The organism is Nocardioides sediminis, assembly GCF_003047295.1.
Taxonomy (GTDB): Bacteria; Actinomycetota; Actinomycetes; order Propionibacteriales; family Nocardioidaceae; genus Nocardioides; species Nocardioides sediminis.
The window spans coordinates 111,358-168,162 of record NZ_PZYZ01000008.1 but is presented as its reverse complement, the minus strand read 5'-3'; the positions used below and the strand labels follow the sequence as shown (position 1 = coordinate 168,162).

Here is a 56,805-nt window from a genome sequence, read left to right as displayed (position 1 = left end):
GGTCGGCGAGGACGGAGCCGAGTCCCGAGTCGAAGGGATCGACGTAGGCGTGGACCTCGTCGAACAACCCCACGACGGTGTCGAACCCGTCGACGTCGGAGCGGTCCTCGACCTCGATGTAGTCGGGCAGCTCAGCCAGCACGGGTTCGACGTCCTCGTACCGACGGTGCAGGCGCACGCCTGCGAGGTCGCGCACGGCGTCGGCGACGGGATCGGGCGAGGACGGCGGACGGCGCGCCGTGCGAGGCGGTCTGCGGAACAGTCCCATGGCGGGACCGTAGGTGCTCGGCGGCGGCGCTGTCCTCGGATCAGTCGGCCCGGCGGTGCTTGCACTCACCCCCACGCGAGTCCAGAGTGAGGGAGACCCAACACGACTCCGAGGGGAACGTGGCCATGAGCAGCCGCACCGCCGAGCCCGACGTCAACGGACCACAGCCCGAGCTCAAGCGGGTGATGGGCCCGAAGCTGCTGCTGCTGTTCATCATCGGTGACATCCTCGGCGCGGGCGTCTACGCCGTGACCGGCCAGATGGCCGGCATCGTCGGCGGTGTCGTCTGGCTGCCGTTCCTCGTGGCCTTCATCGTGGCGACGCTGACCGCGCTGTCCTACCTCGAGCTGGTCACCAAGTACCCCCAGGCCGCCGGGGCTGCGCTCTACACGCACAAGGCGTTCGGCATCCACTTCGTGACGTTCCTGGTGGCGTTCGCGGTGATCTGCTCGGGCATCACGAGCGCGTCCACGTCTGCCAACGTGCTGGCCCAGAACCTCACCGGCGGCTTCGTCGCCAACGGCTGGATGGACGAGCTGCCCAGCACGGGCGTGGTCACGGCGATCGCCATGGCCTTCATGGTGCTCCTCGCCCTGATCAACCTGCGCGGCGTGGGCGAGTCGGTGAAGTTCAACGTGGTCCTCACCCTGGTCGAGATGACCGCGCTGTCGATCGTCATCCTGATCGGCTTCTACGCGATGGCCCAGGGCGAGGGCGACATCAGCCAGGTCACGACCTTCGAGGGCGCCGACGACAAGGGCCTGTTCCTGGCGGTCACGGCCGCCACGTCGGTCGCGTTCTTCGCCATGGTCGGGTTCGAGGACTCGGTCAACATGGTCGAGGAGGTGCAGGAGCCGCAGCGGATCTTCCCACGCACCATGCTCACCGGCCTCGGCGTCGCGGTCATCATCTACATGCTCGTCGCCGTGGCCGTGGTCACCGTCCTGACGCCGGACGAGCTCGCCGAGATCAACGAGGCCGAGGGCCGCGCGCTCCTGGAGGTCGTGGCCAAGGGCGCGCCCGACCTGCCGATGGACAAGATCTTCCCGTTCCTGGCGGTCTTCGCGGTCGCCAACACCGCCCTGATCAACATGCTGATGGCGAGCCGCCTGCTCTACGGCCTGGCCCGCCAGGACGTCCTCCCGCGGTCGCTGGGCAAGGTGTCACCCAACAGCCGCGCGCCGTACGTCGGGATCATGTTCTCCACGCTGCTGGCCCTGGGCCTCATCTGGTACGTCGCCACGCAGTCGGACTCCTCGATCGTCGGGTCCCTCTCCGGGACGACGTCGCTGCTGCTGCTCGCCGTCTTCGCGGTGGTCAACGTCGCCTGCCTGCTGCTGCGTCGGGACACCACCACGGAGGGCTTCTTCCGCTCGCCCGGCATCACGCCGGCGGTGGCGGGGGCACTGTGCATCTTCCTGATCGTCCCGCAGATCTCCGACCGCGACATCCTCGAGTACCAGATCGCCCTCGCCCTCATCGGGATCGGCGTCGTGCTGTGGGCGATCACCTGGATGACCAACCGGGGTGTCCGCGCGAAGCGGACCGGCTTCCGCGACATCGAGCACATGGAGGAGTAGGTCCGCTGACGCTCCGGCCTTTCGTGGCCGGCGGCCCGCCCACCGGTCACGAGTCGGTCGACGGCACCCTGCCGCCGTACCCTTGACGGGTGAGCACCATCCCCACCCTCGAGCAGCTCCACGCCCTCGGCGCTGCCCAGCAGCCCACCTACCCCGACCACGCGGCCGTCGACAAGGCCGTCGAGCGCCTGCGGACCGCTCCGCCGCTCGTCTTTGCGGGGGAGTGCGACGAGCTCAAGGACAAGATCGCCGCCGTCAGCCGCGGCGAGGCGTTCCTGCTCGCGGGCGGTGACTGCGCCGAGACCTTCGACGGCGTCACCGCCGACAACGTCCGCAACAAGCTGCGGGTGCTGCTGCAGATGGCCGTCGTGCTGACCTACGCCGCGTCGGTCCCGGTCGTGAAGCTCGGTCGGCTGGCGGGTCAGTACGCCAAGCCCCGCTCGAGCGACATGGAGACGCGGGACGGGATCACCCTCCCGGCCTACCGCGGCGACGCCGTCAACGGCTTCGAGTTCACGCCCGAGTCGCGCATCCCCGACCCGCAGCGGCTCGTCGAGGTCTACAACGCCTCGGCGGCCACGCTCAACCTCGTCCGCGCCTTCGTCACCGGCGGCTACGCCGACCTGCGCCAGGTGCACACCTGGAACAACGACTTCGTCCGCGAGTCGCCCTACGCCCAGCGCTACGAGGTGATGGCGAGCGAGATCGAGCGGGCGCTGACCTTCATGAAGGCGATCGGCGCCGACCCCGACGAGTTCCACCGCGTCGACTTCCACTCCAGCCACGAGGCGCTGCTGCTGGAGTACGAGCACGCGATGACCCGCATCGACTCGCGCACCGAGAAGCCCTACAACGTGTCGGGCCACATGGTCTGGATCGGCGAGCGCACCCGCCAGCTCGACGGCGCCCACGTGGAGTACTTCCGCCACATCCGCAATCCCATCGGCGTCAAGCTCGGCCCGACCGCGACCGCCGACGAGGCGCTCGCGCTGGCCGCCCGCCTCAACCCGCAGAACGAGCCCGGCCGGCTCACCTTCATCACCCGGTTCGGCGCGGGCCGGATCCGCGACGGCCTGCCGCCGCTGGTGGAGAAGGTCACCGCCGAGGGCGTCCAGGTCGCCTGGGTGAGCGACCCGATGCACGGCAACACCTTCGAGGCGTCGACCGGCTACAAGACCCGTCGCTTCGACGACGTGCTCGACGAGATCCAGGGCTTCTTCGACGTCCACCGGGCGCTGGGCACCGTGCCCGGCGGCATGATGGTGGAGATGACCGGCGACGACGTCACCGAGATCGTCGGCGGGGGCGAGGAGATCGACGAGCACGGGCTCGCGCACCGCTACGAGTCGGTCGTCGACCCGCGCCTCAACCGGGTCCAGTCCCTCGAGCTGGCGTTCCTCGTCGCCGAGATGCTGCGGGCCCGCACGGCCTGAGCGCCTCGTCGTACACCGCTCGCCGCCGCGGCACAGCGGGTCGTGATGGGATGAGCGCGTGATCGACCTGCGCTCCGACACCCTGACCCGGCCGACCGAGGCGATGCGCGCCGCGATGGCGAGCGCCGAGGTGGGTGACGACGTCTACGCCGAGGACCCGACGGTCAACGCGCTCGAGGACCGGGTCGCGGAGCTCTTCGGCCACGAGGCGGCGCTGTTCACCCCGACCGGGTCACTGGCCAACGTGCTCGCGGTGCGCAGCCTGGTCGGCGCCGGGCAGGAGGTGCTGTGCGAGTCCAGCGCTCACATCGCCCGCGCCGAGCTCGGCGCGCACGGTGCGATCACCGGCCTGACGATGCGCACCTGGACCCACCCGCGAGGCCAGGTCGACCTCGCCGCGATCGAGCACCTCTTCGCTCCCGACATGGGTCCGTTCTTCGTCGCCACCGCGGCCGTCTCGGTCGAGTGCACCCACAACTTCGCCGGCGGAGCCGTGCTGCCGATCGATGACCTGACGAGCCTCCGCGCGTGGGCGGACGGGGTCGGCACCCGCCTCCACATGGACGGCGCCCGCATCTGGAACGCCCACGTCGCCACCGGCACGCCGCTGACGGAGTACGGCGCGATCGCCGACGTGATGGCCGTCTGCCTGTCCAAGGGGCTCGGCGCTCCCGTCGGCTCGCTCATGATCGGCGGCCGCGACGCGATCGCCGAGGCCCGCGTGTGGCGCAAGCGCCTCGGGGGCGGGATGCGGCAGGTCGGCATCCTGGCGGCGGCCGGGCTGCACGCCCTCGACCACCACGTCGAGCGGCTGGCCGAGGACCACGAGCACGCCCGGCTGCTCGCCGAGGCCTGCGGGGTGGATCCCGACACCGTCGACACCAACATCGTCGTCGTCGAGCGCGACGACGCCGGGCGCTTCGTCGCCGCGGCCGCCGAGGAGGGCGTGCGGGTCGCCCCGGTCGGGCCCCGCGCCGTACGCCTCGTCACCCACCTCGACGTCAGCGCCGAGGACGCGCGCCGGGCGGCGGCGGTGCTCCGCCGGGTCGCCGCCACTCCAGCCGGGTGATCTCCTCGCCCTCGTGCAGGGTCGACCGGTCGCCGGTGTCGAGGAACCCGCTCGAGTCGTAGAGCCGCAGCGCCCGGCGGTTGGTGGTGCGCGTCCACACGCTCAGCCGCGTCCACGCCGTGCCGGCGGGCGGTGACTGCAGGGCGCGCAGCAGCCGGCCGCCGATGCCGCTGCCCCAGTAGCCCGGCGAGACGAACACCATCGCCACGTGCCCGCAGGCGGGATCGACGACCCCGCCCTCGGCGTACGGCTCCGCGAGGGCCATCCCGGCCGGCTTCTCGCCGTACGTCGCCAGCAGGGCCACGTCGCCGTCGCGGACCCTGGCCTCGATGCTCGCCTCGACCCGCGCGCGACGTCCGGGTGTCGGGGGCCGGCCGCCGGCGGCACGCGCCGCCGCCCACACGTCGACCGCTGCCGCGAGCTGGCCGGGCTCGGTGATGGCGGTGATCACGGTGCGGGGCACGCTGCCAGCGTAGGAGCCGCATCCTCGGGGGCGACCCCGAGGAGCCCTCAGGGTGGGGCCGTGGTCGTTCCCAGCGTTGTCCCCGATGTGCGGGGCCCGCCCGCCGGGAGAGCGTGGGGCCCATGATCACAGTCGAGTCACTCACCCGGAAGTACGGCGGCTTCACGGCCGTCGACGACGTCACCTTCACCGCCCGGCCCGGCCGGGTCACCGGCTTCCTCGGCCCCAACGGCGCCGGCAAGTCCACCACGATGCGGATCATGGTCGGCCTCACCCCGGCCACGTCCGGCACCGCCCTCATCGACGGCGCCCGCTTCGTCGACCTGACCAACCCCGGCCACGAGGTCGGCGTGCTCCTCGACGCCTCGGCGCAGCACGCCGGCCGCACCGGTCGCGAGATCCTCACCATCGCCCAGCGGACCATGGGCCTGCCCAAGGGCCGGGTCGAGGAGATGCTGGACCTGGTCAGCCTCACGCCGCAGGAGGCGGGCCGCCGGGTCCGCAACTACTCCCTGGGCATGCGGCAGCGCCTCGGCATCGCGGCCGCCCTCATCGGCGACCCGCGGGTCCTCATCCTCGACGAGCCCGCCAACGGGCTCGACCCCGCCGGGATCCGCTGGATGCGTGACCTGCTGCGCGACTTCGCCCGCCGCGGCGGCACGGTGCTGCTCTCCTCGCACCTGTTGCACGAGATCGAGGTGATCGCCGACGACATCGTGGTCATCGGCCAGGGGCGGATCGTCGCGCAGGGCACCAAGGCCGAGCTGCTCGCCGGAGCGGGCACGCTCGTCCGCACCCCCGACGCGGAGGTGCTCGGCCGGGCGCTGGCCGCGCAGGGCGTCTCGTGCAGCGCCGTCGACGGCGGCCTGCGCACCGACGCCACCCCCGACCTGGTCGGCCGCGTCGCCCTCGGCGCGGGCGTCCCCCTCACCGAGCTGAGGTCCGGCGACGGCGCCGGCCTGGAGGACATGTTCCTCGAGCTCACCGCCGACACCCAGCGAGAAGGAGCAGCGGCATGACCGCCACCACCGTCCAGCCCCGCACGACCAGCACCCCCACCACGGCCGTGCCGCGCGAGCGCCGGTCCGTCCCCCCGATCGGGCTGGGCCGGGTCGTGTCGGTCGAGCTGCGCAAGATGTTCGACACCCGGGCGGGGTTCTGGATGCTGATGAGCATCGCGATCCTGTCCGTCCTCGCGACCGGGGCGGCCATCTTGTGGGCTCCCGACGCCGACATCGACTTCGAGCTCTTCGCCAGCGCGATCGGGGTGCCGATGTCGGTGGTCCTGCCGATGATCGCGATCCTCTCGGTCACCGGTGAGTACTCGCAGCGCACCGGCCTCACGACGTACACGATGGTGCCGCGTCGCGGTCGCACCATCGCGGCCAAGGCCATCGCCGCGGTCCTGGTCGGCGTGGCCTCGATGTTCGTGGCCCTCGGCATCGGCGCCCTGGGCAACCTGCTCGGCTCGAGCATCGTGGGCGTGCCCACCGACTGGAACATCTCGGTCACCGAGTTCTCCCAGATCGTGCTGGCGCAGGTGCTCGGCATGACGATCGGCTTCATGCTGGGCGTGCTGCTGCGCAGCTCGGCGGCGGCGATCGTGGCCTACTTCGTCTACTCGCTGGTCCTGCCCGGCCTGCTGATGCTGCTCGCCGGCGTCCAGTCGTGGTTCGCCGACCTCCAGCCGTGGGTGGACTTCAACCTGGCCTCCTCGCGGCTCTACGACCAGACGATGACGGGGGAGTACTGGGCACAGCTCGGCACCAGCGGCCTCGTGTGGCTGGTCGCGCCGCTCGCCGTGGGCCTCGCCCTGGTGATGCGGTCCGAGGTCAAGTGAGGCGAGCCGCGGATTGATCCAGGCGTACGCCGCGACGGCCGGGCCCCACGGGGCCCGGCCGTTGGCGTGCTCAGGCCCGGGTGCCGGTGAGCAGGACCTCGCTGATCGCCGTGTAGTCGCGGCCCAGGGGGCCCGTGCCCGGGGCGGTGACGCCGAGGATCCGCAGCTGCACGGTCCGGGTCGTGACCGGGTCCACCCGGAGGACCTGCATGCGACGCACCTCCCGCAGGTCCTGGGCGACGGTGGTGCCGTCGTCGAAGACCCACTCGACGGACGTGACCCGTCGGTTGAGGGGGTACCAGTCGACGAGCGTGGTCCCATTGGGGACGCGCTTGGCGTAGCCGTTGACCAGCCCGACGCGGGACAGCGTGGTGGGCCGTCGCAGGGCGAAGGTGATGGTGCTGCCGGAGCCGTCCCCGCCGACCCGCCAGCAGGTCTCGGGCGTCCCGTCGACCAGCTGCGAGGCGGCGTAGCCGACGAGGGTGCCGTCGAGGTCGGTGGTCGCCTCGGCGGCCGCGGGAGCCTCGACCCGCGCGGTGGGCGCGACGTTGACCGGCCTGCGCTCCTGGGCGCGCTCGGGAGCCGAGGAGGCGCGGCCCGTGGCCCGGCCCCCGGTGGTGCCGGGGTCGTCGTCGCGGCCCAGCCAGGCCAGCAGCGCGGCCACCAGGAGCAGGGCCAGGGTGGCACCGACCACCGGCAGCAGCCACGTCGGCCGGTCGTCGGCCTGCGTGGGCAGGGGCGCGTCGTCGAGGCGGGGCAGCACCTCGGACTCGGGGACGGGCTCGCCGATCGGGTGCCCGCAGTTGGTGCAGAAGCGGCCCACTCCGAGCTCGTGACCGCACCGTGCACAGGTGCTCATGGGCGAGATGGTAGGCCACCTCGGCGAGCGTCACACGGCGATGTGGGAGACCTCGGCCTCGACCTTGCGGCGCGGGACCAGCTCGACGACGAGCATGGCGGTGAGCACCATCAGCCCGCCCACGAGCAGCCGGACGGTGACGCCCTCGCCCCCGAGCCACACGGCGAAGGACGCGGCGAAGACCGGCTCCATGCTCATGATGATCGCCGTCCGGGTGGGCGGGAGGTGCGCCTGCGCCCAGGTCTGGCCGAGCATCGCGAGCGCCCCGGCGACGAGCGCCATGTAGACGATCGAGAGCCAGTCGCGGCCGGTCGAGGGGAGCACGATCCCGTCGGGGACGGTCGCCACGAAGCACACGACGGTGATGACGATGATCTGGAGGATCGACATGCCCACGGCGTCCCGCGGGGTCGACCACGCGCCCAGCCCGACGATGTGCAGGGCGTAGAGCACCGCGGAGACGAGCGTGATCGCCTCGCCGTACCCGAGGCTGAACCCGCTCAGCGTCAGCACGCCCAGCCCGACGGTCGCCAGCGCCACGGCCGCCCACGTGACGGCGGTGATGCGTGTGCGCAGGATCAGCGCGGCGAGCACCGGCGTGAGGACGACGTACATCCCGGTGATGAAGCCGCTCACGCTCGCCGGGGTGTGCGCGAGCCCGGCCGTCTGGAGGATCTGCGCGACGCCGTACAGCAGGCCGAGGACGATCGCGTGGCGTCGGACCGCCGGCGAGAGGCGGGCGACCGCCCGCGGCGCGACCAGCAGCATCGCGGCGCTGGCGATCGCGAACCGGACCGCCAGGAAGTCCAGGGTCGGCACCCGGTCGAGCAGGTCCTTGATGAGGAAGAACGTCGACCCCCACGCCGCCGTCATCGCGAGCAGCGCCAAGGTCGCGAGCAGTGACGTACGCCGCTCGGTCACGCCGCCGCCTCCGCCCGCAGCCGCCGCAGGATCTCGCGGTCCGGGTTGCCGACGTCGCGCGAGCCCGGGGTCTCCAGGATGAACGGCACGCCCTCGGTGGCCGGGTGGGCGAACAGCTCGCGGAACGCGTCGACGCCGATGTGGCCCTCGCCGATCCGCTCGTGGCGGTCCTTGAAGGCCCCGCGCACGTCCATCGAGTCGTTGGCGTGGACGAGCCGCAGCCGGCCCGGCCCGCCGATCTCCACGACCCGGTCGACCGTCGCGGTCGCGCCGCCGGGCTCGTCGAGCGGGGCCCCGGCGGCGAACACGTGGCATGTGTCGAGGCAGATGCCCGCCCGCGGGTGCAGGTCCAGGGCCGCGAGGTAGGGCTCGAGGTCGTCCACGCCGGCGCACAGCGACTGGCCCTGTCCGGCGGTCGGCTCCAGGAGCAGCCACGGGGCGGCGTCGTCCCCGAGGGCCTCCAGCACCGGCAGCAGCCCCTCGCGGACCCGGCGCAGCGCGGCCTCGCGCTGGTCGTGCGAGCCGGTCGGGTCGACGTACGAGCCGGTGTGCACGACGACCCCCTCGGCACCGATCTCGGCGGCGCGGCGCAGGTTGTGGGCGACGGTCGCCACCGAGCGGTCCCAGGTCAGCGGGGTGGGGGAGCCGGGGTTGACGAGGTACGGCGCGTGAATGAACGCGCGCAGGCCGCGGCGGGCGCACTCCTCCCGGAAGCGCTCGTCCTCGGCCGGCTTCCCCGGGGTCAGCGCCCACCCGCGCGGGTTGCCGGTGAAGACCTGGAGGGCCTCGTAGCCCACCTCGGCGACGCTCGCCAGCGCGCCCGCGACCAGCCCCTTGCCGACGGTGACGTGCGTGCCGATCGGGTTGCGGAGCTCGGGTGTCACCCGAGGAGGGTAGGGGGTCAGACCAGGTAGAGCGTGATCGTCGAACCCTTGGGCGCCATCGACCCGGCGGAGGGGTCGGAGCTGGCGACGAAGCCGAGACCGAGGTAGAGGTCGGCCCGCTCCTCGACGACCTCGAAGCCGAGTGCCTCCAGCTGCTCGGTGGCGGCCTCGACCCCCATGCTCTTGACCTCGGGCACCTCGACCAGCTCGGGTCCCTTCGAGACGACGAGCTGCACGGTGTCGCCCTTGTAGAGCGGACCGGCGGTGGGGTCCTGCGAGATCACGTCGCCCTCGGCGACGGTGTCGCTGTGCTCCTCGCCGGTCACCTCGACGACCAGCTCGCGCCTCTCCAGCGCGGTCGTCGCCTCACCGGCGTCCTCGCCGGTCCAGTCGCGGATCTCGATGGGGCGGCGCCCCTTGCTGAGCACCAGGTCGACCGGTGCGTCGGGCTTGAGCACCTCGCCGGGCTTCGGGACGGTCCTCATGACCTGGCCGGCCGGCACCTTCTCGGAGAACTTCTCGACGCTCTCGCCGAACGCCAGGTTGCCCTGCTCGAGGGCGTCCTGGGCCTGGTCCTCGGTCATGCCCTTGAGGGCCGGCACCTCGTAGCGCTCGGGGCCCAGCGACATGATCAGGGTGACGGTCCCACCGTCGAGGACGCGGTCACCCGGCTCGGGCTCGGTGCCCAGCACCAGGCCGGCCGCGACGGTCTCGGAGAAGCGCGGGTCGCCCTCCTCCGCGTCCAGCCCGGCCTCGCCGAGCTGGGCCGCGGCAGTCGCCTGGTCGACCCCGAGGACGCCGGGCGTGACCGTCCAGCGCTCCCAGCCGAACCACCAGGCGCCTCCGCCCAGCCCGGCCACGAGCAGCACGGCGAGCACGAGTGCGAGGGGACCGCGGACCGAGCGCCGGCGCGGCGTGGTGACCACCGGGGCCGGGGTCGAGGGCCGGCGGACCGCGGGTGGACCGGCGGGGGGCTCCGTCCGTACGGCGGTGCGGTCGAAGGCGGTGGTGTGGTGGGCGGCGTCCACGATCCCCGCCCGCGGGTCGCCCGGCGGGGGCTGCAGGCGCGCGCTCAGGGTGGCCATCTCGACGGCGTCGAAGGGCTCGGGGGTGGTGTCCTCGGACTCCTCCTCGTCGGGGACGTGCGGATCCACCAGGGCCACGGGCAGCAGGTCGGCGGCGAGCTCGGGGTCGTCGGCCACGCCCTCGCGCAGCGCCTGGGTGACCCGGTGGACCTGGTGCAGCAGCACCCCCGCGTCGGCGGGGCGCTGGGTCCGGTCGCGGCTGGTGGCGCGCGCGACCAGGGCGTCGACGTACGCCGGGAGGCCGGGCTGGAGCGCGGAGGGTGCGGGCACGTCCTCGTGGACGTGGCGGTAGGCGACCTGGATGGGGCTCTCGCCCTCGTGCGGCTTGCGCCCGGTGAGCAGCTCGTAGAGGACGACGCCGGCGGCGTAGACGTCGGCGCGGGCGTCGGCCCGGCCGTCCACGACCAGCTCGGGGGCCAGGTAGGACACCGTGCCGATGAGGACGCCGCCGGTGGCGGTGTGCTGGGTGTCGGCGCTGACCGCCTTGGCCAGCCCGAAGTCGGCGACCTTGATGGCGCCGCCGTGCGCCTCGTCGCCGATCAGGACGTTCTCCGGCTTGACGTCGCGGTGGATCAGCCCGGCGCGGTGCGCGGCGGCCAGGGCCGAGACGACCGGCTCGAGGAGGTCCAGCGCGCGCAGCGGCGACATCGGCGACTCCTTGCGGATCACGTCGCGCAGCGTGTGCCCGGGGACGTACTCCATCGCCAGGAACACGGTGCCGTCGTCGTCGCCCTGGTCGTAGACGGCCACCACGTGGGGGTGGTTGAGCCGCGCCGCGGCCCGGGCCTCGCGCACGAAGCGCTGGGCGAAGTCGTCATCGTCCCCCAGACCGGGGTGCATCACCTTGACCGCGACGGTGCGGTCGAGCCGGATGTCGGTGGCCTCGTGGACGCTGGCCATCCCCCCGCGGGCGATGCGCCCGCCGACGCGGTAGCGGCCGTCGAGCAGGCGTCCGACCAGTGCGTCGGCAGCGCTCGGCCTCTCGGGTGGCACCACAGCTCGACCTCCATCGCCGGACGGGGAAGGATCCGGTGGCCCCCATCGTACGAATCGTCCGGGCGTGCCGCGGTCCCGCGGCCCGCCCCGGCGTGGCGTCCTGCCGCGCCCGTACGCCCCTCAGGCCGGCGGGCGCCCGTCCTCGAGGCGCTCCTTGATGGCCAGCACGTTCGCCACGTAGGCCTTGGTCTCCCCGTAGAGCCCGTGCTCCTGCAGCGCGCCGAGGCCCTGGTAGTAGGCCCCCACCTGGTGCCGCCGCTTGCGGGTGTTGTCGTCCAGCACGCCGAGCAGCAGGACCCCGGCAGTGGCGTTGTCCTTGAGGTTCCTCAGCCGCAGGTCCCGGCCGGCGTAGTGCTCCATCCAGCGGCCGGTGCCGGGGAGCACCTGCATCGCCCCGATGGCGCCGGCGCTGGAGACGTGGTGCATCTGCCAGCCCGACTCCTGCCAGGCGATGGCCAGCGCGAGCTGCGGGTCCACGTCGCGGTGGTTGGCCGCGCGGGTGATCGTGCGTCGTACGCGGTCGCGGGAGGGCGTGCCGGGGGAGGGGGACGTGGAGGCGCCCCCCTTGTCCTTGTCCCCGTCCTTGTCCCGGTCCTCGTCCCGCGCCTTGGTGACGACCGGGATCTCGATCCGGTCTCCGACCCTCAGACCGCCGTCGGCGCCGAGGTGGTTGTGGGAGACGATCTCGGCCGTCCAGGCGTGGAAGCGCACGGCGAGGCCGGTGACGGTGTCGCCGGACCGGACGGTGTAGTCCTTGAGGTGCCGGCCCTGGGGGAGGCGCTCGTGGTCGGCGGCCGCGGGGCTCGTCGGGGCGAGGGCGAGGCCCACCGCGAGGGCGGTCAGGGCCACGGTGGTGCCGGTCAGGGGTCGTCGCACTCGGGTCTCCTGCTCCTCGTCGCGGCGCCCGGACTCACGGGGAGGCCGAGGGGAAGGCGTCGCGGCGAGCGATCGACGGTACGCACCACGGACCGGTCCAGACCAGTCGGGCGGTTCCCCGGCGTGTCGCCGCGGGGGGAGCGAGTCGGCTCGCGGAAGCCGCGCGTGGAAAACTGCGTCCCATGAGCGACGTACCCCTGTCCGAGGTCGACCTCGACGCCCTCGTCCCCGCCTGGCTGGACTGGGACGAGACCGCCGAGGCCCTCGGCGTCACACCGGCCAAGGTGCGCACGATGATCAAGGACCACGAGCTGGCTGCGGCGGTCCCGCGACCCGGGGGCGGCCCGAAGGTGCCGGCGGACTTCATCCAGGACGGGCTCGTGGTCAAGGGCCTCCCCGGCCTGCTGACCGTGCTGCACGACAACGAGTTCACCGACCGCGAGTGCATCGCCTGGATCTTCACCGACGACAACCTCCCCGGCCGTCCGATCGACGCGCTCCGCGAGAACCGCGGGTCCGAGGTCAAGCGTCGGGCGCAGGTCCTGGGGTTCTGACTCGGCTAGCCTGACCGGCCATGGGGACGCGGCAGCGCAGCATCGTCGGTCTGGTGGTGGCTCTGGTGACCGCCGCGCTCGTGTGGTGGACCCAGGGCGACGGCAGCACGCCCGCCCCCGCCCCCTCGGCCCAGGACTCCCCGACGGCGTCGCCGAGCGCCCGGCCCAGCGCCTCCCCGACGCACGACTACACCCAGACCAACACCCCGACCACGGAGCCGAGCCAGCAGCCGACGGGCACCGACCCGGGCAGCGGACTGCCCCTCGTCGCGCTGGCGCAGCTGCCGCCCGAGGCTGCCGACACGGTGGACCTGATCGACGCCGACGGCCCGTTCCCCGAGGACGAGGACGGGGGCACGTTCGAGAACCGCGAAGAGCTGCTCCCCGACGAGCCGCGCGGCTACTACGCTGAGTACACCGTCCCCACGCCCGGGTCCGACGACCGCGGTGCACGGCGCATCGTGGCCGGCGACGAGGGCGAGCTCTACTGGACCGGGGACCACTTACCGGTCCTTCGAGAGGATCATCCGATGAGCGGACTCGCGGCACTGCTGGCCGGCCGGGTCGAGCCCGGCACCTACCTGTGGCACGGCGCGTTCGACGTCGAGGACGTGCGGCACGCCGTCGAGCACGCCGGCTGGGGCTTCGGCCACGTCGACGGCTGGGTCGAGGGGGGCAAGGCCGACTTCCTCGCCGCGGTGGGGGAGGCGCTGGGCTTCCCCGACTGGTACGGCCAGAACTTCGACGCCCTCGCCGACTGCCTGCACGACATCGGCTCCGGCGTCGACGGCGTGGTGCTCCTCTGGGACGGTTGGGCGACGCTCGCCCGCGCCGACGAGAAGTCGTTCAGCATCGCCCTCAGCGTCTTCGGGTCGCGCGTCGCGGCCGACAAGGGCGTGCCGTTCGCCGTGCTGCTGCGCGGCGAGGGTCCCGAGGTGCCCGGCCTGCCCAGCCTGGACTGACCCCGGGTCAGACGGTGCGCTGGGTGGCGGCCGCGGCCAGCTCGCGGAGCACGCCGCGGGCGGCGTCGTCCACCGTCGGGGTCTCCAGCGCGGCCACCGCGCGCTCGGCCAGCGCCTCGATGACCTCCTCGACCTGCGCGTGCGCCCCGGACCGGTCGATGATGTCGCGGAGCGCCCCGACCTCGGCCTCGTCGAGCGGACTGCCGAGCGCGTCGTCGAGCCGCCGCGCCGCCTCCCGGTCGGTGCCGTCCAGGGCCAGGGCCACGAGCACCGTCCGCTTGCCCTCGACCAGGTCGTCGCCGGCCGGCTTCCCGGTCGTCGCCGGGTCGCCGTACACCCCGAGCAGGTCGTCGCGCAGCTGGAACGCCTCGCCCAGCGGCAGGCCGAAGCGCGTCAGCTCGGCGAGCTGCTCGGGCGTCGCGCCGGCCAGGGCGGCCCCGACGTGCAGCGGCCGCTCGATCGAGTACTTGGCCGACTTGTAGCGCAGCACGGTCATCGCGGTGTCGACGTCCGCGTGGCCGCGCGCCTGCACCGACACGTCGAGGAACTGCCCGGCGATCACCTCCGTGCGGCACAGGTCGAAGACCTCCAGGGCCGGTACGACGGAGGCGACCGGCAGTCCGCACCGGCGCAGCAGCTCCTCGGACCAGCTCAGCAGGAGGTCACCCAGCAGGATGGCCGCCGAGGCGCCGTACTGGTCGGGACGCCCGCGCCAGCCGGCGGCCGCGTGCTCGTCCCCGAAGGCCCGGTGCGTGGCGGGACGGCCGCGCCGGGTGTCGGAGGCGTCCATGTAGTCGTCGTGCACCAGGGCGCTGGCGTGCAGCAGCTCGAGGGCGGCGCAGGCGCGGTGCAGGGCCTCCTCGTCGGGCACGTCGGGCCGGATCGCGCGGTAGCCCCAGTAGCAGAAGGCGGCCCGGAAGCGCTTGCCGCCGGCGACGCTGGTGCGTGCCTCCGCGACCAGACGGGCGGCGTCGGGACCGAGTGGAGCGAGGCGAGCGGCCTGCTCGTCCAGGAAGGAGTCGAGCACCGTCTGGATCCGCTGTCGGAAGTCGGCAGGGTCCCACTGCATGCTCTCCGGGCTGGTCACTCCGGGAGCCTAACCAGTGGCCGGGCGCGGTCCGGAACCCGCTGTCTACCCAGCCTTGGGGGCAGATCGGTGGACAGGTGCGGTGGTCGGTGTGCTCCGTCCCTAGGGTTGACCCCATGATCCAGGGACGTGGACGCAGCATGCGCGAACGCATCGAGGGCGGCGAGCGATCGTTCTCCTTCGAGTTCTTCCCGCCCAAGGACGCCGAGGGCGAGGAGCAGCTCTGGCGGGCCATCACCGAGCTCGAGCCCTACCGGCCGACCTTCGTCTCGGTGACCTACGGCGCGGGCGGCAGCTCGCGCGACACGACGGTCCGCATCACCGGGCGCATCGCCCGCGAGACCTCGCTCGTGCCGGTCGGCCACCTGACCTGCGTGGGTCACACGCGCGCCGAGCTCGAATCGATCCTCGACAGCTATGCCGAGGCCGGCGTCGGCCACGTGCTGGCGCTGCGGGGTGACCCGGAGGACGGGCCGCGGGCCGACTGGGTGCCGACCGAGGGCGGCCTGACCTACGCCAGCGAGCTCGTCGAGCTGGCCAGCCGCCGGGGCGACTTCTCGGTCGCGGTGGCCGCCTTCTCCCTGGGCCATCCGTCCGCGGAGTCGCTGGAGCACGACGCCCGGGTGCTGCTGGCCAAGCAGCGGGCCGGCGCCGAGTTCGCCATCACCGACATGGTGTTCTCGCCGGACGACTACGCGGGGCTGCTCGAGCGCTCGAGCGCGGTCGGCGTCGACATCCCGCTGCTGCCGGGCATCATGCCGATCCTCAACCTCCGACAGGTCTCCCGCATGGCCGAGCTGTCGGGACACCCGGTGCCCGACGCCGTGCGCGCGCGGCTCGCGCCCTACGAGCACGACCCGGCCGCGCTCCGTGCCGAGGGCATCGCGATGGCCGCGGAGCTCTGCGAGGCGCTGCTCGACGAAGGCGCCCCGGGCCTGCACTTCTACACCCTCAACCGGTCGCGGGCGACGCGCGAGATCTTCTCCGCGCTGCGCATCACGGTCTGAGGGCGCCCGTCGCTATCTTTCCTCCCATGAGCGACCCCCGCACGGTCACCGTCACCGGCCACGGCACCGGCACCGTCGTCCCCGACTCCGCGGCGGTCCGGGTGGCCGTCGTGCACCGTGCCGGGGGCGTGGCCGATGCGCTCGCGGGCGTCTCGGCCGCCGCGGAGCAGGTGGTCGGGATCGCCCGCGACTGCGACCTGGTGGCCGGGTCGACCGGCATCAACGTGTGGCCCTGGCACGACCACCAGGGCAAGGCCAGCGGCTTCGAGGCCCGGCACTCGCTGGCCGTCCGATGCGACAGCGTCGAGGAGGCCGGGTCGCTGCTGTCCGCGTTGGCCGAGGGGGTGGGGGACGCCCTCGTCCTGGAGGGCGTGTCCCTCGACGTGCGCGACCCGTCGGACGCCCGGACCGCGGCGACCGAGGCGGCGTACGACGACGCCCGGGCGCACGCGGCCCACCTCGCCGCACTGGCCGGCGCGACCCTGGGCGAGGTGCTGGCCCTGGCGGACACGGCCACCGCGGGGGGACCCGCGCCGGTCGCACTCGCCGCGTCCGGGCGCGGCGCCGCGCTGGAGCCGGGGGAGACGGTGGTGCACTCCTCGGTGACGGTCACCTGGACCCTGGCCTGACCTCCCGCCACGCGTCCCGGAGGGTCAGGCTCGCGCCCGTGTGGAGGATGGCTCGGGTGTAGATGCGTCCGCCGAGCACGACGAGGCCTGCGATCGAGGCGAGGGTGAGGACGACGGCGATCGCCAGGTCCCACCAGGTCGCCGCGCCCATCGCCACCCGGAACGGCATGGCCAGGGGCGCGGTGACCGGGATCCACGACACCAGCCGCGCCCACGTCGTGTCGATGCTGCCGAAGGTGGCGAAGGCGGCCATGAAGCCCAGCACCAGGACGATGGTCACCGGACCGGCGACGCTCGATGCGTCCTCGGTCCGGGTCGCGAGGGCGCCGAGGGCGCCGTAGACGGTGGCATACAGGGCGTAGCCGAGCACGAACCACACGACGGCCCAGGCGACCACGGCAGGGCGGACGGCGGGGATGTCCACGGAGTCGACCAGCGCGCCGGCGGCGAGCGCGACGAGCCCGAGGGCGACGACCTGCGCGAGCCCGAGCAGCCCGATTCCCACGATCTTGCCGGCCAGGAGACTGCGAGCGGGCATCCGCGCCAGGAGCACCTCGACCGTGCGGCTGGACTTCTCCTCGACCACGCCGCTCAGGACCATCGCCCCGAACGTGCTGATCGCCCCGAAGAGCACCAGGGTCATGACGAAGGCGGCGTTCTCGTCGCCGGGACTGCGTCCGGCCGCCTGGCCGAGCTCCACGTTGCTGACGGGCGGCGGCGCCAGCACCGTCAGGATCCGGTCGGGATCGATGCCGGCCTCGGCGGCCCGCTCGCGGACGGTGACGAGCTGTATCGCCCCGGTGACCAGCGCCTGGAGCTGCTCGTCGGCGCGCTTGGGCCACTCCAGCTCTCGCGCATCGACGACCAGGACGTCGGCGTCGCCGTCACGGACCGCGGCCTCGCCGTCGGCCGGCGTGTCGTAGCGGTGGACCCTGATCGTGGTGCCGACGGCCTCCCCCTGAGCGCGGAGCGCAGGGACCAGCCCGGCCGGCGCCGCACCGGTCAGGCCGACGTCCCTGGGCGCCGGGCCGGTGTCGAGCAGGGCGGGCAGGACGATGGCGCCCGCCGTCCCGACGAGCATCAGCAGGACCGAGAACAGGAAGACGCGCGAGCGACCGCGCTCCCGCAGCTCGCGGACGGCGACCAGCCAGGCCTGGCCCGGGCCGGTCACGCCGCGACCGCCGATCGGAACAGCTCGGACAGCGTGGGCGGTTGGTAGACGAACGAGACCAGGTCGGCGCGGCGCCGTACCGCGTCGATCAGCGCGCCGAGGTCGACATCCTGGTCGACGCGCAGCAGGGCCTCGCCGTCGGTCTCCTCGGTGACCTCCACCGAGCGCAGGCCGGACCAGTCCGGCGCGGCGCCCAGGTAGCGGACGCGGACGAACCGCTGCGTCGCCCGGGCGCGCAGGTCGGCGAGGTCGCCGGCACGGACCACCCGTCCGGCGTGGATGATGACGACGTCCTCGCAGATGTCCTCCACCAGGTCGAGCTGGTGGCTGGAGAACAGCACCGTGGCACCCCCGGCGGCCAGCTCCTCGAGCAGGTCGGACATGGCGGCGATGGCCAGCGGGTCCAGCCCGGCGAGCGGCTCGTCGAGCACCAGCAGGTCGGGGGCGTCGACCAGCGCAGCGATCAGCTGCACGCGCTGCTGGTTGCCGTGCGAGAGCGTGTCCAGCCGGTCCTGGGCCCGGTCTGCCAGGCCGAGCCGGTCCAGCCAGCCGTCGACGCTGCGCACGACCGTCGCGGTCGTCCCGCCGCAGAGTCGACCCAGGTGGACGAGCTGGTCCCGGACCCGCATCCTCGGATAGAGCCCGCGCTCCTCGGGCATGTAGCCGAACCGGGCGCGGACCTCCGGTCCGATCGGCGCTCCCTTCCACAGCACCGACCCGCTGTCGAGCTCGACGAGACCGAACACCGCGCGCATCGCGGTGGTCTTGCCGGCACCGTTCGGCCCGACGAAGCCGGTGAGCCGCCCCGGGCGGGCGGTGAAGGTGCAGGCGTCGAGGGCGGTCAGCGGTCCGAACCGCTTCGTCGCGCTGTCGAACTCGAGCATCTGCGCTCTCCCAGCCTCACCAGGACTGCCGTCCCAGCCCACCTTGGCGGGCGCGGGCCAGGGGCTCCAGAGCCGAACGACACGCAGCCGCCGGCCGACGGGCCCCGCCCACGGTCAGCCGGGACCGATCGCCTGGGCGACCAACGCGGCCGAGAGCCCCACGAACGGGAGCCCGGCACCGGGCGTCGCGTGCGCCCCGGCGGCGTACACCCCCGGGACGGGCGTCGCCGGCCCCAGCCGCCGGCGCACCGTGGCGCGGCCCTGCCACAGCACGCCGAGGGGCGAGCCGCCCCACTCCTCGACGAGGTCCCGCGGTGACCGGTCGACGCGTACGACGACCCGGTCGCGGACGTCGACCCGGTGCCGCGCCAGCGCGCGGAGGACGTCCTCGGCCAGCCGTCCGCGACCGTGGACGGTCCATGCGGCTCCGCCCTCCGGGGCCTGGCCGCCCGTGCGCACGACGAGCATCGGGTCACCGTGCAGCACCACCTCGTGCGGGAGGTCCGGCAGGGCGTGCGCGTCGGAGAGCCCCAGGTGGCACACCACCGGTGGGATGGCCGGCGTGGTGCGCTCGACGTGGCGGGCCAGGGCGGAGAGGCGTCGCGGATCCACCGCGCAGACGACCAGGTCGGCGTCGAGCGCCCCCGCGGAGGTGTCCACCGCGACCACCCGGCCCTCGCGGAGCACCAGGTCGCGCGCCGTCGTCCCGGTGAGCACGGTGACGCCGCGGGTGCCCAGCCGGTCGGCGAGCACCCGGCCCACTGTGGCGAGGCCGCCGGGCACCGTCCAGGCGCCGAACCGCTGCTCCACGTAGGCGAGCACGCCCATCCACGACGGCACGTCGCGCAGGTCGTGGCCGTCGGCCACGAACGGGTGCCCGGCGACCAGGCGCAACCGCTGGTCCCGGAAGGTCCGGCGCAGCCGCTTGTGCATCATCTCGCGGCCGGTGAGCAGGTCGTCGAGGGCCCGGGGGGCCAGGGCGGGATCCCACGGCCGCTCGAGGTAGTCGCGGCGCAGCAGGTCCCAGGTGTCGGAGTACGACGCGACGTGGGTGACCCACTGCTCGCCCAGGCCGGGGGCCAGGTCCTCGAAGGCCGCGAGCTGCGCCGCGCGCGAGCCGCCGGGCAGCCGCAGCACGGACCCGTCCTCGAAGCGGTGCTCGCGGACGAGGTCGCGGGCGACGAGGTCGACGTCACCGGGCTCGCGCTCCAGCGGACGCCCGGTCTTGCGGAACAGGTCGCGCACGACGGCGGGCAGGAGCGTCGTGGTCGGACCCGCGTCCCAGGAGAAGCCGTCCGCCGAGACCGTCGACAGGGCACCCCCGAGCGTCGGGGACCGCTCGACGAGCGTCACCTCGTGGCCGAGCTTGGCCAGCCTGGCCGCCGACGCGAGTCCCCCGAAGCCCCCGCCGACCACCACGACCCGTGACATGGCGAGCACTCTAGGTCGCGGTCGGGGACGGCTCGCGCGCCGCTTCCACCTCCGCCAGCCCCGCCGCACGAGGCGGGCGAGGACCAGGAGCATGACGAGTCCTCCCGCCAGCAGCAGCGCGGCGACCACGGCCGCCGCCTGCGGGTGCTCGACGGCGAGCCACACGACGCCGAGGACGGTGACGTCCTCGGTCACGCTGGCGACGGTGTTGGAGACCGGCTCGGGGGAGCCGTTGATGGCGAGGCGCCCGCCTGCCTTGACCAGGTGCGAGAGCAGGGCGGTGCCGCCGCCGACGACCCCGAGGACCGCCTGGTCGAGGGAGGAGGCGTCGCCGGCCAGCAGGACGCCGATCACGGCACCGACGGTCGGCCGGATGGCGGTGGAGATCGCGTCCCACGTGGAGTCGACGTAGGGGACCTTGTCGGCGACGAACTCGATGGCGAACATCAGGCCGGCCGCCGCCAGCACGTCCCAGCGGCCGAGGACGTCGGGGATGCCCTCCACGTCGTTCACCCGGTCGGTGATGCCGAGCACCAGCACGACCAGGTAGGCGTTGACGCCGCTGGCCCAGCCACCGGTGAACGCGAGGGAGAGGGACTCCATCAGGCGACCTCGATCTCGGTGGCCCCGGTCATCTCGACGAGCTCGTCGAAGGTCGTGGAGAAGACCGCGGCGGGATGGCCCGCGGCGGCCCAGACCACGTCGTACGCACGCAGGTCGGTGTCGATCCAGGTGGCGATGGGGGCGGGGTGGTCGAAGGGGGAGACACCGCCGATCACCTGCCCGGTGTGCCGCCGGACGAAGTCGGCGCCGGCGCGGTCCAGGGACGGTACGCCGATCGCGGCCGCCGTCCGGGCGGTGTCGACCCGGTGCGCGCCGGACGTGAGGACCAGGACCGGCACGCCGGCGGCGTCGAAGAGCAGGCTGTTGGCGATCGCGCCGACCTCGCAGCCCAGCGCCTGCGCCGCGAGTGCGGCGGTGTGGACGGCATCGGGCAGGATGACCACGTCGCCGGTGCCACCGCGCCGGGTCAGCTCGTCTCGAAATCCGATGACCGACGGATGCTCGCTCGCCATGCCGGGAGCCTAGTCACCGTCGGCCTCCTGAGGGGAAAAGCCTTGATGCGTCGCCAGGTGCCCACCTCCGTCCGCAACGCCCTGCTCGTGCTCGTCGCCATCGTGGGGGTCAGCGCCCTGACCGCGCTGCTCACGTGGGTGCAGCAGGACGAGGTGATCCTCTCGTGGGCCCGCGGCAACTCCTCGGCCCAGGAGCTCCTGGCATCCGGGGGGCTCGACGAGCTGCGGGCGGCGGCGATCGTGCCCAAGTTCGTGCCGCTGGCGGTGGTCTCGTTCGTGGTCTTCCTGCTGCTGGCCGTGGTGCTCGCGGCGTTCCTGGTCGACGGGCACGGCTGGTCCCGCATGGGACTGACGGCGATGGCGTTCTTCGGCCTCCTCGTCTCCGCGCTCGGCCTGCTCAACCACCTGCCGACGCTGTTCGTGGTGCTGTCGGTGGTCTCGATGCTGCTCAACGTCGCCCTGGTGTTCTTCCTCTGGCGCCGCGACACCAGCGCCTACCTCCGCGCCGTCTGAGGTTCCTCCGCCTGCCTCCTCCACATCTCCGCGCCGCCTCTTGACCCACTGTCGGTGGGGGCGTGTACCTTTGGTCTTGTTCGAACACGTGTTCGGACCTGGCCCCGGTGGCGGTGACCTCGACCCCCATCGCCTCCGGGGCCGGCGGCGGGGTCGACGAGCGGTGAGGAGGCACGCATGAGGCTGTACGACGACCCCGTCGAGGTGCGACGGGGAGAGACCGAGGGGCCCGACCAGTTCCTCTGGCACGGACGACTGTGGAAGGTCCGCTCGGTGCTGGCCCACTGGGTGGAGACCGCCCCGTGGTGGCAGTCCGCCGGGGCCCGGGCCGTGATCGGCTCCGACGCGGGTGCCGGGCCGACGCTGGCGGACGCCGGTCCGGCGACCGACCTGCTCGTCGAGCGCGAGCTGTGGCGGGTCGAGGCCGGCCGCGGCTCCGGCGCGACCGGCGCCGAGCGCGCGGGCGTGTTCGACCTGTCCTTCTCCTGGGCCGACGGCAGCTGGCAGCTCGTCGGCTGCGCGGACTGAGGTGGGTGCGATGACCACGACCTGGACCCGGACCGGTCCCCAGACCCTCAACCCCCACCTCCTGCCGGCGACCACCCACGCCTACCTCGCCCGCGCGGCCGAGTCGCTGCAGGAGTCGATCGCGGCCCGGGACGTGCCGAGCCGCTACGCCTGCGCCCACGTGGCCGCCCTGCGTGCGACCGCGGCCCTGCTGGCCGCCCGCGCGCACCCGGCCCCCCGCGCCCGTCGCCAGAAGAACGCATGGGTCCTGCTGGCCGAGGTCGCCCCCGAGCTCGAGGAGTGGGCCCGGTTCTTCGCCGCGGGCGCGAGCAAGCGGGCCGCGGCCGAGGCCGGCTCGACCCGTGCGGTGACCGAGCGGGAGGCCGACGACCTGGTGCGGGACGCCGACCGGTTCCTCGCCGTGGTCGAGCAGTCGCTGGGGCTCGTGCCGCACGCGCCCGCGGTCGCGAGCCACGTGTCCGGGCAGAGCGGTGTCGCCTGACCCCTTCGTCCATCTCCACGTGGCCTCCGGCTACTCCCTGCAGTACGGCGCGTCCCACCCGCACGTCCTCGTCGAGCGCGCCGTGGAGCACGAGATGGACGCGCTCGCCCTCACCGACCGCGACGGCACCTACGGTGCGGTGAAGTTCGTCCAGGCCTGCCAGCAGGCCGGGATCCGGCCGGTGCTCGGCGTCGACCTGGCGGTCGCTCCCGCCGGCGCTGTGGGGACCGCCGGTCGCGGTGTCCCGGCGCGCACCCCGGTGCGCGGCGGGGCCCACCGCGACCTGCCGGCCCACCGGGGCGGCCTGCCGCGGGTGACGTTCCTGGCCAGCGGCCGGGCCGGCTGGGCGGCGATCTGCCGGATGGTCTCCGAGACCCACCTCTCCGGCGAGCGCGGCCGGCCCGTGGCCACGATCGAGGTCCTGGCCCCGCACCTGGGCGGCGGCGACGTCGTGGTGCTGCTCGGCCCCGGCTCGGAGGTCGGCGTCGCCGCGACCCGCCGCCGCGACGACCTCGCGCTGGCGGCGCTGGCGCCGTGGCGCGAGGTGGTGCCCCGCGACAACCTCGTCGTCGAGCTCGTCTCCCACCGGCTCCCCGGTGGCGGGAGCGGCGCAGGTGGCTGGGGTCCGGGCACGTCCCCACACGCCGCCCGGATGGTCGGCGTCGCCCGTCGCGCGGGGCTGGCCACCGTCCTGACCAACGCGGTGCGGTACGCCGACCGGCTCGACGCCCCCACCGTCGACGTCCTCGACGCGGCGAGGCGCCTTGTCGCCCTCGACCGCCGCCACGTCGACCGAGCCAACGCCGAGGGCTTCCTCAAGTCCGGCAAGCAGATGCAGGAGGTCGCCGAGGAGGTGTGCCGGATGGCCGGGCTCGCCCACGACACCGGCACCGAGGCGCGTCGGCTGCTCGCGCGCACCCGGGCGGTGGCCGACCGGTGCGCGCTCGACCCGCGCGCCGACCTCGGGCTGGGCGAGGTGCACTTCCCGGACCTCGGCACGTCGGCGGAGTCGGCGCACGCCATGCTGCGGTCCCGCTGCGAGGCCGCCGTCGGGTGGCGCTACGGCCAGGCTCCCCGCCAGCGCATCTGGAAGCGCCTCGACGACGAGCTCGAGCTCATCCGCGGGCTCGGCTACGCCTCCTACTTCCTCACCGTCGCCGACATCACAGACCTCATCGGCGAGATGGGCGTGCGCCGGGCCGCGCGCGGGTCGGGCGCCGGCAGCCTGGTCAACTACCTCCTCGGCGTCTCCGGGGTCGACCCGATCCGGCACGGGCTGCTGATGGAGCGGTTCCTCTCCCCGCTGCGGGCCTCGCTGCCCGACATCGACATCGACGTGGAGTCCGCCCGTCGGCTCGAGGTCTACGAGGCGATCCTGCAGCGCTACGGCGGCGAGCGCTGCGTGTGCGTGTCGATGATGGACACCTACCGTGTCCGGCACGCCGTCCGCGACGTCGGCGCGGCCCTCGGCATGCCGCCCGGCGAGGTCGACGCGATCGCCAAGGCGTTCCCGCACATCCGGGCGCGCGACGCCCGCACGGCGTTGCGCGAGCTGCCCGAGCTGCGGGCCAGCGGCCTGGCTGGCGAGCGCCTCGACCTGATGTTCCGGCTGGTCGAGCGGCTCGACGGGTTGCCGCGGCACGTCGCCGTCCACCCGTGCGGGGTGCTCCTCTCCGACGACACCCTGCTCTCCCGCACGCCGGTGGAGGCGTCGTACGCCGGGTTCCCGATGAGCCAGTTCGACAAGGACGACGTGGAGGCGCTCGGGCTGCTCAAGCTCGACGTGCTCGGCATCCGCATGCAGTCGGCGATGGCGCACGCGGTCGCGGAGATCTCGCGCGTCGACGGGGTCGAGATCGACCTCGACGACGAGGTCCAGGTGCCCTTCGACGACGGCACGACCTTCTCGATGATCAGCTCGGCGCGCACCCTGGGCGTCTTCCAGATCGAGTCGCCGGGCCAGCGCGAGCTGGTGGGCAAGTCGGGCATCGAGTCGTTCGGCGACATCATCACCGACATCTCGCTCTTCCGGCCCGGGCCGGTCAAGAGCGACATGATCACTCCCTACCTCGAGGCCAAGCAGGGCTGGAAGACCGTGCACTACATCCACGACGACCTGCGCCCGATCCTCGAGCAGACCCAGGGCGTCGTGGTCTTCCACGAGCAGGTCATCGAGATCATCGCGCTCCTCGCCGGGGTCTCCTACGCCGAGGCCGACGAGAAGCGCCGCGCGCTCGGTGACGTCGAGGGGATGGCCGAGACCAAGGTCTGGTTCTTCCCCCGCGCGCTCGCCCGCGGCTACGACCTCCCGCTGGTGTCCCGCCTGTGGGACGTCGTCGCGGCGTTCGCCTCGTTCGGCTTCTGCAAGGCGCACGCGGCGGCATTCGCGCTGCCCACCTACCAGTCGGCGTGGCTCAAGGCCCACTGGCCGGCGCACTTCCTGGCCGGTGTGCTGACCCACGACCCGGGGATGTACCCCAAGCGGTTGATCCTCGACGACGCCCGCCAGTTCGGGGTCGTCGTGCGCGGCCTCGACGTCAACGCCTCCGAGGCGCCCTACGTCGTCGAGCACGTCGAGGGCGACACCTACGCGATCCGGCTCGCGCTCGCCGAGGTCAAGGGCGTCAGCGAGGCCGAGGTGTCCCGGATCGTCTCCGCCCGGGGCGGCACCGGGGCCGGGTGCACGACGCCCTACGTCTCGCTCAGCGACTTCCACGCCCGGGCCCGGGTCTCCCGTCCGGTGCTCGAGCGGCTCGTGCTGGCCGGCGCCTTCGACGAGCTCTACCGGATCACCGCGGGGGACCACGAGGTCCGGCCGCGGGGGCGGCTGACGCGGCGCGACCTGCTGCTCCAGGTCGCCGAGCTCGACCGGCACGCCCGGATGCTCGACCGCACGTCCCGCGGCCGCGGCCTGGCGGCGCGCCGGGTCTCCGCCCCGGTGCGGCCCGAGCAGACCGTGCTGGACGCGGCCCGGCGCACCAGCTCCGACCCGGCCGTGCGGGCGGCCGCCCAGTCCGAGGCGGCACGACCCGTCCGCGCGGCCGAGTCGGTCCAGCTGACGCTCCGGCTCGGTGACGAGCCGGGTGCGGCCGAGCCCGTCACCGGCCTGCCCGAGATGACCACCGACGAGCGGATGCGCGCCGAGCTGGAGATCCTGGGCCTCGACGTCAGCCAGCACGCGATCGCGCCGTACGCCGACTTCCTCGACGCCCTCGGCACCACCCGCAGCCGCGACCTGCTGCGCCGGCGCAGCCGCGCCGAGCTGCTCGTCGCCGGCGTCAAGGTCGCCACCCAGACCCCGCCGATCCGGTCGGGGCGTCGGGTCGTCTTCCTCACCCTCGACGACGGCACCGGCCCGGTGGACGCCACGTTCTTCGAGGACGTCCAGGGGCCCTACGCCGCCACCGTCTTCCACTCGTGGCTACTCGTGGTCCGCGGTGAGCTGCGACGCACCGGGCGGCGTGGGGTCTCCCTGCGGGCCACCGGCGCCTGGGCCCTGCCCGACCTGCACGCGCTGTGGCAGCGCGAGCGCCGCCGGGACGCCGCCCTCGCGGCGGTCCGTGCCGAGATCGACCGGGTCCCCGTGGGCTGGCGCGACCCCGACGACCCCGAGCCCAGGCGGGTCCTGGTCCACTCCAGCGGCTTCCGGATGTCGCCCTACGCCGACGTCCGGCCGGCCGGTGGGGACGGGCGTCGGACGCCCGGAGGCCTGACCGCGGAGGTCGCCCGCACGCTGTGGCACCGCAGTCCCGGGAGCCCGGGATGACGCCGGACGTGCCGCTGGTCGTGCCGGCGACCCCACTAGGGTTGCCCCCATGTCAGCCAGCGAGCGCCGTCAGTCCGTCCGCACCGGTGTGGTGTGGTCAGCGGTCCGCGAGGTGCTGGAGGCCTCCCTCACCGACACCGACACCGAGGCCGACCGCGCACCCCGGTCCCGGATCGTCGACATCGGTGGCGGCACCGGCGGGTTCGCCGTCCCCCTGGCCGAGCTGGGGCACCACGTCCGGGTCATCGACCCCAGCCCTGACGCCCTGGCCGCCCTGGACCGACGGGCCCGGGAGAGCGGCGTCGCGGATCGCGTCACCGGTCAGCAGGGCGACCTCGGTGACCTCCCCGGCCTCGTCGAGGCCGACAGCGTCGACCTGGTCCTGTGCCACGGCGTGCTCGAGGTCGTCGACGACCCCGCCGCCGCGCTGGCGGCCATCGCCGGGGTGCTGCGCCCGGGCGGGCACCTCAGCCTGCTGGTCGCCCAGCGCCACGCAGCCGTGGTCGCGCGGGCGATGGCCGGCCACTTCCAGGCCGCCCGCGACCTCCTCGACACGGGGGCTTCCGGTGCCTCCGGCCAGCACGGTCGCGCCGGGCACCGCTTCACCCTCGAGGAGCTCGAGCCGCTGCTCGACGGTGCCGGCCTCGAGACCACCTCGGTGCACGCCGTCCGTGTGTTCGCCGACCTCGTCCCCGGCTCCCTGCTCGACCTCGAGCCGGGTGCCACCGCCGCACTGGTCGCCCTCGAGCAGGCGGTGTCGACCCGGTCCGAGTACTTCCCGCTCGCCACGCAGCTCCACCTCCTCGCCCGCGCCTGATCCCGGGCGGTCGCCGTGACCGCCACACGGCCCGGATCGGACCCGTCCTGGCGGGCGCCGCTGCTGCACGTCGACATGGACGCGTTCTACGCCTCGGTGGCGACCCGCGACCGCCCCGACCTGGCCGACGTGCCGGTGATCGTCGGCGGCGGCAGCCGAGGGGTGGTGCTCTCGGCCAACTACCTCGCCCGGCAGTACGGCGTCCGCTCGGCGCTGCCGATGACCCGGGCGCGGCGGCTGTGCCCGGACGCCGTGGTGATCGCCCCCGACTTCGAGACCTTCGCCGCCGTGTCGTCCTCGGTGATGGAGAACTTCCGCCGGACCACCCCGCTGGTGGAGGTGGTCTCGCTCGACGAGGCGTTCCTCGACGTCCGCGGGTCGACGCGACGGCTCGGCTCGCCCGGTGACATCGCGGCGCTGCTGCGCGCCACCATCCACGACGAGCAGGGCATCACCTGCTCGGTGGGCGTGGCGGCGTCGGTGTCGGTGGCCAAGCTGGCGAGCCGACGCGCCAAGCCCGACGGCGTGGTGGTCGTGCCGCCCGAGCGCGTCACCTCCTTCCTGCACCCCCTCGACGTCGGCGAGCTGTGGGGCGTGGGCGACAAGACCCGCGAGATGCTCCACCGGCTCGGGCTCGTGACGGTCGGCGACGTCGCCCACACGCCGCTGCGGACCCTCCAGCGGGCGGTCGGCCACCACCTGGGCGGCCAGCTCCACGACCTGGCCTGGGGGACCGACCGCCGGACCCTCACCCCTCGGTCGGGACCCTTCGAGCCGGACCGCTCGATGGGGGCCGACGAGACCTTCGCCCGAGACACCGACGACCGGGAGGTGATCGTCCGGGAGCTGTTGCGCCTCTCCCACCGGGTGACCGGGCGGATGCGCACCGCCGGCGTGGCCGGCCGCACGGTGACGATCCGGGTCAGGTTCGCCGACTTCACCACGATCACCCGATCGCGCACCCTCCCGGAGGCCACCGACGTCACGGTCGAGGTCTACCGCGCCGCCACCCGTCTCTACGACGCGCTGGGCCTCCAGCGTGCGCGCCTGCGGCTGGTCGGGGTCCGGGTCGAGGGGTTGGTGCCGCGCGGCTCGGTCCACCGCCAGCTGGTGCTGGGGGAGCCCGAGCACGGGTGGTCCGAGGCCGACCGGGCGGTCGACCGGGCCACGCGGAGGTTCGGGAAGGCGGCCGTCCGGCCAGCGAGCCTGATGTGATCCCATCCCAAGGGGGTCAATTTCGGCGGGCGGCTACCCGGTTGCCCATGGCGTGCCTAGACTTGTCACACGGCTGGCACACCAGGTGTTGGTGGAGGAGGTCACGATGCCAGGGCTGTCTGAGGAAGAGCTGCGGATGCTCGAGCAGATGGAGCGCGCGCTGGTTGCGGAGGACCCCAAGCTGGCCTCCACGCTGCGTGGCACCGCGATGCAGCGAGCGGCCCGTCGCCGTGCGATCGCGTCCGGCGTCGTGTTCGTCGCCGGCATGGCCATGCTCACCGGCGGTGTGATCTTCCACCTGACCCCGCTGGGCATCGTCGGCTTCCTCGTGATGCTGGCCGCGGCGGCCGTCGCCGTGACCGCCCTGCGACACCCCGCCGCCTCCGGGCCGCACATGCGCGACACCCGCCACACCGGCTTCGGCGTGGTCGACGGCGGCAAGGCCGGCAAGTCGCAGCGCTTCCAGAGGGCCCGCCGCCCCAAGGCCTCCGGCTCCTTCATGGAGCGCATGGACGAGCGCTGGCGCCGCCGCCGCGACAACGGCCCCTTCTGACACAGGCCACCCGCCCGCCGGGCCGCCGTACCCTCGCGCGTCGTACACCGGCCCGGACGTCATACGTCGGTTGACGTGTAGCCCCCGCCTCGTACGACGCCGCCGCAGACGTCATGCGCCGGTCGACCTGGAGCGCCTACCTCGTCGGACGTCCCGCCGAAGCCGCCCCGGACGTCCGACACCGCGGTAGCCCCGACCGCCACCTCGTCGGACGTCACGCGCCTGGCGACCCAGAGGCCCTGTCCCGCGTGACGTCCGACCGCGTACGACGAACGGTCTCAGCCGACGAGCTCCCGCTCCTCGGCGGGCGCGCGAGCGACGACCTCGGTGGCGGGACGGTGCGGCGCGGGCCGCAGCGAACGCGGCCACCGGCGCGCCCGACGGGCGACCCGGGGCGACACCCCCGCGACGAGCGCGGCCTCGACGGCCGCGACGTCGGCCGCCCGGACGTGGGAGTCGCTGGGTGTCGACGTGCGCGCGTAGCGGGCCTGCTCCAGCTCGTGGACCAGGCGGTCGAGGGCGGAGGCGGCCTCGGGGGTGAGCTCCCGGCCCCGGCGGGGACGGTCGGAGCGCTCGGCCTCCGCGCCCGGGGCGCCGAACCGGTCGCCCAGCCAGCCGCCGATGGTGCGGGGCGAGCGGCCGCCCGGCCAACCGTGCCCGAGGTCGACGGCCAGGTCACGCAGCTCCTCCCACGCCTCCTCGACGCCACCGGCGAGCCGTCGCTCGCGACGCCGCCGCCGGACGACGCCGGGGACCACGAGGACCAGCACCGCCAGCAGGACCACGCCGAGGACCAGCGCCACCGGCCACCACGGGATCGGGAGACCCTCGTCGTCCTGGGCCGAGGTGGCCTCCGGCTGGGTCTCCTGACCGCGCTGCGGCAACGCCTCGGACGTCCGGGTCGCTCCGGGGGAGACCGACGGCTCCTCGATCTCCGCGAGCTCGCCGCGCGTGTAGGAAGGCACGTTCTCGGCGCGCTGGCCGGGGGTGGGCTCGAAGCGCACCCAACCGGACCCGGGGAAGAACAGCTCGGGCCAGGCGTGCAGGTCGTGGGAGGAGAACTCCCACGTGCCGGGGCCCGCCGGCCGCGGCTCCAGGAAGCCCACCGCCACCCGGGCCGGGATGCCGATGATGCGCGCCATGATCGCCATCGAGGCCGCGAACTGCTCGCAGTAGCCGACGCGCCCGGACTCGTCGAGGAAGCCGTCGAGGTCGCCGGCGTCGGAGTCCTCGATGGCGGTGTCGTCGTACCGGAAGCCACCGTCCTGGCGGAACCACTGCTGCAGCGCCCGCGCCTTGCGGAAGCGGGTGGCGGCGTCCCCGGTGACCGCGGCGGCGAGCGTCCGCACGTCGCTCGACACCGACGACGGCACCTCGAGGTAGGCCGAGCGCACGTCGGCGGCGCCGGAGACGGCCCGGTCCAGGTCGGTGGCGTCGAGCTCGAGCGAGACGCCGGTGAACTCGTAGACCTTCCCGGCCGTCGTCACGTCCTCGTCCGCGCTGATGAAGTCCATCGTCGAGGTGTCGTAGCGCCAGTCGCCCGCGGCCTGCATGTCCGCGACGTGGGCCGTGGTCGGCAGCCAGGTCGACTCGAAGTCCTGGGTGACCCGCACGCGGTAGGGCGCCTCGACGCGCGTCACTGCGGAGCCCACGCCGTCCAGCGGGGGCATCTCGCCACGGGAGACCTGGGTCTCGGGGATGTCGCGGTCACCCGGCGTCCACGTGTCGCCGTTGAAGCGGGTGAGGACGGAGAGCCGGAGGTACGTCGGCCGCTCGCGAGGGGTGCTCACGTAGACGAGCGGGATGTCCTGGCCTCGCGCCAGGTCGCGACGCAGGTCGACCATCGGGTCGGCGACCTGGATCTCCCGGGTGCCGGGGCCGGGGCCGTCGAGCAGGGCCAGGTCCAGCGTGGGGATGAGGATCGGCAGGGCCAGGGCCGTCGCGGTGGCGGTGGCGCCGATGGCGACGGCGGAGGTCCGGACCGCGCCGGTGCGCACCCCGAAGCCGGTGGGGTCGGCGTCCTCGTCGCCCGTCTCGCGGCCCCAGCGGGTGACCTGCTCCTCGTGGGCGATGAAGAGCATGCCCAGGAAGCCGGCCGTGATGAGCACGAAGGTCACCCACGAGGGACCCTGGCCGGTGACCGAGACCGGGACGGAGTAGGCCGTGAGCAGCACCAGCCCGGCGAGCGGCACGCGACGCAGGGTGCAGGCCAGCAGGTCCGTGGCCAGCAGCGTCAGCGCGCCGCCGACGAGCAGCAACGCGTGCACCGGTGGCACCGACGGTGGCACGGGCGCCTCGTACAGGCGTGCCGACTCGAGCCCGGCGCTGAAGGCGTCGCTGAAGGCGCCGATCGCAGCGCCGGTAGGCAGCACCGACCCGGTTACCACGAAGAGCAGCCACAGGGCCGAGACGACCACCTGGCCCAGCACGACCACCGGGAGCGGGACGCGGATCCAGCGGGCAGTCGCGCCGCCCACGGCGATGGCGGCCGCCAGGAGCAGGAGCGGCATCGTCACCGAGGCGGCGTCGGAGGTCAGGATCCGCCAGGAGAGCAGCGTCAGCCAGGTGGTCCCGGCGGTGAGGACCGCCAGCAGCATCGCGGGTCCGAGCCTCGCGTGGTGGCTCATGCGCCCACCCGCTCCCGCTTGCCGAGCCGACCGAGCTCGCGCCAGACCACCTCGAGGTGGTCCTGGGGGGTGAGGGTGACCGCTCGCCAACCCTGGGCCGCCAGGGCCGAGGCCGTGCTGCCGGTCGCCGACGGCGGCAGGTGAGGAGCCCACCGGTCGACGTCGAGCGCGATCGCGGCGGTCGTGCCCGCGTGGTGCTGCAGGCGCTTGAGGAACGGCGCGTCGCCGTCGGTGACGTGGCCCAGCACCGCCACGAGGAGCCCGCCCTGGCCGGCCTCGGCCAGCCAGCTGGTGTCCAGCCGGGGGGAGTGGTCGATCTGCACGACGGCCAGGGCCTCGAGGAGGGGAGCGGTGTTGACCGCCGCGCTGCGCTCGTGCCACGCGGTCCCGGGCTCCTCGCCCGCGGCAGTCACGAGGCGTACGGCGTACCCGCGCTGCGCGAGGTGCACCGCCACCGACGCGGCGGCGGAGACCGCCGCCTCGAGCGACGAGGCGACCCCCTGGCCACGGTGGGCGATGAGGCGGTTGTCCAGGAAGACCGTGGCGCGCGACTGCCAGGGCTGCTCCTCACGGCGGACCATCAGCTCGCCCACCCGGGCCGAGCTGCGCCAGTGCACCCGGCGCAGGTCGTCGCCGCGGCGGTACTCGCGCACGGTGACGTCCTCCGCGCTGCCGGTGGCGAACGAGCGGGGCCGGTTGTCGCCCGAGCCGGTCCAGGCCCCGCCGAGGGGGATGGCGGGCAGCGGCACGGTGCGCGGGGTGACGGTGAGCGACGCGGTGGTGTGGAAGGCCCGGCCGAGCTCGATCAGGCCGAAGGGGTCGGTGACCCGGACCGTCATCGGGCCGACGTCGAAGTGCCCGCGCACGTCCGAGCGCACGGCATAGCTCACGTGCCGGCGCCACCCGTGGCCGATGCCCTCCAGCACGAACCGCGGTCGGGGGCCCAGCACGTAGGGGAGGTGGTCCTCGAGCAGCAGGACCCCCGTGGGCGTGCGGGCCTCGTTGGTCAGGGTGAGCTGGACGCGGGCCGACTGGCCGGCGGCGACCAGCTGCGGGGAGACGGTGCGGACCAGGGCGAGGCGGTAGCGGGACCGCCCGATCCACAGCGCGGTGACCAGCGGGAGCGCGGTGACGAGCACGCCGACCCTGACCAGCGCCGTCTGTCCGACGATCATCGAGCAGACGACGGTGGTGACGCCCGCAGCCAGGAACGCCCGTCCGCGGACGGTCAGGCCGGCGAGGGCCTCACGCACGGCCCGGCTCGGGGACGGGGACGCCGGTGACGATGCCGTCCAGGATCGAGGCGCTGGACCGGCCGCCCATGGCCGCCTCGACGCTCGGCAGCAACCGGTGGGCCAGGACCGGCCGGGCGAGCCCGTGCACGTCGTCCGGCAGCACGTAGTCGCGCCCGTGCATCGCCGCGACGGCCTTGGCCGCTCGCACCAGGTGGAGGGTCGCGCGCGGCGAGGCGCCGAGGTGCAGGTCGGGAGAGGTGCGCGTCGCGGTGGCGAGCGCCACGGCGTACCGCTGCACCGGCGGCGCCACGTGCACCCGACCGACGATCTCGATGAGCTTGCGGATCTCACCGGCGTCGGTGACCGCCTCGAGGTCCTCGAGCGGGTTGTTCGTGGTGTGCGCGCCGAGCATGGCGAGCTCGGCGGCCTCGACCGGGTAGCCCACCGACACGCGGGCCATGAAGCGGTCACGCTGCGCCTCGGGGAGCGCGTAGGTGCCCTCCATCTCGATGGGGTTCTGCGTGGCGATCACCATGAACGGCTTCTCCAGCAGGTACGTCGAGTTGTCGACGGTGACCTGGCGCTCCTCCATGCACTCCAGCAGCGCCGACTGCGTCTTGGGCGAGGCGCGGTTGATCTCGTCGCCGACGACGATGTTGGCGAAGACACCGCCGGGCCGGAACTCGAACTCGCGGGTGTCCTGGTTGAACACCGAGACGCCGGTGACGTCCGAGGGCAGCAGGTCCGGGGTGAACTGGATGCGCCGCACGGTCGAGTCGATGCTGCGGGCCAGTGCCTTGCTCAGCTGGGTCTTGCCCACGCCCGGCACGTCCTCGATGAGCAGGTGCCCCTCGGCGAGCAGCACGACCAGTGCGGCGTTGACGACGTCGGGCTTGCCCTCGATGACGTGCTCGATGTTGGCCCGGACCCTGCCGACGACGCGCGCCAGCGTCTCGAGGTCTGCCCCACCGTCCGCCGCGTCCTGGATCGACGTGCTCACGTGCTGTCCCCACTCCCTGGCTGAGAAGGGGCCAGCACCACGCCGACCCCACGCTCCATCCCACCGTATGACGTGCGCGCAACATACCCGCGTCGCAGACGGGGGAGGGCGGTCCAGCCGTCCTTTCCCCACGATCCGCCCCACTTTCCTCCACCGCCAGCCCCCCGGACGCGGAGATTCCTCCCCACCGGCACTCCACCTGGCCGGCAGGACGCCCGTCCCGACGCGTGTCGCGGCCCGCTGACCTGCGGTTTCGCCGTCGTACGCCGCTCGGCCGATCTCGGTGGCCCGGTTCCGGTCGTGGGGTGCACCCCGGTGGGGAACTGGCCGAACTGGTGGGGGAAACACGCGTGGAATGGTTGACGGTGGAGCGATGTGGAGTAGAGTGGGGGAAAGTGGGGCACAGGGCCAGGGAAGTGGGAGGTGCCGGATGTTCTTCGGCACCTACACGCCCAAGCTGGACGAGAAGGGCCGGCTCTTCCTCCCCGCGAAGTTCAGGGACCAGCTGACGGAGGGACTCGTGGTGACCAGGGGGCAGGAGCGCTGTCTGACCGTCTGGTCGATGGAGGACTTCTCCCGACTGACCGACCGGCTCCGCGAGGCGCCGGTCACCAACAAGGGCACTCGTGACTACGTCCGCATGTTGTTCGCGGCGGCGTCGCAGGAGGTCCCTGACAAGCAGGGCCGCATCTCCATCCCGGGACCTCTCCGGGAGTACGCGTCGCTCACCAAGGACGTCGTGGTCATCGGCTCGATGAACCGCATCGAGATCTGGGACCCGACCGCGTGGACCGCCTACTCGGAGGAGCAGGAGCAGAAGTTCTCCGAGCTGAGCGACGAGGTCTTCCCCGGTATCTGATCCACCCGGCACCACCCAGCACCGCCAACTCAACAGCTGATCCGGCACCACAGCACCAGGTCTCGTGCCCGCTCTCCCGTCGCCTTCTGGGGCAACTTCCCCGGCACCAGACGGCCTTCCCCTCGAGGGAGCGGGCAGGGACCTGGCGAGGTGGCACCGGAGCAGCCGCAGCAACACCGTCCAGCAGCACCATCAGTCGTCAGTGGGGTCGAGTCCATGAGCACCAGGAGCCTGAGCGCACCCGTGAGGGGGCACTCCATCGCCGGTCGTCCGCCGCGCGTGCGGGACCAGGCGCGCGACGCCGTCACGGTGATGGCGTTCTCCGCCGCGGCCTCGGGCACGCTCGCCGCCGCGCTCGTGCTGCTCTCGCACCTGGGCCGGCAGGGCTGACTCGATGACCACCCCCAGCCACGCCCCGGTGCTGGTCGACCGGGTCGTCGCTCTCCTCCGCCCTGCCCTGGACCGCGACGGGGCCGTCCTGGTCGACTGCACCCTCGGCCTCGGCGGGCACAGCGAGGCCGTGCTCGAGCACTGCCCCCGGGCCCGTGTCATCGGCATCGACCGCGACCCGGCCGCGCTCGAGCTGGCCGGACGACGCCTCGCACCCTTCGGGGACCGGTTCACCGGCGTGCACGCGGTCTACGACGAGATCCTCGATGTCCTCGCCGCCCAGGGCCTCGACGCGGTGGACGCGGTGTTCTTCGACCTCGGTGTCTCCTCCATGCAGCTCGACCTGCGCGAGCGCGGCTTCGCCTACGCCGAGGACGCGCCGCTGGACATGCGGATGGACAGCACGACGGGCATCACGGCCGCCGAGGTGCTCAACACCTACTCCGCCGCCGACCTGACCCGGGTCCTCAAGGAGTACGGCGAGGAGAAGTTCGCCCGCAAGATCGCCCACGCCGTGGTCCGCGAGCGCGAGCGGGAGCCGTTCGCCACCAGCGCCCGGCTCGTCGAGCTGCTGTACGCCGAGATCCCGGCGCCCGCGCGGCGTACCGGGGGACACCCCGCCAAGCGCACCTTCCAGGCCCTGCGCATGGAGGTCAACGACGAGCTCGCCGTGCTCCGCCGCGCCATCCCCGCCGCAATCGAGGCGATCGACCTCGGCGGCCGTGTCGTCGTCGAGTCCTACCACTCCCTCGAGGACCGGCTGGTCAAGCGGGCCTTCACCGCCGCCACCCGCCTCGACGTGCCGCCCGACCTGCCGTTCGTGCCCGAGGGGAGCGAGCCGGCCTTCCGCCTCGTCACCCGCGGTGCCGAGCAGGCCGACGAGCACGAGGTCGAGGAGAACCCCCGAGCCGCCTCGGTGCGCCTGCGCGCACTCGAGCGAGTACTTCCCCGAGAGCCCCACCGAGGAGCCGTCCGATGAGCAGCCCTGCCGTCCAGATCCGCCACCGCGTCCCTCGCATCGCGCAGGAGGCCGTCGAGCGGGCCCGCCTCTCGGTCGTCCCGCGCACCCGCACCCGCGCCCCCAAGGTCCCGTTCGTGACCCTGGTGAGCCTGCTGCTCGTCGGTGGCATCGTCGGGCTGCTGCTCTTCAACACCTCCATGCAGCAGGCGTCCTTCGCCGCGACCGCGCTGGAGAAGGAGGCGACCGACCTCGCCGCGCGGCAGCAGACCCTGCAGATGGAGCTCGACGAGCTCCGCAACCCGCAGCGCGTCGCGACGGAGGCGCAGCAGATGGGCATGGTCGTGCCGTCGGCCCCCACCTTCATCACCCTGGGCGGCGGGTCGGTCGAGGGCGTGAAGACGCCGGCCACCGCAGAGGACCGCCTCAACCTCAACCCCCCGGCCCCGGTCAAGCCCGAGGTGCTCGCCCCGGCCCCGACGATCGTCGAGGTCCCCGCCACCGAGGTGCCCGCCGAGGCGGCTCCGGAGCCGGCGAAGAAGCAGAACCGCAACGGTCGCTGACGGCGCGGCCTGACGGCCCCGACCCCCCGCTCCGGGTAGAACTTGGAGCGGCCCCACCAGCCCCAGCCAGACCCCCGCCAGCCCACAGCCAGCCAGGACGGAGACGGAGTGCCCGCCGCCAACCGGACCGCCAGCCGGACCACCGCACGTCGTGGGTCGCCGCAGCTGCGCCTGCGGGTGGGCCTGATCCTCATCGCGATGGTGCTGTCCTTCTTCGGCGCCCGGCTCGTGCAGCTCCAGGGCATCGACCCCAAGTCGTACGCCGCGATGGCCGCCGCCGAGGGTGTGCAGCAGGTCGTCCTCCCGGCCGAGCGCGGCGACATCCTGGACCGCAACGGCGTACCGCTGGCCGACTCGATCCAGGGCAAGATGGTCATCGCCGACCCGGTCATGACGGCCGACGACGCCCCGGCCATCGCACAGATCCTCTCGACCGGCCTCCAGGTCGACTACTTCCGCACCCTGCGCGCGCTGCGCGGACGCGAGGAGGGCAGCCGCTACGAGTACGTCGCCCGACGGGTCCCGAGCACCCTGGCCAGCGACGTGCTGGACCAGCTGAGCGAGGCCGGCTTCAAGGGGATCACCCTCGAGGACGACCCGATCCGGGACTACCCGGCCGACGACGTGGCCGCCAACCTGCTCGGCTTCATGGGGACCGACGAGCCGCTCGGCGGCTTCGAGCGCACCTTCGACGCGCAGCTGGCGGGCCAGGACGGCACGGCCCGCTACACCGTGGGCGGCGGCAACCGGGTGCCGCTCGGCGAGAACAGCGTGGTGCCCGCCAGCAACGGGGAGGCGCTGCGCACCACCCTCGACCTCGACCTCCAGTGGTTCACCCAGCGGGTGCTGGGCCAGACGCTGCAGAAGTACCGGGCCGCCAGCGGCGTCGCCCTGGTGATGGACACCCGCACCGGCGAGATCCTCGCGCTGGCCGACGCCCCGACCTTCGACGCCAACGAGCCGCTGGAGGCCGACAAGGAGGATCTCGGCTCCCGAGCGCTCAACGACGCCTACGAGCCCGGCTCGGTGGAGAAGGTGCTCACCGTCGCCTCCCTCATCGACGCCGGCAAGGTGACGCCGCGCCAGAAGTTCCGGGTGCCGGCGCTGCTGCACCGCCAGGACCGGCCGATCGGCGACTGGTTCGACCACGGCAACATCAAGCTGACGATGACCGGGATCCTGGCCAAGTCGTCCAACATCGGCACCGTGCTCGCGGCCGACGCGTTCACGCCGCAGGACCTCACGACCTACCTCCGGGCCTTCGGGCTCGGCTCGCGCACCGACGTCGGCGTCCGCGGCGAGTCGCCCGGCATCCTCACCGACGGCGACGTGATGACCTCCCAGACCAAGGACCGCGTCGCGTTCGGCCAGTCGCTGTCGGTCAACGCCGTCCAGATGACCGCCGCCGTCAACACCATCGCCAACGGCGGCGTCCGGATCGCGCCCAGCCTGATCCAGGGCAGTGCCACGACCGACGAGGGCGTCGAGGTCGGCACCGACAACGCCGAGGCCACGCGGGTGGTCAGCGAGCAGGCCGCACGCCAGACCGCGCGGATGATGGAGCGCGTCACCCACGAGGGCGCCGGCGTCGCGCCGATGGCCGCCGTCCCGGGCTACCTCACCGCGGGCAAGACCGGCACCGCGCAGCGGGTCGACGACGAGTGCGGCTGCTACGACGGCTCCACCACCGTCTCCTTCGGGGGCTTCGCACCGGCCGACGACCCCCGGTTCACCGTCTACGTCGCCGTCCACGCCCCCCAGGTCGACGGTGGTGGCGCCACGATCGCCGGTCCCGCCTTCTCCCGGATCCTCGGCTACGCGCTGGGCCGCTACGGCGTCCCGCCCACCGACGGCAAGCCCTCGCGCCTGCCGGTCGAGTGGTGACCGGTCGCGGCTAGTCTCCCCACCGTGATCGGCAACCCCCAGACCGGCACCCGGCCAGCCTCGCCCGTCGTGACCCGACTGGCCGACCTGGCCGACTGGCTCGGCACCCTCCGCACGGACGGCGACCTCGACGTCGCCGTCTCCGGGATCTCCCTCAGCACCCAACGCATCCTCCCCGGCGACCTGTACGCCGCCCTCCCGGGCGCCCGCGCGCACGGCGCCGACTTCGCCGAGCAGGCCATCGCCGCCGGAGCGGTCGCCGTGCTCACCGACGAGGACGGCGCCCGCCGCCTCCCCGGCGGGACCCCGGTGCTCGTGGTCGAGCAGCCGCGCGCCGTGCTCGGCCGGGTGGCCGCGCACGTCTACGGCGAGCCCGCCGCCGACCTCACGGTCCTCGGCGTCACCGGCACCCAGGGCAAGACCACGACGACGCGGCTCCTGGAGGCCGGCCTCGAGCAGGCCGGCGTACCCGCTGCGGTCGTCGGCACGGTCGGCACCCGCATCCACGGCGCCGACGTCAAGACGTCGCTGACCACCCCCGAGGCGCCGGACCTGCACGGGCTGTTCGCGGTGATGCGCGAGCAGGGCGTCGTGGCGTGCGCGATGGAGGTCTCCAGCCACGCGCTGGTGCTCGGCCGGGTCGACGGCGTGGTCTTCGACGTGGCGACCTTCCTCAACCTCGGTCGCGACCACCTCGACTTCCACGAAGGAGTCGACGACTACTTCGCCGCCAAGGCGTCCCTCTTCACCCCCGAGCGCGCCCGCCGGGGGCTGACCAACGTGGACGACGAGCACGGCCGCGTCCTCCTGGAGCGGGCCGGCATCCCGATGCAGACCTTCTCGGCGGAAGGGCGCGACGCCGACTGGCGGGCCGTGGACGTCGAGCTGTCCCGGGACGGCGCCCGGTTCGCCGTCGAGGGCCCTGACGGCCTGCGCGTCGCCGCGGGCTGCCCGGTGCCCGGCGCCTTCAACGTGTCCAACGCCCTGGCGGCCATCGCCTCGGCCGCCCTCGCGGGCCTCGACCCCCACCAGGTCGCCCGCGGCATCGCCGCCGGCGGGGGAGTGCCGGGCCGGCTCGAGCGCGTCGACGCCGGCCAGGACTTCACGGTCGTCGTCGACTACGCCCACAAGCCCGACGCGCTCGAGGCCGTCCTGGCCACCTTGCGCCCCCTCACCGAGGGCCGGGTCGTCGTCGTCCTGGGCGCCGGCGGCGACCGCGACCCGGGCAAGCGGCCGATGATGGGCGAGATCGCCGCCCGGCTCGCCGACGTCGTGGTCGTCACCGACGACAACCCGCGCACCGAGGACCCGGCCGCCATCCGGGCGGCCGTGGTCGCCGGCGCGCAGGGGGGCACCGCCGAGGTCGTCGAGATCGGCGACCGGCGCGCGGCCATCCGCGACGCCGTCCGCCGCGCCCGGCCCGGCGACGTCGTGCTCGTCGCCGGCAAGGGGCACGAGACCGGGCAGGAGGTGCACGGCGAGGTGCACCCGTTCGACGACCGCACCGTCGCCGCCGAGGAGATCGCGCAGGTCCGCCGATGATCGAGATGACCCTGGCCGAGATCGCCGACGTGGTGGGTGGCGTGGCGCACGGCGGGGCCACCGTGACCGGTGGTGCCTTCGTCGACACCCGCACGCCCGAGCCGCACGGACTGTTCGTCGCCGTGGTCGGCGACCGGGTGGACGGCCACGACTACGCCCGCACGGCGATCGAGGCCGGCGCCGCCGCCGTCCTGGGCAGCCGTGCCACGGACGCCCCGACCGTGGTGGTCGACGACGTGGTCCGGGCGCTCGGCGTGCTGGCGCGCCACGTGGTCGACCGGCTCCCCGACCTGACCGTGCTGGCGCTCACCGGCAGCCAGGGCAAGACCGGCACCAAGGACTACCTGGCGCACGTGCTCGCGGCGGCCGGGCCGACGATCGCCACCCGGGGCAACTTCAACAACGAGATCGGGGTCCCGCTCACGGTCCTCCGGGCCACCGAGGCGACCCGCTACCTCGTCGTGGAGATGGGCGCCCGCGGCGTCGGTCACGTCGGCTACCTGTGCACGATCGCCCCGCCCACGGTGGCTGCCGTGCTCAACGTCGGCACGGCGCACATCGGGGAGTTCGGCAGTCGCGAGGCCATCGCGCTGGCCAAGGGCGAGATCGTCGAGGCCCTCCCGGCCGACGGCACGGCCGTCCTCAACTCCGAGGACCCGCTCGTCGCCGCCATGGCGGAGCGCACGGTCGCCCGAGTCACGACCTTCGGCAGGCCGCCGGCGGACGTCGCGGTCAGAGACCTGACCAGCGACGAGCTCGGCCGCCAGTCCTTCGACCTCGTGCACCGCGGCTCGGGCGCCACCGTCCACCTCGCCCAGGTCGGCGCCTTCCAGTGGCGCAACGCCGCGGCGGCCGCCGCGATGGCGCTGGCCGCCGGCGTCGACCTCGACACGGTCGCCGACGCGCTCGCCGACGCCCGGGAGGCCAGCCGCTGGCGGATGGAGGTCCGCGAGAGGGCCGACGGTGCGGTGGTCGTCAACGACGCCTACAACGCCAACCCGGAGTCGATGGAGGCCGCCCTGGAGTCCCTGCAGCTCATCGGCCAGCGATCGGGGCGGCGTACCGTCGCGGTCCTGGGGGAGATGCTCGAGCTCGGGCCCGATGCCGTCCAGGCCCACCAGCGGGTCGGCCGGTACGCCGCCGACGCCGGCGTCGAGGTGCTGGTCACGGTCGGCGAGATGGCCGCCCACGTGGCCGAGGGGTTCGGAGCCGGTGAGGCGATCATCACGGCGGGGCGTGACGAGGCACTGACGTGGTTGCGCGAGAATGTCTCGGCTGCCGATGTCGTCCTCGTGAAGGCATCGCGGGGGGCGGCGCTGGAAGTCGTCGTCGAAGGACTGTTGGCCGCCCCCGAGGGCGGTCCCGAAGGGAGCAGCGGATGAGAGCGATCCTGCTGGGTGGCGGGCTCTCGCTGCTGATCTCGTTGATCGGCACCCGTTACGCGATCAAGGTGCTGGCGCACCGCGGCTACGGCCAGGAGATCCGCGACGACGGTCCGACGACCCACCACACCAAGCGCGGCACCCCGACGATGGGCGGCCTCGTCATCATCCTGGCGACGGTGGTCGGCTACTTCGCGGCCAAGCTCATCACCCTGCAGATGCCGTCGGCCTCCGCGATGCTGCTGCTGTTCCTCTTCGTCGGGCTCGGCGTCGTCGGGTTCCTCGACGACTTCATCAAGATCAGCCGGCAGCGCAACCTCGGGCTGCGCAGCCGCGCCAAGATGATCGGGCAGACCGTCATCGCGGTGGTGTTCGGGTTCCTGGCGCTCTCTCCCTGGCTGGAGGACGACCGCGGCCAGACGCCGGCCTCCCAGCACATCTCCTTCATCCGCGACTACGAGGCGTTCGCGCTGCCGACGGTCATCGTGATCATCCTCATCTGGTTCTTCGTGACCGGCTTCAGCAACGCCGTCAACCTCACCGACGGCCTCGACGGCCTCGCCACCGGGTGCAGCATCCTGGTCTTCGCGGCGTACACGCTGGTCAACATCTGGCAGAACAGCCAGTCGTGCGCCCTCGAGGCCGGGCCCAAGTGCTACGAGGTGCGCGACCCGCTCGACCTCGCCGTGATCGCCGCCGCGATCACCGGGGCGTGCTTCGGCTTCCTGTGGTGGAACGCCTCGCCCGCCCAGATCTTCATGGGCGACACCGGGTCGCTCGCGCTCGGCGGCGCGATGGCCGGCTTCGCGATCATGACGCGCACCGAGCTGCTGCTCGTCATCATCGGCGGGCTGTTCGTGGCCGTCACCCTCTCGGTGATGATCCAGGTGTCGGTCTTCAAGGTCAGCCGCGCCAGCGGGCTCTTCCGGTCGGTCTTCCGGGTCCAGCCGGGCCACCGGGTGTTCCGGATGACGCCCCTGCACCACCACTTCGAGATGCTCGGCTGGGAGCAGGTCACCATCGTGATCCGCTTCTGGATCATCACCGGCCTGTGCGTCGCCGCCGGGGTCGGGGTCTTCTACGCCGAATGGGTGGCCGGCGTCGGATGACCACCCCAGACCTCGACCGGCTCGGCCGCCACGGCCCGTGGGACGGCGTGCGCGCCGTCGTCGCCGGCTTCGGCGTCTCGGGCTTCGCCGCGGCCGACAACCTGCTCTTCCTCGGGGCCGACGTGACGGCGCTCGACGAGGCCACCAGCGACGAGAAGGCGGAGAAGGCCACTCTCCTGGAGAGCCTCGGCGCGCGCGTCCGCCTCGAGCCGGGCGCCACGGCGACGCTCCCCGACGACGTCGACGTGCTCGTCACCTCGCCGGGCTGGCGCCCCGACGCGCCGCTGCTCGCGCAGGCCGCCGCCCGCGGCGTACCGGTGTGGGGCGAGGTCGAGCTCGCCTGGCGCCTCCGTGACCCCGAGCACGCGTCGCCGTGGCTGGCCGTCACCGGCACCAACGGCAAGACCACGACCGTGCAGATGCTCGACTCGATCCTGCGCGCCGCCGGGCTGCGCAGCGCGTGCGTCGGCAACGTGGGGCGCCCGATCGTCGAGGCCGTCATGGACCCCGAGCCGTACGACGTCCTGGCCGTCGAGCTGTCCAGCTTCCAGCTCCACTACACGCACTCCATGGCGGCGGAGTCGGCGGCCGTGCTCAACCTCGCGCCCGACCACCTCGACTGGTACCCGGGCGGCATGGGCGACTACGCCGCCGACAAGGGCCGCATCTACGAGCGGGTCAGCCGGGCGTGCGTCTACAACGTCGCCGACCCGGCCACCGAGCGGCTGGTGGCCGAGGCCGACGTGGTGGAGGGGGCCCGGGCGATCGGGTTCACCCTCGGCATGCCCTCGATCGGCATGGTCGGCGTGGTGGAGGACATCCTCGCGGACCGGGCGTTCATCGAGGAGCGGGCGACCAGCGCCGCCGAGCTGTGCACCATCGCGGACCTGGCGTCCCCGGCCCCGCACTTCGTGGCCAACGCCCTGGCGGCCGCCGCGCTGGCGCGGTCCCACGGCGTCCCGCAGGCCGCGGTCCGGGACGGGCTGCGCGCCTTCCGCCCCGACGGCCACCGCATCGCGCACGTGGCCGAGAGCGGGGGAGTCACCTGGGTGGACGACTCCAAGGCCACCAACCCGCACGCCGCCCAGTCGTCGCTCCAGGCCTACGACCCGGTCGTCTGGATCGCCGGCGGCCTGGCCAAGGGCGCCCGCTTCGACGACCTCGTGCAGGCAGTCCGGGGCCGGCTCCGCGGTGTCGTGCTGCTCGGGGCGGACCGCCACGTCGTGGCCGACGCCCTTTCGCGACACGCCCCCGATGTGCCGGTCATCGAGATCGGCGACGGGGAGACTGGGGACCCGATGGAGCGCGTCGTCGACGCGGCTGCGCGGCTGGCTCGCGAGGGCGACACCGTGCTGCTCGCGCCGGGGTGCGCGTCCATGGACATGTTCGCCAACTACGGCGCCCGTGGCGACGCCTTCGCCGCCGCGGTCCACCGCCGGATCGAGGGAACCGGCAGCTGAGCCGGGAGGGAGGAGCGACCGCGATGACCACCCTGTCACCGGGCGCCGATCCCGAGGCGAGCGAGGTCGGCACCCCGACCCGCGTGCTTCCCCGGATCTCGGCGCGGCCGGGCCTGCGCCGCCTCAAGGGTCTGCGGGCCCTGGGCGACGCGCTCGACCGGCCGTTGTCGTCCTACTACCTGCTCCTCGGCGCCTCGACGATGCTGCTGACCATCGGGCTGATGATGGTGCTGAGCTCCTCCAGCGTGGACGCCTACAAGACCACCGGCGACTCCTACGCGATCGTCAAGCGCCAGCTGATGTGGGTGCTGCTCGGCCTCCCGTGCGCGTTCATCGCCTCGCGGATGTCGCACGCCTGGATCCGCCGGATGGCGTGGCCGGCCTACATCCTGTCGCTGGTCCTGCTGCTGCTGACCGCGTTCCTCGGGGTCGAGCGCAACGGCAACCAGAACTGGCTGGCCGTCGGTCCGCTCGCCATCCAGCCCTCCGAGATCGCCAAGCTCGGCCTGGTCCTGTGGGCCGCCAACATCTACGCCCGCAAGGAACGCCGGCTGGGCCGCGTCCACGAGATCATGATCCCGGTGGTCCCCGGCCTGCTGATGGCCACCGGCCTGGTCATCGTCGGCCGCGACCTGGGCACCGCGCTGGTGCTGTTCGCGATCCTGCTCGGCATGCTCTGGGTGGTCGGCGCGCCGCCACGGTTCTTCGTGCTGAGCATCTCCATCATCGGCGTCGCGGTCATCTTCCTCGCGGCCATGGACGCCGAGCGGCTCCAGCGCATCACCAACTTCTCCGACCCGTTCAAGGACTACCTCGACACCGGCTGGCAGCCCGCCCACGGTCTCTACGCCCTCTCCACGGGCGGGTGGTTCGGCCAGGGCATCGGCGCCTCCACGCAGAAGTGGGGCGGCCTCCCCGAGGCCCACAACGACTTCATCTTCGCCGTCCTCGGCGAGGAGCTCGGCCTCGTCGGCACCCTGCTCGTGATCGGCCTGTTCTTCACCATCGCGTTCGCCGCGATCCGGATCGCCTCGCGGACGGCCGAGCCGTTCGTGCGCTACATGTCCTTCGGCATCGTGGTCTGGCTGCTGGGGCAGATGATGATCAACGTGGGCATGGTGCTCACGGTGCTGCCCGTCATCGGCATCCCGCTGCCGCTCGTCTCCTACGGCGGCTCGGCGCTCCTGCCCTCCCTGGTCGCGCTGGGCCTGCTCGTGGGCTTCGCCCGGCGCGAGCCCGAGGCCGCCGCGGCCCTGGCGGCGCGACGCCGCAACCGCTCGGTGGGCCTGTCCGCGCCGGGCGCACGCTGAGCCTCCCCGCCCCGATAGGTTTCTCCTGATGCGCGTACTCCTCGCCGGCGGCGGCACCGCCGGCCACACCTCGCCCCTGATCGCCACCGCCGACGCCCTGCGGCGGCTCGACCCGACCGTCGAGATCCACTGCCTCGGCACGCCCCGCGGGCTGGAGAACACCGTGGTCCCGCAGGCCGGCTACCCGCTGCACCTCGTGCCGCCGGTGCCGCTGCCGCGCAAGCCGTCCGGTGAGCTGCTGCGGGTCCCGCTGCGCCTGCGCGACGCCGTACGCCGCACGCTCGAGGTCGTCGACACCGTCCGGCCCGACGTCGTCGTCGGCTACGGCGGCTACGTCTCCATGCCGGCCTACCTCGCCGCGCGACGTCGCAGGCTGCCGCTCGTCGTCCACGAGCAGAACGCGCTGCCCGGCCTGGCCAACAAGGTCGGTGCCCGGGTCGCCGACCGGGTGGCCGTGAGCTTCCCGGGCACCCCGCTGCCGCGGGCCGAGCACGTCGGCCTGCCGATCCGCCGGATGATCTCGACGCTGGACCGCGCCGCCGCCCGCGACGGCGCCCGCCGGTTCTTCGGCCTGGACGCCGACCGGCCCACCCTGCTCGTCACGGGCGGGTCCCAGGGCGCCCGCCAGCTCAACCAGTCCGTCTCCGCCGCCGCCGAGGCACTCGCCGCGGCGGGGGTCCAGGTCCTGCACGTGGTCGGGCCCAAGGGCGAGGCGCACCCGGTCCCCACGGGCGTGCCCTACAAGGTGCTCGGGTTCGTCGACCGGATGGACCTGGCCTACGCCGCCGCCGACCTGGTGATCTGCCGCTCCGGCGCCTCCAGCCTCACCGAGGCGGCCGCGGTCGGACTGCCGGCGGTCTTCGTCCCGCTCCCGATCGGCAACGGCGAGCAGGCGCTCAACGCCCGCAGCGTCGTCGACGCCGGGGGAGCGCTGCTGGTGGGCAACGACGCGCTCACCCCCGAGTGGGTGGCCGCGACCATCCCGGGCCTGGCCAACGACTCCGAGCGGCTCGCGCGGATGGGCGCGGCCGCCGCTGCGCTGGTGCCGCGCGACGCCGACGAGAAGCTGGCCCGCATCGTGCTGGAGGTCGCCCGGGTGAGGACACCGTGAGGGTGCCCGTCCCCGACGTGCTGCTCCCGGCCGACCGGCTGGGGAGGGTGCACTTCATCGGCATCGGCGGCGCCGGCCTGTCCGCGATCGCGCGGATCATGGCCGCCCAGGGCGTGCCCGTGAGCGGCAGCGACGACCAGGACACCCCCTTCCTGCCGGCGCTGCGCGAGCTCGGCGTGACCTGCCACCTCGGCTACGACGCCGCCCACCTCGGTGACGCGGACACCGTGGTCGTCACGACCGCCGCCCGCGAGGACAACCCGGAGGTCCTCGAGGCCGGGCGGCGCGGCCTGCGGGTGCTGCCCCGCTCGGCGGGGCTGGCCGCGGTGATGGCCGGCCGACGGGTGCTGGCGGTCGCCGGCACGCACGGCAAGACCACCACCACCGGCCTGCTCACCAGCGCGCTGCTCGCCGCGGGCGCCGACCCGACGTACGCCGTGGGCGGGGTGCTCACCGCGACCGGTCGCAACGCCGACGCCGGCAGCGACGACCTGTTCGTGGCCGAGGCCGACGAGAGCGACGGCGCCTTCCTCGTCTACCGCCCGCACGCGGCCATCGTCACCAACGTCGAGGCCGACCACCTCGACAACTGGGGGACCGAGGAGGCCTACCACGCCGCCTTCGAGGAGTTCGCCGGCACGATCGACCCCGACGGGTTCCTCGTCGTGGTCGGTGACGACGCCGGGGCCGCCGACCTCGCCGCGCACGCCCGGCGCGACGGACTCGAGGTCATCACCGTGGGCGAGGGCAGGGACTGCGACCTGCGCCTGGAGGACGTCGCCTTCGAGGGCACGACCTCGCGCGGACGTGTGCTCCGTGGGGGCGAGGCGGTCGGCGACCTGGTCCTGCGCATCCCCGGCCGTCACTACCTGCTCGACGCCCTGGCCGCGCTGGCCGTCGGCCTGCGGCTGGGGTACGACGCGTCGGCCCTCCTGGAGGGCCTCGGGGGCTTCACCGGCACCGGCCGTCGCATGGAGCTCAAGGGCGAGGCCGGCGGCGTCCGGGTCTACGACTCCTACGCCCACCACCCGGTGGAGATCGCCGGCGACCTTCAGGCCGCGCGCGCCGTGGTGGGCGACGGGCGCCTCGTCGTGGCCTACCAGCCGCACCTGGTCTCCCGCACGAGGATCTTCGGCGAGCAGATGGGCGTCGCGCTGGGCGCCGCCGACGAGGTCGTCGTGCTGGACGTCTACCTCGCCCGCGAGGACCCGGACCCCGCCGTCACCGGGGCGCTGGTCGCCGATGCCGTGCCGCTGGCCGCCGAGCACGTGCTGTTCGAGCCCGACATGGACGCGGTGCCCCGCGCTCTCGTCACCCGCGCCCGTCCCGGCGACCTCGTGCTCACGCTCGGCGCGGGCAGCGTGACCGCGCTCGGGCCCCGGGTGCTCGAGCTCCTGCGGGACGCCCGTGGCTAGCGCGACCGACACCCGGCTCACCGAGGAGCAGCGCCGCGAGCAGCGGGACCGCCGACGGTTCGCCCGGCGCCAGTGGGCCCGCCGGTGGATGCGGTGGCGCATCGTCGTGGCCGCGCTGGCGCTCGTCGCGCTCGTGGCCACTGCCGTCTGGCTGGTGTTCTTCTCCGCCGTCCTCTCCGTCACCAAGGTGACGGTGGACGGCAACCGGCTGCTGGGCCCCGACCGCGTGCTCGCCGTCGCGCAGGTCCCGATGGGGGAGCAGCTGGCCACCGTCGACCTCGAGGCCATCTCCCGCCGCGTCGCCGTCCTGGCCGAGGTCGAGGACGTGGACGTCACCCGGTCCTGGCCCGACGGCGTGCGCATCGACGTGACCGAGCGCACCGCGGTCGCGGTCGTCGAGCTCGGCGGGCGGCTGCGCGGGCTCGACGCGACGGGCGTGGTCTTCCGCGACTACCGCAACGCCCCGCGCGGGATGCCGCGCGTGCGCCCCACCACGTCCACGGGCGCCGACGCGCTCGCCGAGGCGGCCGGCGTCGTCGCGGTCCTGCCCGCCGACCTTGCCGCCCGGGTCGATCACGTCGAGGTGCAGACCATCGACCAGATCACCCTCGTCCTGCGCGACGGACGCCAGGTGCTGTGGGGGAGCGCGGAGCAGTCGGAGCTCAAGGCGCGCGTGCTGCCCGAGCTCCTGGCCGCGCAGCGCGCGCAGGTCTACGACGTGAGCGTGCCGGAGAGCCCCATCACCCGTCCCAGCTGACGCTCACCGTCGTACGTCGACGCTCCCGGCGTGTCCCCGCCGACCCGCCGAGTGGCGGTGAGCCAGCCACGGTCGCGGCCATCGAGAAGGTGGCTCACCCACCGCCCACCGGGCCGCGGGTCGCCGGACGACCGACGCGCTGTGCGAACTCTCGAGAACTTCGGAAATGTCGGCGACACGGGCGTGTCGGCGACATCCGTCGGCCCGGCATCCCTACTGTCATCTGCAACGCGAGGTTGACATAACTATAACCCTCAGGTTCACGGTTAGAGTTCCGGGGCCCCGAGGGAGTGACCGTCCACCGAGCGTCCGACGACCAGACCCATCCGGCACGAGCCGGACCAGTACCCGAGAGAGGCCTGCAGCCGTGGCAGCAGCACAGAACTACCTGGCGATCATCAAGGTCGTGGGTATCGGTGGAGGCGGCGTCAACGCCGTCAACCGGATGATCGAGGTCGGCCTCAAGGGCGTCGAGTTCATCGCCATCAACACCGACGCCCAGGCCCTCCTGATGAGCGACGCCGACGTCAAGCTCGACATCGGCCGCGAGCTCACCCGCGGCCTCGGTGCCGGCGCCAACCCCGAGGTGGGCGCCAAGGCCGCCGAGGACCACGCCGACGAGATCGAAGAGGTCATCAAGGGGGCCGACATGGTCTTCGTGACGGCCGGCGAGGGTGGCGGCACCGGCACCGGCGGAGCCCCCGTGGTGGCGCGCATCGCGCGCTCGCTGGGCGCGCTGACCATCGGTGTCGTGACCCGCCCGTTCGCCTTTGAGGGCCGCCGGCGCGCCAACTCCGCGGAGGAGGGCATCAGCCAGCTCCGCGAAGAGGTCGACACCCTCATCGTGATCCCCAACGACCGGCTCCTGTCGATCAGCGACCGCAGCGTCTCGGTGCTCGACGCGTTCAAGCAGGCCGACCAGGTGCTGCTCCAGGGCGTCTCGGGCATCACCGACCTCATCACCACCCCCGGCCTGATCAACCTCGACTTCGCCGACGTGAAGTCCGTGATGGCCAACGCCGGCTCGGCCCTCATGGGCATCGGCTCGGCCCGCGGCGACGACCGCGCGGTCCAGGCGGCGGAGATGGCGGTCTCCTCCCCGCTGCTCGAGGCGAGCATCGAGGGCGCGCACGGCGTGCTGCTGTCCATCGCGGGTGGCTCCGACCTCGGGCTCTTCGAGATCAACGAGGCCGCGGCACTGGTCTCCCAGGCCGCGCACGCCGAGGCCAACATCATCTTCGGCGCGACCATCGACGACGCCCTCGGCGACGAGGTCCGGGTCACGGTCATCGCGGCCGGCTTCGACGGCGGCATGCCCAAGCGGCGCCAGGAGGGCAACGTCCTGCGTCCCACCACGCCGGTGCAGTCCCAGGCCGAGACCCGCGCCGCCGCCCAGCAGGTCGCCTCCCAGCGTCCCGCCACCACGGCCGCGAGCCAGACCTTCGAGCCCTCGCGTCCCGCCGCCCAGCCCGCGCAGCAGTCCCAGCCCACCCAGGCCCAGCGGCCGGCCCAGCCCCAGCAGGCCGCGCCCGCCCGGCAGGAGCCGTCGCGGCCGAGCCGTCCCGTGCAGTTCGACGACGACGACCTCGACGTCCCGGACTTCCTGAAGTAGCACGTGTTCGCTTTCCGCGACTTCCGTGAGGGCGACGTCTCCCGGCTCCGGGTGGACGTCGCCTTCACCGATTCATCCCTGGACCTCCAGGGGCTCCGCGAGGACTTCCCCGAGATGCTGGCCCGGGTGGAGGACGTCGTGGGCGTCCCCCTCGCCCGGCTCACCCAGGTGCACGGCGACGAGGTGGTCGTGGTGGACGCCCCCATGCCGCTCGGCGAGGTGCCCGATGGTGACGCCCTCGTCACCACCCGGCGGGGGCTCGGCCTCATGGTCCGGGTCGCCGACTGCGTGCCGCTCGTGCTGGCCGACGCCGAGGCCGGCGTCATCGCCGCCGTCCACTCGGGCCGTCCCGGCCTGGTCCTCGACATCGCCACCCGCACGGTCGAGGTGATGCGCGAGCGGGGGGCCTCCGACATCAGCGCCTGGATCGGTCCCCACGTGTGCGGCGCGTGCTACGAGGTGCCCGAGGAGATGCGCGCCGAGGTCAGCGCCGTGGTCCCCGAGGCCTTCGCGGAGACCTCGTGGGGCACGCCCGCGCTCGACATCGGGGCCGGTGTGCGGGCGCAGCTCGCCCGGGCGGGCGTGTCGGCCACCGACGTGGCGGGCTGCACCCGCGAGGAGGCCGGTCTCCACTCCTACCGCCGCGACGGCGCCGCCGCCGGCAGGTTCGCCGGTCTGGTGTGGATCTCGTGAGCCGCGCCGAGCAGGTCGCGGCCGGCCTCGCCGCCGTACGCCGACGCATCGCCGACGCGTGCGAAGCGGCCGGCCGGCCCGCCGACGACGTCTCCCTCGTCGTCGTCACCAAGTTCTTCCCCGCCTCCGACGTGCGGCTGCTGGCCGACCTCGGGGTCACCGACGTGGGTGAGAACCGCCACCAGGAGGCCGCCGAGAAGGCCGCCGAGTGCGCCGACCTCGGCCTGCGGTGGCACTTCATCGGTGCGCTCCAGAGCAACAAGGCCGCGGCCGTGGCGGCGTACGCCGACGTCGTCGAGTCCGTGGACCGCGCCAAGCTGGTCGGCCCGCTCGACCGCGGCGCCGGCGAGCGGGTGCTCGACGTGCTCCTCCAGGTGAGCCTCGACGCCCCCGGCTCGGGCAACCGCGCCGGCGCCGACCCGGCGACCCTCGGCGACCTCGCCGACGCCGTCGTGTCCGCTGAGCACCTGCGGCTGCGCGGCCTGATGGCGGTGGCACCGTTGCCGTCCCCGGGCGGGCTCACGCCCGACGAGGCCTTCGCCCGCCTCGCCGAGGTGCGCGAGGCCTTCGTGGCGGCGCACCCCTCGGCCACCGTGCTCTCCGCCGGGATGAGCGGCGACCTGGAGCACGCCATCGCCCACGGCGCGACACACGTGCGTGTCGGCTCCGCGGTCCTCGGTCCGAGGCCTGCGGTCAAGTAATGTCAACAACTGTCGAGTGGCGCCCGGACCCGGGCGCCCGTTCTACCGGAGGATCTCAACTATGAGCGGCGCGATGCGCAAGATCGGCGAGTACCTCGGCCTGCTCGAGGACACCGGCCAGTACGACGAGTTCGACGACGAGACCACCAAGCACGACGTGGTCGACGAGCAGCCTGCTCGCGAGTCCCGGGACCGTCGTCCCGCCCCTGTGTCCGACATCTCCGAGCGCCGTCGTCCGGCCTCGGTCTCTCCTGGAGTGGTCGCCGAGTTGAGCCGCATCACCACCTTGCACCCCCGCAACTACAACGAGGCCCGCCTCGTCGGCGAGAACTACCGCGACGGCACGCCGGTCATCATGAACCTCTCCGAGATGGACGACAACGACGCCAAGCGCCTCGTCGACTTCGCCGCGGGCCTGATCTTTGCCACGCGTGGCAGCATCGAGCGTGTGACCAACAAGGTCTTCCTGCTCTCCCCGCCCAACGTCTCGGTCTCCACCGAGGACAAGGAGCGGATCGCGGAGAACGGTTTCTTCAACCAGAGCTGAGCTGTCGTGGAACTTGTCGGCGGGATCCTCTACGGACTCGTCTGGGCCTTCATCGCCCTGCTGTGGGTCCGCTTCGTCGTGGACTGGGTCCAGGTGTTCGCGCGCCGCTGGTCGCCTTCGGGCATCCTGCTGGTCGTGCTCGAGGTCGTCTACACGATCACCGACCCGCCCATCAAGGCGCTGCGCAAGGTGATCCCACCGCTGCGCCTCGGGTCGATCATGCTCGACCTGAGCTTCCTGCTGGTGATGCTCGGCGCCTACCTGCTGCTCGTCGTGATCCGCTCGACCCTGCTGTGAACAGCAGCCACATTCGTCACTGACGGGTGAGGTGAACAGGCGCCACACCGTGGCGCTAGTGTGTCCGGGAACAAACCCGGTTTGCCATCAACGTGAAAGTTTGGGTGACGTCATGCCGCTGACGCCTGAGGACGTGAGCAACAAGCGCTTTACGCCCGTGCGCCTCCGCGAGGGGTACGACATGGGCGAGGTCGACCAGTTCCTCGACGAGGTGGAGGCGGAGCTCGCCAGGCTCACCAAGGAGAACGACGACCTGCGGTCCAAGCTCTCCGCGGCCCAGACCGGCAGCGCTCCTGCACCGGTCCGCGCTCCCGAGCCCGAGCCGGCCAAGGTGGAGGAGAAGCCGGCCCCGGCGCCCACGCCGGTGCCCGCCGCCGCCCCGACCGGTGTCGAGACCATCCGCGTCGAGACCGTGCCCGAGGCCTCCAACGCCGCCGCCCGCCTGCTCGAGCTGGCGACCCGCAACGCCGACGAGCTCGTCGACGAGGCCAAGAACGAGGCCGACAAGATCGTCGGCGCCGCCCGGACCAAGGCCGAGCGGCTCGAGGCGGAGTCCAAGACCAAGGCCGACCGGCTCGAGGCGGACGCCCGCCAGCGTTCGCAGATGCTCGACTCCGAGACCGCCGAGCGCCGCCAGCAGATGTTCGGCGACCTGGAGAAGGAGCGCGACAAGCTCAGCAGCGAGGTGGAGACCCTCCGCTCGTTCGAGCGCGAGTACCGCTCCCGCCTCAAGAGCTACTTCACCCAGCAGCTCGAGGCCCTGCAGGGCTCTCCCTCCGTCGCCGACATGCCGGCCGAGGGTGCTCCGGCGCCCAAGCGCCTGCGCTCGATCCTGGGCGAGGACGAGGGCAACTGACCCACCGGGCGCCAGCGCCCGTCGTACGACCTCGAGAAAGGCCGGTCCCTGACGGGGCCGGCCTTTCTCCACCCCTGTGGGCGTGGCTGTTTGTCGGGCCCCCGGGCAGGGGCTACCCTCCCTGCCACCGCGTGGCAGACACCGCCGCGCCCGGCCCAGGAGGCCCGCCCATGGCCAGCAGCACCCGCAAGTCCCTCGCCGGCAGTGCTGCAGCTGCGGCCAAGACGGTGATCGGCCGGCGTTCGGCCGCCAAGACGCGCTCCGACGGCGCCGCTGCGCCGGCGGAGAAGCCGGCCGCGCGGACCACCGCGAAGAAGGCGCCGGCGAAGAAGGCAGCGGCGAAGAAGGCGCCCGCGAAGAAGGCGCCCGCGAAGAAGACCGCAGTGAAGAAGACCGCGGCCGCCACGGCACCTGCGGCGAAGAAGACCGCCACCAAGAAGGCGACCACGAAGGCGCCCGCCACGAAGGCGCCCGCGACGAAGACCACTCCGAAGAAGACCACGGCGAAGAAGACGGCCACCACGGCGCCCGCCACCAGGACCAGCGCGCAGACGACCAGCGCCCAGAAGACCACCGCCAAGACCTCCACGACCAAGAAGGCCGCCGTGAAGAAGACCGCCCCCGCCAAGGCCCCGGCCAAGAAGACCGCCAAGAAGGCCCCCATGTCCGCGCTCGTCGTCAAGGAGGGCGAGGGCGACTGGACCAAGGCCGAGCTCGACGAGGTGCTCTCCGAGCTGCACACGCAGCGCGACAAGCTGGTCCATGTCCTCGACGAGGCCGAGCACGACCTGGCGGGGCTGATGCGCGACGCCGGTGACGGCGCCGGGCACGACCAGGCCGACATGGGCGCGACGAGCTTTGAGCGCGACCACGAGCTGACGGTCCTCAACAACGAGCGCGAGATGCTCGCCCAGATCGACCGCGCCCTCGGGCACATCCACGATGGCAGCTACGGGGTGTGCGAGTCCTGCGGCCAGCCCATCGGCAAGATGCGTCTCATGGCCTTCCCGCGTGCCACACTGTGCATGACATGCAAGCAGCGCGAGGAGCGTCGCTGACCTCCAGCGACCCGGACACCCACGAGACGTCGGCGCGACCCCGCAGGAGGACGTGGGGCATCTTCGCCCTCGTCGCCCTGGCGGCGTACGCGCTGGACCTCGGGACCAAGCAGTGGGCCCTGGCCAACCTCGAGGACGGGGACATCCCGGTCCTCGGTGACTGGCTGGTCCTGCACCTGACCTTCAACCCGGGCGCGGCCTTCAGCACCGGCACCGAGTTCACGATCGTCTTCACGTGCCTGGCCATCGTCGCCGTGTGCGTCGTGCTGTGGCTGAGCCGGCGCCTCGGCAGCCCGCTGTGGGCGCTCGGCCTCGGCATGCTCCTCGGCGGTGTGGCGGGCAACCTGACGGACCGCATCGTCCGCGACCCGGGCGTCATGCACGGCCACGTCGTCGACTTCCTGATGCTGCCCAACTGGCCGGTCTTCAACGTCGCCGACATCTGCATCAACGTCGCGGCGGGCGTCATCATCCTGCAGTCGTTCCGGGGCGTCACGCTCTCGGGCGCTCGGGCGGAGAAGGACGAGGCGTGAGCGGGTTCGTCGACCAGCGGACCGTGCTCGTGCCCGAGGGGCTTGCGGGCGAGCGCGTCGACGCCGCGATGGCCCGGATGTTCGGCTTCTCCCGCACCCGCGCGGCTGACCTCATCGCGGCCGGGCACGTCCAGGTGGACGGCGGCGACGTCGGCAAGAGCGACCGGCTGCACGCCGGCTCGATGCTGGAGGTCTCGATCCCCGCCGAGGCCGACCCGCTCGAGGTCGTCCCCGAGCTGGTCGAGGGGATCAAGATCATCCACGACGACGAGTCCATCGTGGTCATCGACAAGCCGGTCGGCGTGGCCGTGCACCCCTCGCCGGGCTGGTCGGGTCCGACGGTGGTTGGCCACCTGGCCGGCGCCGGCTTCCGCATCTCCACCAGCGGCGCCAGCGAGCGGCAGGGCATCGTCCAACGCCTCGACGTCGGGACCTCCGGCGTCATGGTCATCACCAAGTCCGAGCACGCCTACTCGGTGCTCAAGAACGCGTTCCGGCACCGCACCGTCGACAAGACCTACCACGCGCTGGTGCAGGGGCACCCCGACCCGTGGCAGGGGACCATCGACGCGCCGATCGGCCGCCACCCCAAGTTCGACTACAAGTTCGCGGTGATGGCGGACGGACGGCAGTCGGTCACCCACTACGAGACGCTCGAGGCCCATCGCTTCGCCTCCCTGCTCGAGGTGCACCTCGAGACCGGGCGCACCCACCAGATCCGCGTGCACATGGCCGCTCTCAAGCACCCGTGCGTGGGAGACCTCACCTACGGCGCCGACCCCCGGCTTGCCGCCCGCGTCGGCCTGGAGCGGCAGTGGCTGCACGCCGTCAAGCTCGGGTTCGAGCACCCCGACACGGGCGACTACGTCGAGTACGAGTCCACCTACCCCGAAGACCTGGCGCACGCGCTCGAGGTCATCCGTGACGCCCACTGAGCTGACGCTCCGCCCGGCCACGGCCGACGACCTGCCGTCGGTGGCCGACCTGCACCTGCTCGCGCGTGGCGCCGCCGAGCCCTCCATGCCGCCCGCCGTCCACCCGCCCGACGAGGTCCGCGCCTGGGTGCGCGGCTGGGACCTCTCGGCGTACGACGTGTGGCTGGCCTGCGCGGACGGGCAGCCCGTCGGCTACGCCCGCAGCACGCCCACGTGGCTCGACGACCTCTACGTCCACCCCGACCACCAGCGCGCCGGCGTCGGCGCCGCCCTCATCGACCTCGTCAAGGCCCGGCACCCCGACGGCTTCTGCCTGTGGGTCTTCGAGTCCAACGTCCCGGCCCGTGCCTTCTACGCCCGCCACGGCCTCGTCGAGCTCGAGCGCACCGACGGCTCGGCCAACGAGGAGCGACGCCCGGACGTGCGGATGGCCTGGCCGGGCACCGACCCGCTCGGGTTCTTCCGCACGATGATCGACGAGGTCGACCTGTTGATCGGTGACGCCCTCGCCCGCCGGGTCGCGCTGACCCGGGTGGTGCAGGAGCACAAGCGCGAGGTCTCGGAGGTGGCCGACCCCGCGCGCGACGCCGACCGCGAGCGCGACATCGTGGCCCGGGTCGCCGAGCTCGCCCCCGAGCTGGGTGAGGACCGGGTCGGCCGGATCATGCACGCGGTGATCTCCGAGTCACTCGACGCCGCCCGCACCGGCCAGTGAGCGCGCGTCCGGCGAGGATCCTCTCCGGAGGGCAGACCGGCGTGGACCGAGCCGCCCTGGACGCCGCCGTCGCCGCCGGCGTGCCGTACGGCGGGTGGTGCCCGGCCGGCGGGACCGCCGAGGACCTGCCCGACGGGGGCCTCCTCACGGCGTACCCGCACCTGCGGCCCACCGACTCCGACGACCCAGCGGGGCGCACCCGGCTCAACGTCCGGGACAGCACCGCCGTGCTCGTGGTCGCACCGATCCACCTCGTCGCCGGCGGCACGTTGCTCACCGTCGACGAGGCCGGCCGCCTGGACCGGCCC

General features: G+C 73.4%; 55 protein-coding genes (2 of these 55 cut by a window edge). 40 read left to right on the top strand and 15 right to left on the bottom strand.

What is annotated here, in order from left to right; translation table 11 throughout:
* Positions 1–268, bottom strand: the 5' end (the start) of a protein-coding gene (locus DAI17_RS18045) for a hypothetical protein (RefSeq protein WP_107774604.1). It extends 740 nt beyond the left edge of the window; 268 of the gene's 1,008 nt are visible here — the first part of the coding sequence; it begins with the start codon at positions 266–268; its stop codon lies off the left edge, out of view.
* Between the two features lie 125 nt (positions 269–393).
* Between DAI17_RS18045 and DAI17_RS18040 the strand changes: the two genes are divergently transcribed.
* The 3 genes from DAI17_RS18040 (at position 394) to DAI17_RS18030 (ending at position 4,350) form a co-directional block, all read left to right on the top strand.
* Positions 394–1,848 carry an APC family permease gene (locus DAI17_RS18040; protein ID WP_107774603.1) on the top strand — a complete coding sequence of 485 codons (1,455 nt, stop codon included), beginning with the start codon at positions 394–396 and terminating at the stop codon, positions 1,846–1,848.
* Between the two features lie 89 nt (positions 1,849–1,937).
* Positions 1,938–3,281 (top strand): class II 3-deoxy-7-phosphoheptulonate synthase, encoded by a 1,344-nt coding sequence (locus DAI17_RS18035; RefSeq protein ID WP_107774602.1) that lies wholly within the window; start codon positions 1,938–1,940, stop codon positions 3,279–3,281.
* Between the two features lie 58 nt (positions 3,282–3,339).
* On the top strand, positions 3,340–4,350 hold the full coding sequence (locus tag DAI17_RS18030) for a threonine aldolase family protein (protein ID WP_107774601.1): 1,011 nt from the start codon (positions 3,340–3,342) through the stop codon (positions 4,348–4,350).
* Here DAI17_RS18030 and DAI17_RS18025 read toward each other — a convergent pair.
* A complete protein-coding gene (locus DAI17_RS18025; RefSeq protein WP_107774600.1) occupies positions 4,283–4,813 on the bottom strand; it encodes a GNAT family N-acetyltransferase in 531 nt (176 codons plus the stop codon). The two genes, DAI17_RS18030 and DAI17_RS18025, sit on opposite strands and share 68 nt — an antisense overlap.
* A gap of 122 nt (positions 4,814–4,935) precedes the next feature.
* Between DAI17_RS18025 and DAI17_RS18020 the strand changes: the two genes are divergently transcribed.
* Together DAI17_RS18020 and DAI17_RS18015 are read left to right on the top strand one after the other, a co-directional pair.
* The gene (locus tag DAI17_RS18020) at positions 4,936–5,832 is read left to right on the top strand and encodes an ABC transporter ATP-binding protein (RefSeq protein ID WP_199905193.1); all 897 of its coding nucleotides are present in this window, start codon (positions 4,936–4,938) and stop codon (positions 5,830–5,832) included.
* Positions 5,829–6,653 (top strand): ABC-2 transporter permease, encoded by an 825-nt coding sequence (locus DAI17_RS18015; protein WP_107774598.1) that lies wholly within the window; start codon positions 5,829–5,831, stop codon positions 6,651–6,653. Before DAI17_RS18020 ends, DAI17_RS18015 begins: the two co-directional genes overlap by 4 nt.
* A 70-nt stretch (positions 6,654–6,723) precedes the next feature.
* Here the strand turns inward: DAI17_RS18015 and DAI17_RS18010 are convergent, their stop codons facing one another.
* The 5 genes from DAI17_RS18010 to DAI17_RS17990 form a co-directional block, all read right to left on the bottom strand.
* On the bottom strand, positions 6,724–7,512 hold the full coding sequence (locus DAI17_RS18010) for a zinc ribbon domain-containing protein (protein ID WP_159081624.1): 789 nt from the start codon (positions 7,510–7,512) through the stop codon (positions 6,724–6,726).
* Between the two features lie 30 nt (positions 7,513–7,542).
* Positions 7,543–8,433 (bottom strand): DMT family transporter, encoded by an 891-nt coding sequence (locus DAI17_RS18005; RefSeq protein WP_234412585.1) that lies wholly within the window; start codon positions 8,431–8,433, stop codon positions 7,543–7,545.
* The gene (locus DAI17_RS18000) at positions 8,430–9,317 is read right to left on the bottom strand and encodes a deoxyribonuclease IV (RefSeq protein WP_199905192.1); all 888 of its coding nucleotides are present in this window, start codon (positions 9,315–9,317) and stop codon (positions 8,430–8,432) included. Before DAI17_RS18000 ends, DAI17_RS18005 begins: the two co-directional genes overlap by 4 nt.
* Before the next feature lie 17 nt (positions 9,318–9,334).
* A complete protein-coding gene (gene pknB / locus DAI17_RS17995; RefSeq protein WP_234412584.1) occupies positions 9,335–11,395 on the bottom strand; it encodes a Stk1 family PASTA domain-containing Ser/Thr kinase in 2,061 nt (686 codons plus the stop codon).
* Between the two features lie 123 nt (positions 11,396–11,518).
* Positions 11,519–12,274, bottom strand: a complete 756-nt coding sequence (locus DAI17_RS17990; protein WP_107774595.1) for a transglycosylase SLT domain-containing protein — start codon at positions 12,272–12,274, stop codon at positions 11,519–11,521.
* 182 nt (positions 12,275–12,456) lie between these two features.
* On the opposite strand from DAI17_RS17990, the gene DAI17_RS17985 reads away from it, so the two are divergent.
* Together DAI17_RS17985 and DAI17_RS21370 are read left to right on the top strand one after the other, a co-directional pair.
* Positions 12,457–12,828: an Rv2175c family DNA-binding protein gene (locus DAI17_RS17985; RefSeq protein ID WP_234412583.1), complete on the top strand. Its 372-nt coding sequence runs from the start codon at positions 12,457–12,459 to the stop codon at positions 12,826–12,828.
* A gap of 20 nt (positions 12,829–12,848) precedes the next feature.
* On the top strand, positions 12,849–13,790 hold the full coding sequence (locus DAI17_RS21370) for a ribonuclease domain-containing protein (protein WP_199905191.1): 942 nt from the start codon (positions 12,849–12,851) through the stop codon (positions 13,788–13,790).
* A 7-nt stretch (positions 13,791–13,797) separates the two neighbouring features.
* Here the strand turns inward: DAI17_RS21370 and DAI17_RS17970 are convergent, their stop codons facing one another.
* On the bottom strand, positions 13,798–14,877 hold the full coding sequence (locus DAI17_RS17970) for a polyprenyl synthetase family protein (protein ID WP_234412582.1): 1,080 nt from the start codon (positions 14,875–14,877) through the stop codon (positions 13,798–13,800).
* Positions 14,878–14,993: 116 nt separating this feature from the next.
* On the opposite strand from DAI17_RS17970, the gene metF reads away from it, so the two are divergent.
* Both metF and DAI17_RS17960 read left to right on the top strand, forming a co-directional pair.
* Positions 14,994–15,884, top strand: a complete 891-nt coding sequence (metF, locus tag DAI17_RS17965) for a methylenetetrahydrofolate reductase [NAD(P)H] (protein WP_107774593.1) — start codon at positions 14,994–14,996, stop codon at positions 15,882–15,884.
* A 26-nt stretch (positions 15,885–15,910) separates the two neighbouring features.
* Positions 15,911–16,513, top strand: a complete 603-nt coding sequence (locus DAI17_RS17960; protein ID WP_107774592.1) for an SIMPL domain-containing protein — start codon at positions 15,911–15,913, stop codon at positions 16,511–16,513.
* On the opposite strand, the gene DAI17_RS17955 is transcribed toward DAI17_RS17960, so the two are convergent.
* From DAI17_RS17955 to DAI17_RS17935, 4 genes are all read right to left on the bottom strand, one after another.
* Positions 16,494–17,684 carry an ABC transporter permease gene (locus tag DAI17_RS17955; RefSeq protein WP_159081623.1) on the bottom strand — a complete coding sequence of 397 codons (1,191 nt, stop codon included), beginning with the start codon at positions 17,682–17,684 and terminating at the stop codon, positions 16,494–16,496. The two genes, DAI17_RS17960 and DAI17_RS17955, sit on opposite strands and share 20 nt — an antisense overlap.
* On the bottom strand, positions 17,681–18,568 hold the full coding sequence (locus DAI17_RS17950; RefSeq protein ID WP_107774591.1) for an ABC transporter ATP-binding protein: 888 nt from the start codon (positions 18,566–18,568) through the stop codon (positions 17,681–17,683). Before DAI17_RS17950 ends, DAI17_RS17955 begins: the two co-directional genes overlap by 4 nt.
* Before the next feature lie 114 nt (positions 18,569–18,682).
* Positions 18,683–20,602 (bottom strand): FAD-dependent oxidoreductase, encoded by a 1,920-nt coding sequence (locus tag DAI17_RS17945; protein ID WP_234412581.1) that lies wholly within the window; start codon positions 20,600–20,602, stop codon positions 18,683–18,685.
* Positions 20,602–21,075 (bottom strand): YbaK/EbsC family protein, encoded by a 474-nt coding sequence (locus DAI17_RS17935; protein WP_107774590.1) that lies wholly within the window; start codon positions 21,073–21,075, stop codon positions 20,602–20,604. The genes DAI17_RS17945 and DAI17_RS17935 overlap by 1 nt, the downstream gene beginning before the upstream one ends.
* A 57-nt stretch (positions 21,076–21,132) precedes the next feature.
* On the opposite strand from DAI17_RS17935, the gene DAI17_RS17930 reads away from it, so the two are divergent.
* The 7 genes from DAI17_RS17930 (at position 21,133) to DAI17_RS17900 (ending at position 28,948) form a co-directional block, all read left to right on the top strand.
* A complete protein-coding gene (locus DAI17_RS17930) occupies positions 21,133–21,588 on the top strand; it encodes a hypothetical protein (RefSeq protein WP_159081622.1) in 456 nt (151 codons plus the stop codon).
* Between the two features lie 177 nt (positions 21,589–21,765).
* A complete protein-coding gene (locus tag DAI17_RS17925; RefSeq protein ID WP_107774588.1) occupies positions 21,766–22,116 on the top strand; it encodes a DUF6504 family protein in 351 nt (116 codons plus the stop codon).
* A gap of 10 nt (positions 22,117–22,126) precedes the next feature.
* Complete coding sequence (locus DAI17_RS17920) at positions 22,127–22,597, top strand: SAV_6107 family HEPN domain-containing protein (protein WP_107774682.1); 471 nt, start codon at positions 22,127–22,129, stop codon at positions 22,595–22,597.
* The gene (locus DAI17_RS17915; RefSeq protein ID WP_107774587.1) at positions 22,587–26,363 is read left to right on the top strand and encodes a DNA polymerase III subunit alpha; all 3,777 of its coding nucleotides are present in this window, start codon (positions 22,587–22,589) and stop codon (positions 26,361–26,363) included. The genes DAI17_RS17920 and DAI17_RS17915 overlap by 11 nt, the downstream gene beginning before the upstream one ends.
* A 49-nt stretch (positions 26,364–26,412) precedes the next feature.
* Positions 26,413–27,180 carry a methyltransferase domain-containing protein gene (locus tag DAI17_RS17910; protein WP_107774586.1) on the top strand — a complete coding sequence of 256 codons (768 nt, stop codon included), beginning with the start codon at positions 26,413–26,415 and terminating at the stop codon, positions 27,178–27,180.
* A 15-nt stretch (positions 27,181–27,195) separates the two neighbouring features.
* Positions 27,196–28,395, top strand: coding sequence for a DNA polymerase IV (dinB, locus tag DAI17_RS17905; protein ID WP_234412580.1), 1,200 nt, complete (start codon positions 27,196–27,198; stop codon positions 28,393–28,395).
* 106 nt (positions 28,396–28,501) lie between these two features.
* On the top strand, positions 28,502–28,948 hold the full coding sequence (locus DAI17_RS17900; RefSeq protein WP_107774680.1) for a DUF3040 domain-containing protein: 447 nt from the start codon (positions 28,502–28,504) through the stop codon (positions 28,946–28,948).
* Between the two features lie 278 nt (positions 28,949–29,226).
* Here the strand turns inward: DAI17_RS17900 and DAI17_RS17895 are convergent, their stop codons facing one another.
* From DAI17_RS17895 to DAI17_RS17885, 3 genes are read right to left on the bottom strand one after another with little or no spacing between them, the layout of a single operon-like run.
* A complete protein-coding gene (locus DAI17_RS17895) occupies positions 29,227–31,575 on the bottom strand; it encodes a transglutaminase family protein (RefSeq protein WP_159081621.1) in 2,349 nt (782 codons plus the stop codon).
* Positions 31,572–32,828 (bottom strand): DUF58 domain-containing protein, encoded by a 1,257-nt coding sequence (locus DAI17_RS17890; RefSeq protein WP_107774584.1) that lies wholly within the window; start codon positions 32,826–32,828, stop codon positions 31,572–31,574. The genes DAI17_RS17895 and DAI17_RS17890 overlap by 4 nt, the downstream gene beginning before the upstream one ends.
* Positions 32,821–33,810, bottom strand: a complete 990-nt coding sequence (locus DAI17_RS17885) for an AAA family ATPase (RefSeq protein WP_407669750.1) — start codon at positions 33,808–33,810, stop codon at positions 32,821–32,823. Before DAI17_RS17885 ends, DAI17_RS17890 begins: the two co-directional genes overlap by 8 nt.
* Before the next feature lie 430 nt (positions 33,811–34,240).
* On the opposite strand from DAI17_RS17885, the gene mraZ reads away from it, so the two are divergent.
* The 24 genes from mraZ to DAI17_RS17770 all read left to right on the top strand — a co-directional run.
* Complete coding sequence (gene mraZ / locus DAI17_RS17880) at positions 34,241–34,669, top strand: division/cell wall cluster transcriptional repressor MraZ (RefSeq protein ID WP_107774583.1); 429 nt, start codon at positions 34,241–34,243, stop codon at positions 34,667–34,669.
* 216 nt (positions 34,670–34,885) lie between these two features.
* Positions 34,886–35,059 carry a hypothetical protein gene (locus tag DAI17_RS21090; RefSeq protein ID WP_159081620.1) on the top strand — a complete coding sequence of 58 codons (174 nt, stop codon included), beginning with the start codon at positions 34,886–34,888 and terminating at the stop codon, positions 35,057–35,059.
* A 4-nt stretch (positions 35,060–35,063) separates the two neighbouring features.
* On the top strand, positions 35,064–36,038 hold the full coding sequence (gene rsmH, locus DAI17_RS17875) for a 16S rRNA (cytosine(1402)-N(4))-methyltransferase RsmH (RefSeq protein WP_107774582.1): 975 nt from the start codon (positions 35,064–35,066) through the stop codon (positions 36,036–36,038).
* Positions 36,035–36,580, top strand: a complete 546-nt coding sequence (locus DAI17_RS17870) for a hypothetical protein (RefSeq protein ID WP_107774581.1) — start codon at positions 36,035–36,037, stop codon at positions 36,578–36,580. The genes rsmH and DAI17_RS17870 overlap by 4 nt, the downstream gene beginning before the upstream one ends.
* A gap of 108 nt (positions 36,581–36,688) precedes the next feature.
* Positions 36,689–38,464, top strand: coding sequence for a peptidoglycan D,D-transpeptidase FtsI family protein (locus DAI17_RS17865; protein WP_234412579.1), 1,776 nt, complete (start codon positions 36,689–36,691; stop codon positions 38,462–38,464).
* 24 nt (positions 38,465–38,488) lie between these two features.
* Positions 38,489–40,006, top strand: a complete 1,518-nt coding sequence (locus DAI17_RS17860; RefSeq protein ID WP_234412578.1) for a UDP-N-acetylmuramoyl-L-alanyl-D-glutamate--2,6-diaminopimelate ligase — start codon at positions 38,489–38,491, stop codon at positions 40,004–40,006.
* A complete protein-coding gene (locus DAI17_RS17855; protein WP_107774580.1) occupies positions 40,003–41,388 on the top strand; it encodes a UDP-N-acetylmuramoyl-tripeptide--D-alanyl-D-alanine ligase in 1,386 nt (461 codons plus the stop codon). The genes DAI17_RS17860 and DAI17_RS17855 overlap by 4 nt, the downstream gene beginning before the upstream one ends.
* Positions 41,385–42,497 carry a phospho-N-acetylmuramoyl-pentapeptide-transferase gene (gene mraY / locus DAI17_RS17850; protein ID WP_107774579.1) on the top strand — a complete coding sequence of 371 codons (1,113 nt, stop codon included), beginning with the start codon at positions 41,385–41,387 and terminating at the stop codon, positions 42,495–42,497. Before DAI17_RS17855 ends, mraY begins: the two co-directional genes overlap by 4 nt.
* Positions 42,476–43,957, top strand: coding sequence for a UDP-N-acetylmuramoyl-L-alanine--D-glutamate ligase (gene murD / locus DAI17_RS17845; RefSeq protein ID WP_407669749.1), 1,482 nt, complete (start codon positions 42,476–42,478; stop codon positions 43,955–43,957). The genes mraY and murD overlap by 22 nt, the downstream gene beginning before the upstream one ends.
* A gap of 23 nt (positions 43,958–43,980) precedes the next feature.
* Complete coding sequence (gene ftsW, locus DAI17_RS17840; RefSeq protein ID WP_107774578.1) at positions 43,981–45,267, top strand: putative lipid II flippase FtsW; 1,287 nt, start codon at positions 43,981–43,983, stop codon at positions 45,265–45,267.
* 28 nt (positions 45,268–45,295) lie between these two features.
* Complete coding sequence (murG, locus tag DAI17_RS17835) at positions 45,296–46,378, top strand: undecaprenyldiphospho-muramoylpentapeptide beta-N-acetylglucosaminyltransferase (protein WP_107774577.1); 1,083 nt, start codon at positions 45,296–45,298, stop codon at positions 46,376–46,378.
* A complete protein-coding gene (gene murC / locus DAI17_RS17830) occupies positions 46,375–47,793 on the top strand; it encodes a UDP-N-acetylmuramate--L-alanine ligase (RefSeq protein ID WP_107774576.1) in 1,419 nt (472 codons plus the stop codon). Before murG ends, murC begins: the two co-directional genes overlap by 4 nt.
* Positions 47,786–48,550: a cell division protein FtsQ/DivIB gene (locus DAI17_RS17825; RefSeq protein WP_234412577.1), complete on the top strand. Its 765-nt coding sequence runs from the start codon at positions 47,786–47,788 to the stop codon at positions 48,548–48,550. The genes murC and DAI17_RS17825 overlap by 8 nt, the downstream gene beginning before the upstream one ends.
* Before the next feature lie 367 nt (positions 48,551–48,917).
* On the top strand, positions 48,918–50,162 hold the full coding sequence (gene ftsZ / locus DAI17_RS17820) for a cell division protein FtsZ (protein WP_107774575.1): 1,245 nt from the start codon (positions 48,918–48,920) through the stop codon (positions 50,160–50,162).
* A 3-nt stretch (positions 50,163–50,165) separates the two neighbouring features.
* Positions 50,166–50,855 carry a polyphenol oxidase family protein gene (locus DAI17_RS17815; protein ID WP_107774574.1) on the top strand — a complete coding sequence of 230 codons (690 nt, stop codon included), beginning with the start codon at positions 50,166–50,168 and terminating at the stop codon, positions 50,853–50,855.
* Complete coding sequence (locus DAI17_RS17810) at positions 50,852–51,556, top strand: YggS family pyridoxal phosphate-dependent enzyme (protein WP_107774573.1); 705 nt, start codon at positions 50,852–50,854, stop codon at positions 51,554–51,556. Before DAI17_RS17815 ends, DAI17_RS17810 begins: the two co-directional genes overlap by 4 nt.
* A 61-nt stretch (positions 51,557–51,617) precedes the next feature.
* Entirely contained in the window at positions 51,618–52,103 is a 486-nt protein-coding gene (locus tag DAI17_RS17805; RefSeq protein WP_056885437.1) for a cell division protein SepF, read from the top strand.
* 6 nt (positions 52,104–52,109) lie between these two features.
* Entirely contained in the window at positions 52,110–52,400 is a 291-nt protein-coding gene (locus DAI17_RS17800; RefSeq protein WP_107774572.1) for a YggT family protein, read from the top strand.
* A 112-nt stretch (positions 52,401–52,512) separates the two neighbouring features.
* Positions 52,513–53,256 carry a DivIVA domain-containing protein gene (locus DAI17_RS17795; protein ID WP_107774571.1) on the top strand — a complete coding sequence of 248 codons (744 nt, stop codon included), beginning with the start codon at positions 52,513–52,515 and terminating at the stop codon, positions 53,254–53,256.
* 170 nt (positions 53,257–53,426) lie between these two features.
* Positions 53,427–54,314, top strand: coding sequence for a TraR/DksA family transcriptional regulator (locus DAI17_RS21615; RefSeq protein WP_107774570.1), 888 nt, complete (start codon positions 53,427–53,429; stop codon positions 54,312–54,314).
* Positions 54,287–54,847, top strand: a complete 561-nt coding sequence (gene lspA, locus DAI17_RS17785) for a signal peptidase II (RefSeq protein WP_107774569.1) — start codon at positions 54,287–54,289, stop codon at positions 54,845–54,847. Before DAI17_RS21615 ends, lspA begins: the two co-directional genes overlap by 28 nt.
* Positions 54,844–55,782: an RluA family pseudouridine synthase gene (locus tag DAI17_RS17780; protein WP_107774568.1), complete on the top strand. Its 939-nt coding sequence runs from the start codon at positions 54,844–54,846 to the stop codon at positions 55,780–55,782. Before lspA ends, DAI17_RS17780 begins: the two co-directional genes overlap by 4 nt.
* Positions 55,769–56,497 carry a GNAT family N-acetyltransferase gene (locus DAI17_RS17775; RefSeq protein ID WP_107774567.1) on the top strand — a complete coding sequence of 243 codons (729 nt, stop codon included), beginning with the start codon at positions 55,769–55,771 and terminating at the stop codon, positions 56,495–56,497. The genes DAI17_RS17780 and DAI17_RS17775 overlap by 14 nt, the downstream gene beginning before the upstream one ends.
* A protein-coding gene (locus DAI17_RS17770) for a YpsA SLOG family protein (protein WP_107774566.1) crosses the window boundary here: on the top strand, positions 56,494–56,805 show its 5' portion. 165 nt of this gene lie beyond the right edge of the window; 312 of the gene's 477 nt are visible here — the first part of the coding sequence; its start codon is at positions 56,494–56,496; the stop codon falls past the right edge of the window. The genes DAI17_RS17775 and DAI17_RS17770 overlap by 4 nt, the downstream gene beginning before the upstream one ends.

Coding starts and splice junctions, on each gene's coding strand:
- DAI17_RS18040 (WP_107774603.1), top strand. CDS start 394: ATGAGCAGCCGCACCGCCGAGCCCGACGTCAACGGACCACAGCCCGAG.
- DAI17_RS18020 (WP_199905193.1), top strand. CDS start 4,936: ATGATCACAGTCGAGTCACTCACCCGGAAGTACGGCGGCTTCACGGCC.
- DAI17_RS18015 (WP_107774598.1), top strand. CDS start 5,829: ATGACCGCCACCACCGTCCAGCCCCGCACGACCAGCACCCCCACCACG.
- DAI17_RS18010 (WP_159081624.1), bottom strand. CDS start 7,512: ATGAGCACCTGTGCACGGTGCGGTCACGAGCTCGGAGTGGGCCGCTTC.
- DAI17_RS17985 (WP_234412583.1), top strand. CDS start 12,457: ATGAGCGACGTACCCCTGTCCGAGGTCGACCTCGACGCCCTCGTCCCC.
- DAI17_RS21370 (WP_199905191.1), top strand. CDS start 12,849: ATGGGGACGCGGCAGCGCAGCATCGTCGGTCTGGTGGTGGCTCTGGTG.
- metF (WP_107774593.1), top strand. CDS start 14,994: ATGATCCAGGGACGTGGACGCAGCATGCGCGAACGCATCGAGGGCGGC.
- DAI17_RS17960 (WP_107774592.1), top strand. CDS start 15,911: ATGAGCGACCCCCGCACGGTCACCGTCACCGGCCACGGCACCGGCACC.
- DAI17_RS17950 (WP_107774591.1), bottom strand. CDS start 18,568: ATGCTCGAGTTCGACAGCGCGACGAAGCGGTTCGGACCGCTGACCGCC.
- DAI17_RS17945 (WP_234412581.1), bottom strand. CDS start 20,602: ATGGAGTCCCTCTCCCTCGCGTTCACCGGTGGCTGGGCCAGCGGCGTC.
- DAI17_RS17935 (WP_107774590.1), bottom strand. CDS start 21,075: ATGGCGAGCGAGCATCCGTCGGTCATCGGATTTCGAGACGAGCTGACC.
- DAI17_RS17925 (WP_107774588.1), top strand. CDS start 21,766: ATGAGGCTGTACGACGACCCCGTCGAGGTGCGACGGGGAGAGACCGAG.
- DAI17_RS17920 (WP_107774682.1), top strand. CDS start 22,127: ATGACCACGACCTGGACCCGGACCGGTCCCCAGACCCTCAACCCCCAC.
- DAI17_RS17910 (WP_107774586.1), top strand. CDS start 26,413: ATGTCAGCCAGCGAGCGCCGTCAGTCCGTCCGCACCGGTGTGGTGTGG.
- DAI17_RS17900 (WP_107774680.1), top strand. CDS start 28,502: ATGCCAGGGCTGTCTGAGGAAGAGCTGCGGATGCTCGAGCAGATGGAG.
- DAI17_RS17895 (WP_159081621.1), bottom strand. CDS start 31,575: ATGAGCCACCACGCGAGGCTCGGACCCGCGATGCTGCTGGCGGTCCTC.
- mraZ (WP_107774583.1), top strand. CDS start 34,241: ATGTTCTTCGGCACCTACACGCCCAAGCTGGACGAGAAGGGCCGGCTC.
- DAI17_RS21090 (WP_159081620.1), top strand. CDS start 34,886: ATGAGCACCAGGAGCCTGAGCGCACCCGTGAGGGGGCACTCCATCGCC.
- rsmH (WP_107774582.1), top strand. CDS start 35,064: ATGACCACCCCCAGCCACGCCCCGGTGCTGGTCGACCGGGTCGTCGCT.
- DAI17_RS17870 (WP_107774581.1), top strand. CDS start 36,035: ATGAGCAGCCCTGCCGTCCAGATCCGCCACCGCGTCCCTCGCATCGCG.
- DAI17_RS17855 (WP_107774580.1), top strand. CDS start 40,003: ATGATCGAGATGACCCTGGCCGAGATCGCCGACGTGGTGGGTGGCGTG.
- mraY (WP_107774579.1), top strand. CDS start 41,385: ATGAGAGCGATCCTGCTGGGTGGCGGGCTCTCGCTGCTGATCTCGTTG.
- murD (WP_407669749.1), top strand. CDS start 42,476: ATGGGTGGCCGGCGTCGGATGACCACCCCAGACCTCGACCGGCTCGGC.
- ftsW (WP_107774578.1), top strand. CDS start 43,981: ATGACCACCCTGTCACCGGGCGCCGATCCCGAGGCGAGCGAGGTCGGC.
- murG (WP_107774577.1), top strand. CDS start 45,296: ATGCGCGTACTCCTCGCCGGCGGCGGCACCGCCGGCCACACCTCGCCC.
- DAI17_RS17805 (WP_056885437.1), top strand. CDS start 51,618: ATGAGCGGCGCGATGCGCAAGATCGGCGAGTACCTCGGCCTGCTCGAG.
- DAI17_RS17795 (WP_107774571.1), top strand. CDS start 52,513: ATGCCGCTGACGCCTGAGGACGTGAGCAACAAGCGCTTTACGCCCGTG.
- DAI17_RS21615 (WP_107774570.1), top strand. CDS start 53,427: ATGGCCAGCAGCACCCGCAAGTCCCTCGCCGGCAGTGCTGCAGCTGCG.
- lspA (WP_107774569.1), top strand. CDS start 54,287: ATGCAAGCAGCGCGAGGAGCGTCGCTGACCTCCAGCGACCCGGACACC.